Here is a 55,271-nt window from a genome sequence, read left to right on the forward strand (position 1 = left end):
GCCGATCTTCTCGGCGATGGCCGACCGCTGCCCGGACGTGTTCCTGCACAGCGGCGACACGGTGTACTCCGACGGCCCGCTGACGGAGACGGTCACCCTCCCGGGCGGCCGGACGTGGCGCAACGTCGTCACGCCGGAGAAGTCGAAGGTCGCCGAGACACTGGATGAGTTCCGCGGCCAGCACGCGTACAACGGGCTCGACGAGAACTTCCGCCGGTTCGCCGCGCAGGTGCCGTCGTACGTCCAGTGGGACGACTACCAGGCGCGTCAACTAACAACAGTCTAGCAAGCTCTACCAGCTAGAACGGACTGCCGTCGTCCTGCACGGCTCGCCAGACGCCCTACCTGGCATCGTGACCAGGTTGCTCCTCAATCTCTGACCAAGGCCTGCGATCGAGATCCCTGTACATCAGTGCCTGCGCTCGCGTGCCAACCTGAAGCTCCGCGTCGAGGTGAGTCCACCCGAGACGCCGAGCAGACTCGACACGGTGATGACCATTAACCAGGATGCGCTCTCCGTCGCTTGGATTCTCATAGACCAGCACGCCCTTAACCTCTCCGGCGTGGCTCAGGTAGTACTGAATCCGTGATTCGTCCCAGTGACCGCGTTGTGCGTTGAGTGCGGGCTGGTACAGCGACTCAATCGAAATCTCCGCCATCGCTGGACCCCTTGATCCATCTCGACCTCGATCCTAACTGCGCTAGCAGGACAGGAGGATACTGACACCCGTGTCATCAACGTCACCCAGAACTGTCGAAGCCCTGCGCAGCCTCCTCACCGAAGTGATAGCCGACATCGCACGACGCAGTGTTGGCGTCTGGCGACCTGCATTCGGCTCGTCACCAGCGCTCCGCGAAGCCGTAGCTACCGCCGCTCTCGCGAGGGGTGACGGTGTGACGCGTTGGGGTCAAGCCCCGACCGAGACAGTCTGGAAGGCTTGTGAGCTGCTGTATGTCGCAGTACTCGAACATGCTCGCGCAGCTGCTCACTTGTTGGTTCCTCCGTTCCATGTCTGGGCGCCGAGTGCGGAAGTGCGTGCCGCCGTGGAAGCTGCTGCCCAGGTGGTATGGCTTTTCGACCCGGGAATGCCGGACGGGCGGACGCGTGTCGGGCGCTATTACACTCTGCGCCTGCAGCACGCTCGTCAACTAGAAAAGACCTACAACAACGTTCGACCAGCCGGACCGATGTCCGATTATGGAATGCCGCCTGCCAACATTGAGACTGAAGCAGCCCTCCTGGGCCTGACGCCAGTTACGAGCAGGATCAACGACGCAATCGGCTATGAGGGCCACAAGATGGAGCACATCTCGAAACTTGTACCGCTGATCGTTGGCAACAACGGCGCGTATAGCGTGCTATCAGGTTCCGCGCACTCTGAGTTCTGGGCTCTGCTTGGCGGCTACCGACACAAATCGGTGTCGCCCGAAGGCCTTTCACCTATGGAGCACGAGGCCGAGTGTGAGAGCTTTCTTCCTCTGGTGCGCGCGTGCGTCCAAGCGCTACTAAAGCCGATCGACTTCGCCGCTTACATGTTCGACCGAAGTGTCGTGGCCAACGACCTTAGTAGAATCCACAAGAAGGTGATTGCGGTGCTGGGAAATTAGTCGGACCACGAGGTCCTGAACAACTGGTACCCGGGCAAGATCCTCGACAACCCGGCCTGCACCGAGAAGCGCGTCGACGTGCTCGCGCCGCGGGCGTACCAGGCGTTCCACGAGTGGCGCCCGATCGACTCGCGCGCCGCGGTCGACAGGCGCGTCTACCGCAGCTTCGAGTACGGCTCGCGCGCCGAGATCTTCGTGCTGGACATGCGGACCTACCGCAACGCCAACACCGCGGACCACACCAAGCCGGGCTACATCTTCGGCGACGCGCAGGCCCGCTGGCTGGCCGACGCGCTCGGCCGCAGCACGGCGACGTGGAAGATCGTCCAGGCGGACATGCCGCTGGGCCTGGTCGTGCCGGACGGCACGGCGATCGAAGCGGCGGCGAACAACCTCCCGGGCGGCCGCGAGACGGAGCTGGCGTGGGTGCTGCGGGAGATCCAGCGCCGCCGCGTCCGCAACGTGGTCTGGCTGACGGCGGACGTCCACTACACGGCGGCGCACCACTATTCCCCCGACCGGGCGGCCTTCCAGGACTTCGACCCGTTCTGGGAGTTCGTGTCGGGCCCGCTGAACGCGGGCGCGTTCGGGCCGAACGCGGCCCCGATCGACGGCTTCCAGCACTTCGGCGAGCTGAACATCGACGGCGGCAGCGGTGACCTGACGGTCGACCTCCGAGACGCCACCGGGGTGTCGCTGTGGTCGAAGAAGCTGCACCCGCAGGGCCGCTGACCGAGGTCGGCTACGCTCACGCGCACCGATGACATCCCGTACCAAGGAGAAACACCGTCGTGACTGAACGCACGCTGGTCCTCGTCAAGCCCGATGGCGTCGCGCGCGGCCTCGTCGGCGAGGTCGTCTCGCGGATCGAGCGCAAGGGCCTGAAGCTCGCCGCCCTCGAGCTGCGGACCGTTCCGCAGGCACTGGCCGAGGAGCACTACGCCGAGCACAAGGAGCGTGCGTTCTTCGGCGACCTGCTGGAGTTCATCACCTCGGGCCCGCTGGTCGCGCTCGCCGTCGAAGGCCCGCGCGCCATCGCCGCGTTCCGCCAGCTGGCCGGCGGCACCGACCCGGTCGAGAAGGCCACCCCGGGCACCATCCGCGGCGACTTCGCGCTGGAGACCCAGTACAACCTGGTCCACGGCTCGGACTCCCCGGAGTCGGCCGAGCGCGAGCTGAAGCTCTGGTTCCCCGACCTGTGACCGGCCCCGGGGCCGCGCCCGCCGCGCGGCCCCGGTTTCCGCAGGAGACCCCATGACGACGATGCCGTTCCCCGCCCGCGAGTACCTGCCGGTGCTGCGCGAGCTGACCGGTGCGTTCACCGAGCGGCTGCGCACCGCCGACCCGGCCGCCGACGTGCCCGACTGCGCCGGGTGGACGCTGACCGACCTCGGCACGCACCTCGGGAACGTGCACCGCTGGGCCGCCACGGTCGTCACCATCGGGGAAGTGCAGCCGCAGGATTTCGAAGCCGGCGCGGACACCGATCTCGCGTCCTGGTACGCCGAAAGCGCTCAGCTGCTCCTCGACGCCCTCGAGAAGGCGGTCCCCGAAGACCGGTGCTGGCACTTCGGCGGCACCGAGAAGACCAAGGCGTTCTGGTTCCGCCGCCAAGTGCACGAAACCGCCGTCCACCTCGCCGACTCCGGCAGCGACCACGTGCTCGACCCGGCGGTCGCCGCGGACGGCGTCGACGAGGTCCTGACCGCCTGGCTCCCGCGCGTCACGCGCTGGCACGCCGCGCCGTCGCTGACCGCGCCCCTCGTATTGCGAGCCACCGACACCGGTGACGTCTGGACGCTGCACCCCGGTGAGCCGCCCGCGCTCGGCCCGGCGGCCGAACCCGCCGCGACCGCCGAGGCGACGGCCCGGGACCTCCTGCTGCACCTGTGGAAGCGCACGGCCACCCCGCCGAGCGTCAGCGGGGACACCGCGATCGCCGACCAGCTCCTCAAGGCTCCTTTCACCGCGTGACGCGGTAGCTGTTCTAGACCATTCAGGCGGCGTTCACCGGGAAGCCTTCCCCCGGCCGTGCCGCTGCGCTGTGCTGGTGCGGCTCGCTCTCACTCGATACTGGGGTACTCGGTGAAAAAGTCACGCATAGCGCTGCCGCTCGCTGCCCTGTTCGCTACGGCGTTCGTCGTCCCGGCCCACGCCGACCCGCTGAAAGCGCCGCTCGGCACGCCACCGGTCGAGGCCGCGCCCGCCGCGTCGTCGGCCCACGAGGGCCCGAGCGCCTTCGCCGCCGCGGACCCCGACGACGGGCTCGTCACCGGCAGCGCGAGCACCGAGGTCGCGCCCGGGCTGAGCCTCACCCAGTTCGACCGGTTCGACCCGGCGGGCTGGATCCGCGGCGACACCCTCGCCGTCGACCTGGGCAGCAAGGTCCTGAAGCCGACGTACCTGAGCCCCGGCACGGTCTCCGCGCGCACGCCGCTTTCGCAGCAGGTCGCGCGCACCGGCGCGGTCGCCGGCGTGAACGGCGACTACTTCGACATCAACGCCACCGGCGCGCCGATCGGCGTGGGCATCGACCGCGGCGAGCTGCAGACCGCGCCCGCCGCCGGGCACAACCTCACCGCGTCGATCACCGACGAAGGCAAGGCCCAGCTGGCTTCGGTGTTCCTCGAAGCCACCGTGACGCTGCCCGGCGGCACGGTGAAGGCCACGAACTTCAACAGCCCGGTCCTCGGTGCGGACGCGATCGGCGTCTACACGCCGTTGTGGGGCGCCTCCGGCCGCGCGACCTCGGTGGCCGGAGCCTCCCGGGTGCGCGAGGTCGAACTGCGCGACGGCGTCGTCACACAGGTCCGCAACGCTCCGGCCGACGGCCCCATCGCGGCGGGAACGACCCTGCTCCTGGCCCGCGAAGCCGGAGCGGACGCCCTCGCGGACCTCAAGCCGGGTGACCCGGTGGGCGTCACGTACGCGCCGCGCTCGGACGCCGGGAAGATCGCGGTTGCCGTGGGCGGCAACGAAGTCCTGCTCCGCGACGGCGTCGTGCAGCCGGTCGACAACGTGGCCATGCACCCGCGGACCGCGGTCGGCTTCTCCGCCGACGGCAAGCGGCTGTGGCTGGCCACTGTGGACGGCCGGCAGGCCGACAGCCGTGGGATGACCGAGCTGGAGCTGGCCCGGCACATGAAGAGCCTCGGCGCCGACGACGCGATCAACCTCGACGGCGGCGGCTCGTCGACGCTCTTGGCGCGCAACGAGGGCGAAGCCGCGCCGAGCGTCCGCAACGCGCCGTCCGACGGCGGGGAACGCCTGGTGCCCAACGGGATCGGCTTCGCGACCGTGCCGGGCAGCGGCAAGCTCACGGCGTTCTCCCCGGCGCCGGCCGTGGCGACCGGGGACGCGAACCGCGTGCTGACCGGCCTGACCCGGCACCTGGTCGCCGACGGCCACGACGAAACCGGCGCCGCCGTCGCGGCCGACCCGCGCTGGAGCACGTCCGACCCCCGGCGGGCCGCCGTCACCCACGGAGTCGTCACAGGACACGGCCCGGGCGCTGTCGACGTCGTCGCGAGGTCCGGCCGTGCGTCCGGCAAGACGGCGCTTTCCGTGCTGGGCAAGGCGGTCCGGCTCGGCACGAGCACCGAGCAGGTCGCGCTGTCGGCCGCGGGCGCGAAGAGCACGTTCAAGGTCTACGGCTACGACGCGGACGGCTACGGCACCTGGCTGGAACCCGACGACGTCAAGCTCGACTACGACCACTCGGTCGTGAAAGTCGAACCGTCGGGCGACGGCTACGAGGTGACCGCGCTGACCGCGTCCGGCGCGTCGGCGATCACCGCTTCGGCCGCGGGCCTGACCACGCACCTGGCCGCTTCGGTCGGCACCGTGCCGCAGGTCGCGGCCCCGCTGGACGGCCCGGCCGGCTGGACGGCGACGGTGTACCCGGCGGTCGTCGGCGCGGCGCTGTCCGCGGCACCCGGGCACGACGGCGGCGCCGGTCTCGCGCTGGACTACCGGCTCACCGGCACGACCGCGACGCGCGCCGCGTACGTGACGCCGTCGTCGCCGCTTCCGGTTCCGCCGGGAACGCAGAAGATCGGGCTGTGGGTGAACGGCGACGGCAAGGGTGCCTGGCTGCGCGCCGAACTGCGGGACGCCGCCAACGTGGCGTCCATTGTGGACCTTTCGCTGAGCGTCGACTGGACGGGCTGGCGGTACGTCACCGCCGCGGTCCCGGCCGGGCTGCCCGACGGCCAGCGCCTCGCGCGGTTCTACGCCGTCGAAAACGTGCCGGACCAGCAGTACGAGGGTCACCTGGTGTTCGACGACCTGACCTTCGAGGTGGCGCCGACGACGGCCGTGCCCGCCGACCCGGCCCCGCACGACCCGGCGCTGGTCACCGACGGGACGCTGACCGGCGGCCTGCGCGTCGCGGTCGTCAGCGACGCGCAGTTCACCGCGGACGACCCGGCGGGCCCGCTGGTCGCCCAGGCGCGGCGGGCGCTGCGGGAGGCCGTCGCGGCCAAGCCGGACCTCGTGCTGATCAACGGCGACTTCGTCGACCGCGGCACAGCGCCCGACTTCGCGCTGGCCCGGCAGGTCATCACCGAGGAGCTCGACGGCAAGGCGCCCTGGTACTACGTGCCGGGCAACCACGAGGCCGAAGGCGGCAACGGCCTGGCGAACTTCCAGGCCGCGTTCGGCGTCACGCACCAGGTCGTCGACGTGCACGGCATCCGGCTGGTGCTGATGGACTCCTCGCGCGGCTCGCTGCGGGCAGGCGGGTTCGACCAGGTCCGGATGCTGCGTTCGGCGCTGGACTCCGCGGCCGCCGACCGGTCGATCCGCGGGGTCGTCGTCGCGATGCACCACCCGGTGAAGGACCCGAGCCCGACCGGCAACTCCCAGCTCGGCGACCGGAAGGAAGCCACCCTGCTGACCCAGTGGCTGACCGGGTTCGAGCAGGCGTCGGGCAAACCGGCCGCTTCGGTGGCTTCGCACGCCGGCGTGTTCTCGCTGTCGCGCGTGGACGGCGTGCCGTACCTGGTCAACGGCAACTCCGGCAAGACACCCGCGGCCGCGCCCGGCGACGGCGGGTTCGTCGGCTGGACGCTGCTGCGCGTCGACCCGGCCGACCGCGCCCAGCCGGTGCGGTTCGAGACGCGGCCGAACGTCGACTCGCTGACCGTCTCCGGGCCGTCCTCGCTGGCCCGCGGCGAACGCGCGGTCGTGCGCGCCTCCCTGCGGCAGGGCACCCGGGACGTGCCGGTGGCGTACCCGGTGAGCGCGGACTGGTCGGTCGGCTGGGGCGTCGTTTCGTTCGACCCGGCTTCGGGCGTGCTGACGGCGTTGCGGCCGGGGGTCGCGCGGCTTTCGGTGACGGTCAACGGGGTGACGCGGACGCTGGTCGTGACCGTGCGCGGCTAATCCGTTCGGTTTTTGTCGGTGCCCGCTCGTATGGTCGGGGGGTGGACGAATCGGAGGACCGGGAACCGGCGCTGGTGCAGGCCAAGGCGCTGGTGAAGCGCTTCGGCGAGTTCGAGGCCGTGCGCGGGATCGACGTCGAGGTGCGGCGCGGCGAGTCGTTCGGCTTCCTCGGCCCGAACGGCGCCGGCAAGTCGTCGACGATGCGGATGATCGCGTGCGTGTCACCCCGCACCGACGGCGACCTCCGCGTGCTGGGGCTGGACCCGGAGGTGGCCGGGCCGCGGATCCGCGCGCGCCTGGGGGTCGTGCCGCAGCAGGACAACCTGGACGTCGAGCTGACGGTCCGGGAGAACCTGCTGATCTACGGCCGCTACTTCGGCCTGCCCCGGGCGGCGGCCCGGAGCAAGGCGGACGAGCTGCTGGAGTTCGCGCAGCTGGGCGACCGGGCGGCCGACAAGGTCGACCCGCTGTCGGGCGGCATGAAACGCCGGCTGACGATCGCCCGCTCGCTGGTCAACGACCCGGAGCTGCTGCTGCTCGACGAGCCCACGACCGGGCTCGACCCGCAAGCCAGGCACCTGCTGTGGGACCGCCTGTTCCGGCTGAAGGCCCAGGGCACGACGCTGATCGTGACGACGCACTACATGGACGAAGCGGAGCAGCTGTGCGACCGGCTGGTGGTGATGGACCACGGGCGCATCGCGGCGGAGGGCTCACCGGCGGAGCTGATCGCCCGGTACTCGACGCGCGAGGTCGTCGAGCTGCGGTTCGCACCGGGGGAGCAGGTGTCCGCGGCCGAGCAGGTCGAGGGGCTGGCGGAGCGGGTGGAGGTGCTGCCGGACCGGGTGCTGCTGTACAGCGACAACGGCGAGGACACCTTGGAGCACGCACATTCCCGCGGCCTGCGGCCGCTGTCGAGCCTGGTGCGCCGCAGTTCGCTGGAGGACGTGTTCCTGCGCTTGACCGGCCGGACGCTGGTGGACTGATGACCACCGTCGAACCCACCGGCCGCGTCGTCGGCCTCTGGCAGGGCGCCTGGCTGCGCGTCGAGGGGTACTGGACCTGGTACCGCCGCCACTGGCTGTCCACTTTGTACTCCACCGGCCTCCAGCCGGTCCTCTTCCTCGCCGCGATGGGCCTCGGCTTCGGCTCGCAGGTCCGGCCCGGCGCGGTCACCGGCGGCCTGTCCTACCTCCAGTACATCGCGCCGGCCCTGCTCGCCGCCGGTGCCGCGCAGCAGGCCGTCGGCGATTCGAGCTACCCCGTGCTGTCCGGGTTCAAGTGGCAGAAGGACTACCTCGCCGTCACGGCCACCCCCGTGTCGCCGGGCCAGGTCCTCGGCGGCCACCTGATCTGGACGGCCCTGCGCCTGACCCTCGCCGGCGCGATCTACGCGTTCGTCGCGCTGTTCTTCGGCGCCTGGACCGGGCCGGGCGTGCTGCTGGTGATCCTCGTCGGCACGGTCACCGGGCTCGCCTGCGCCACGCCGATCACCGCGCTGGCGGCGCGGACGTACGACGAGGGCCAGCGGTTCGGGATCATCTTCCGGTTCGTCGTGATGCCGATGACGTTGTTCTCCGGCACGTTCTTCCCGATCGCCCAGCTGCCGGCCGCGATCCGCTGGCTCGCCTGGCTCTCCCCGCTCTGGCACGGGACGCAGCTGGCGCGCGGCGCGAGCCTCGGCGGGGTCGGCGGCTGGGCGATGCTCGGCCACTTCGCGGTGCTCGCGGCGTTGTTCGCGGCCGGGTGGGCGGTCGCGCACCGGGCCTTCTACCGGAGGCTGGTGGTCTGATGGTGAGCGTCCAAGCCCCGCCGGCGCGGGCCGGGCTGCTGCTGCGGATCCTGCCGCCCGGGCTGTACGCGGGCCGGGCCCGCATGCTCGTCGAGCGGTCGGTGCGGGTGAGCTGGAACAGCTGGCTGATGTTCCTCTCCGGCGCGGCCGAGCCGTTCCTCTACCTGCTGGCGTTCCAGCTCGGGTTCGGCAAGCTCGTCACCGAGGTGGCGGGCCCGGACGGCCGCCCGATGGGCTACGTCGCGTTCGTCGCGCCGGCGCTGCTGGCGACGTCGGCGATGAACGGCGCGGTCTTCGAGTCGACGTACAACCTGTTCTTCAAGCTGCGGTACGCGAAGCTGTACGACGCGATGCTGGCGACCCCGATCGGCCCGCTGGACATCGCGCTGGGCGAGATCGGCTGGGCGATGACCCGCGGCGGCCTCTACGCGGTGGCGTTCCTCGCGATCGCGGCGGGGATGGGGCTGCTGGCGTCGTGGTGGGCGCTGCTGATGGTTCCGGCGGCGCTGCTGGTCGGCCTGGCCTTTTCGGCGATCGGCATGGCGCTGGTGACGTTCCTCAAGTCGACGGCCCAGTTCGACTACATCGCGCTGGGCCTGATGCCGATGTTCCTCTTCGCGACGACGTTCTTCCCGCTGTCGGTGTACCCGCAGCCGCTGCAGTGGCTGGTCCGCTGCCTCCCGCTCTACCACGCGATCGAGCTGATGCGCGGCCTGGCGACGGGCCTGCTGTCCGGCAGCATGCTCGTCAACCTGGCCTACCTGCTGGTCCTGGGCGCGGTGGGCTTGTGGGCGTCGACGAGGAGGATCGCCAAGCTCCTGCTGACGTGAGCGTCAGCGGGCCGGGTCGGGCGTGCCGCGCGGCACGGAGGCCGCCAGCGCGTCGACCATCCCGTGGCCGTAGAAGCCGTTGAACCCCTCGTACCCCGCGCAGTAGGCGTCCTGGGTCCCGTCGCCGGTGAGGTCGTAGTCGGCCGGGCACGGCATCGGCATCGCCTGGGCGTCCAGCGTCCGCCGCAGCTGCCGCGGCCCGGCGGTGGGCAACGCCGACGCGAGCAGCGCCAGCACCCCGGTGACGTGCGGCGCGGCCATCGACGTCCCGCACAGCGGCGCGTAACCGCCGGGCACCGTCGAAAGGACGCACTGGCCGGTCTCCCCGCCGGGAGCCGTGACGTCGATCACGCCCAGCCCGTACGAGCTGTAGCCCGCCTTCACCCGGTCCGAGCCGACGGCGGACACCGCGACGACGTCCCGCAGCGCGGCCGGGAGCGCTTCGCACCCGGACCCGGCCCCGGGGGTGCCGGAGCGCGCCGACGGCGTCAGGTCGACGGCCTCGTTCGTCGCCGCCGCGACGTTCAGCGTCCCGGCCGACGTGCTGTACTCCACCGCCCGCGCCAGGACCTCGTGCACCACCCCGCGGTCGTCGCCGCGGATGCACGACAGCGTCCACGGGTTCACGAAGAAGCTGCTGTTCGTCAGCCGCAGGTGCCGCGCCGCCGCCCACATCAGGCCGCACACCGCGGCCTCGGGATCGGCGTAGCCGCGGTCGTCGATCACCTTCACCGACGCCACGCGGACGCCGGGCGCGACGCCCGTCACCCCGTGCCCGTCGTCGGCCGCCGCGATGATCCCCGCCACGTGCGTGCCGTGCACCGACGTCGTCGGCGACCAGGCTGCCGGCGCGCGGTCGGGCGCGCCGGTCAGGCAGCCCGCGGAGTCGTCGCGGTCGAGGGCGCCGGTCAGGTCCGGGTGGTCCGGGTCGATGCCCGAGTCGAGGACGCCGACGACGACGTCGCGGCGGCCGGCCGACGCGCCCGGCGCGCGGCCCGCGTTGATCATCCGCATGTCCCACTGCTGCCCGCTCAGGTCCGCGGTGGGCACGCGAGCCGGGTCGGTGACGGGCAGCGCAGCCCGCGCGGGCTGCGGCCGGACCTCGGTGGCGCGCTGCGCGGCCAGCCGCTCGGCCTGGGCGCTGAACGCCCGGTCGAGCCCGATCCGCGCGCCGAACGCCGGGTCGCCCGACGTGGCGACCGCCACGGCGATCTGCGGGTAGTAGACGGTGGTGGTGCCGCAGGCGGCGGTGACCTGCTCGCGGGCGGCGGGCTCGGCGGTGCCGCGGTCGAAGGCGACGACGTAGCGCAGGGCCCGGCCGTGGCCGCATTCGGGCGCGTCGGCCGCCGCCGGACCGGCGGTGACGCATCCCGAAAGCACCAGTACGGTGCACACGGCCGCTCGCAGTGGCCGCGCCAGCAGGGACACCGGACCTCCCACCGGATGCAGGAACCGTGGGTGCCGGCGCGCGAGATCCCGGTCACCCCGAGCCGCACGGTAGCCACCCCGTGCCCGGCGGACAAGCGATCCGGCCAAGTTCCCCCGGCCGGTGGGCCCGCGGCGCACCCGGCGGCGTGGGCGGAGGTACCGAGTACACCGGAGCAGTCACCCGGTGTGGGATACTCGGGGTGGCCGCTGGGCCGCGGGGCGCACGTGAGAGGTGCTGCCTGCGGTGTTGTGGCCCGGTGATGTGCGCGATCTCCCGCGACTCGTCGCCGCCCGCGGACCGGGCGGCTGGACGACGTGGCGGGCGGCCCGGGGGCCGCGAGTGCCGCGCACAGCGCCGAGCAGACCTTTGACCGGGTTGCGCGCCGCCGGCTGCGGTGGTGCGGCGCCCGGTCGTCGGGCAAGGATTCCCGTCGCTGGTGACCACCACGGCGGAACGAACAGAAAGGGGCCCCTGCGCGGCCGCGTCCCTGCCGGTGTGAACCGGCAGACGCGCCCGGGGGCGGAGGAGACACATGTCGAACGCGGAAACACCCGCCGAGCACACCGGCGGGAATCCCGCCACACCCACGGGCGGCCCGCTGGCCGACCTGCCGCCCCGGATCCGGGTGCACGCGCTGGCGAAGCTGCTGGAAAAGCACAGCCGGGACGTCCTCGCCCAGCTCGCCGAGCTGGGGGAAAGCGTGCGCAGCGCGCAGTCGAGCGTGACCCGGGACGTGGCGCTCAAGGTGGCTGAGGCCTTCGCACCCGCCGAGGGTGAGCAGCCGGCCGGGACGGCCACGACCGGCCAGGACCAGGCGGCCGGTCAGGACAGCGCCCGCCAGGGCAGTGCTGGCCAGGACACCGGCGGCCAGGGCCGTGCCGGTCATGACAGCGCAGGCCATGGCACTGCCGGTCAGAGCACCGCCCGTCAGGGCAATGCCGGTGAAGACACCGCCCGCCAGGGCAGTGCCGGTCAGAGCACCGTCGGCCGGGACACCGCTGGTCAGGGCACCGCCAGCCGGGGCACCGTCGGTCGGGACACCGCCAACCAGGGCAGCGCCGACCAGGCATCCGCCCGGCAGAGCGCCGACCAGGGCAGCGCCGACCAGGCACCCGCCCGGCAGGCCGCCGGCCGGGGCGCCAATCAGCCCTTCTCCCAGCCGGCCGCCGCCGGCCACACCGCCGAGCAGGGCCAGGCCCCCGCGGCCCGGCCCGCCGAGGCCGAGAAGCCGCGCCCGCGACAGAAGACCCGCGCGCACCTGCCGGTCTTCGCCGCGCCGTCGCCGGTCTTCCTGCCGCCGGAGCCCGCCGAGCCCGCGGCCAAGCCGGCCCGCAAGCCCGCCGACCCGTTCGCGGAGCCGGAGCCCCGGCCGGAGGCGCGCACCCGTCCCGAGCCCGAGCCGGCCGAGGACGACACCGAGGACACCTCGCCCGCCGCCGACACCGGCGTCGACGACGACGATGACGCCGGCAGCCGCCGTCGCCGCCGCCGGGGCCGTCGCGGCCGTGGCCGCGGCAAGGGCGCCGAAGGCGGCGACGAGACCGCCGAGAACGAGGACCAGGCCGAAGAGCAGCCGCGCCGGAGGTCCCGCAACGGGGACGAAAAGCCCGAAGCGGACGCCGAAGAGGCCGAGGAAGCCGCCGAGTCGGACTCCGACGGCGACGAGGGCGAGGGTGGCAGCAAGCGCCGTCGCCGCCGCCGTCGCCGCAAGGGCTCGGACGGCGACGAGGCCGAGACCACCGACGACCCGCCCAACACCGTCACGCACGTCCGCCAGGCCAAGGCCGAGCAGGCCGAGCGCGAGCGCCCGGCGCGCGACGAGGTGCGCAGCGTCCGCGGGTCGACCCGCCTGGAGGCCAAGCGCCAGCGCCGCCGCGACGGCCGCGAGGCGGGCCGCCGCCGCGCCCCGATCCTGTCCGAGGCCGAGTTCCTCGCCCGCCGCGAGTCGGTCGAGCGCACGATGGTCGTCCTCGAGAAGGGCGACGCGACGCAGATCGCCGTCCTCGAGGACGGCGTGCTGGTCGAGCACTTCGTGACGCAGTCGGGCTCCGGCTCGATCGTCGGCAACGTCTACCTCGGCCGCGTCCAGAACGTGCTGCCGAGCATGGAGGCGGCGTTCATCGACATCGGCCGCGGCCGCAACGCCGTGCTCTACGCCGGCGAGGTCGACTGGGACGCCGCCGGGCTGGAGGGCAAGGCCCGCAAGATCGAGCAGGCGCTGTCCACCGGCGACTCCGTGCTGGTCCAGGTCACCAAGGACCCGGTCGGGCACAAGGGCGCCCGGCTGACCACGCAGATCTCGCTGCCCGGCCGCTTCCTGGTGTACGTCCCCGCGGGCGGCGCCACCGGCATCTCCCGCAAGCTGCCGGAGAACGAGCGCCGCCGGCTCAAGGACATCCTCAAGCGGATCGTCCCGGAGGACGCGGGCGTCATCATCCGCACCGCCTCCGAGGGAATCGGCGAGGAGGAGCTGGGCCGCGACGTCGACCGCCTGAAGGCGCAGTGGGACGTCATCAAGGAGAAGGCCGCCGCCGGTTCCGGTAAAAAGGGCGGCGCGCCGACCATGCTCTACGAAGAGCCGGACCTGCTGGTCAAGGTCGTGCGCGACCTCTTCACCGAGGACTTCGCCAAGCTGGAGATCCAGGGCAACCGCTCCTGGGAGACCATCAACGACTACGTCCGGCACGTCGCGCCGGAGCTCACCGAGCGCCTCAAGCGCTACACCGGCACCGGCGACGCGTTCGCCGACCACCGGATCGACGAGCAGATCACCAAGGCGCTCGACCGCAAGGTCTGGCTGCCCTCGGGTGGTTACCTGGTCATCGACCGCACCGAGGCGATGACGGTCATCGACGTCAACACGGGCAAGTTCACCGGATCGGGTGGCAACCTCGAGGAGACGGTGACCCGCAACAACCTGGAGTCGGCGGAGGAGATCGTCCGCCAGCTCCGGCTGCGGGACATCGGCGGCATCATCGTGATCGACTTCATCGACATGGTGCTCGAGTCCAACCGCGAGCTGGTGCTGCGCCGCCTCACCGAGTGCCTCGGCCGCGACCGCACGCGCCACCAGGTCGCCGAGGTCACCTCGCTCGGCCTGGTGCAGATGACCCGCAAGAAGATCGGCACGGGCCTGCTGGAGGCGTTCTCGACGCCGTGCGAGCACTGCAAGGGCCGGGGCGTGCTCGTCTCGACCGAGGTGCAGCGCACGGGCGGCGGCGGTGGCGGCCACAACCACGGCGGGAACGGCAACGGCGGCGGTGGCAACACCGGCGGCGGCGGTGGCGGCGGGGAGAAGAGCTCCCGCCGGTCGCGGGGCCGCGGCAAGGCCGAGGAGGCCCCCAAGGAGCCGGCCGAGGCCGCGAAGGCCGAGGTCCACGCCGTCCCGACCCCGGAGCAGCGCGAGTCGATCGCGTCGGCCGTGGCGGCGATGGCCAACGCCTCGAAGGCGGCCAAGGAGCACGACCACGGCGCGCTGAACGGCGACGGGCCCGCCCCGGAGCCGGCCAGGGAGATCGCCGGGACCCCGGCGACCACGGAGGCCGACGAGACGCCGGTGGCGGCCGAGTCGCCCGCCGAGCCCGCCCAGGAGGTCGCCGGCACCCCGGTGACCACCGAGGCGGACGAGGCCCCGGTGCCGCAGGACGAGGAGCCCGAGGTCGAGCGGACCCCGGCGCCGGAACCGGCGGAAGAGCCGGTCACGGCGGCGGAGCCCGAGGTCAGCGTGCCCGAACCGGCCGCGCGCTCCACCCGGCGCCGTCCGCGCCGGGCCGCGTCGCGCCCGGCGGGACCGCCGGTGCACGCCTCCGACCAGAGCAAGTGAACGACTAGGGGACCCCGGTGGTAACGCACCGGGGCACCCCACGTAACCTGTAGTACGGCCTGCCACCAGAGCAGGTCGCTGCGCGAGTCCAGGACCGCCGTCTCCACCAGGTGGGCCGGTCGCGCGGGCCCCCACCCATTGTCGAGTAATGCAGGAGACTTCCGTGTCGGCGTACGCGATCGTCAAGACCGGCGGCAAGCAGTACAAGGTGGCCGTCGGCGACGTCGTCGAGGTCGAGAAGCTCGAGGGCGAGCCGGGCACCGAGCACATCCTCCCCGCCGTTTTGTACGTCGACGGTGGCGAGGTCACCACGGACGCGGACGCGCTGGCGAAGGTCTCGGTCACCGGCAAGGTCGTCGAGCAGACCAAGGGTCCGAAGATCCGGATCCACAAGTTCAAGAACAAGACGGGCTACCACAAGCGCCAGGGTCACCGGCAGAAGCTGACCCGCGTCGAGGTCACCGCCATCTCCCTGTAAGGGCTTCTCCGGATCTTCGTTCGTTCAGAAAGAGGACTGAGCTATGGCTCACAAGAAGGGTGCGTCCAGCTCCCGCAACGGTCGTGACTCGAACGCGCAGCGCCTCGGCGTCAAGCGCTTCGGCGGCCAGCAGGTCAACGCCGGCGAGATCCTGATCCGCCAGCGCGGCACCAAGTTCCACCCCGGCGTCAACGTCGGCCGTGGCGGCGACGACACGCTGTTCGCGCTGGCCACCGGTGCGGTCCAGTTCGGCGAGAAGCGTGGCCGCAAGACGGTCAACATCGTGCCGTCGGAAGCCTGATTCGGCTTCTTTCTAGACCTCTGACGAGGGGTGGGGCCGGAATATCCGGTGCCACCCCTCGTTTGTTTTGTTCGTAGCTTATTCAGAAGACACTGTCGTTGAGTGAAGTGAGGCGAAGTCATGGCGTCCCGGTTCGTGGACCGCGCGGTCATCCACCTGACCGCCGGTGACGGGGGCAACGGCTGCGCCTCGGTGCACCGCGAGAAGTTCAAGCCGCTCGGCGGCCCGGACGGCGGCAACGGCGGCAACGGCGGCGACGTCCTGCTGGTCGTCGACCCGAACGTGCACACCCTGCTCGACTTCCACTTCCGTCCGCACGCCAAGGCGGGCAGCGGCAAGATGGGCCAGGGCGGCAACCGCGCCGGCGCGGCGGGGGAGACCCTGGTGATGAAGGTGCCGTCCGGCACCGTCGTGTTCACCGAAGACGGCGAGATGGTCGCCGACCTCATCGGCCCGGGCACCACGTTCGTCGCGGCGCAGGGCGGCCGCGGGGGCCTCGGCAACGCGGCGCTGTCGTCGAAGGCCCGCAAGGCCCCCGGCTTCGCGCTGCTGGGCGAGCCCGGCGAGGCTCGCAACCTGGTGCTGGAGCTGCGCTCGGTCGCCGACGTCGGTCTGCTCGGCTTCCCGTCCGCGGGCAAGTCGTCGCTGATTTCGGTGCTGTCCGCGGCCAAGCCGAAGATCGCCGACTACCCGTTCACCACGCTGGTGCCGAACCTCGGCGTCATCACCGGCGGCGAGACGGTGTTCACGATGGCCGACGTGCCCGGCCTGATCCCCGGCGCGTCCGAGGGCAAGGGCCTGGGCCTCGACTTCCTCCGCCACATCGAGCGCTGCGCCGTGCTGGTGCACGTGGTCGACTGCGCCACGCTGGAGCCGGGCCGCGACCCGCTGTCCGATGTGGACGCTCTGGAAGCGGAGCTGGCCAAGTACACCCCGGGTCTCGGCGGCAAGCTCGAAGAGCGTCCGCGCGTGGTCGTGCTCAACAAGATCGACGTCCCGGAGGCGGCCGAGCTCGCCGAGTTCGTCCGGCCGGAGTTCGAGGCCCGCGGCCTGCAGGTCTTCGAGGTCTCGACCGCTTCCCGCAAGGGCCTGCGCGAGCTGACGTTCGCGCTCGCGGCGGTCGTCGAGAAGTACCGCGAGGCGCAGCCGGTGCTGGAGCCGGAGAAGATCGTCCTGCGGCCGCTCGCCGTCGACGACTCCGGGTTCACCGTCGAGGTCGACCCCGAGGAAGAGGGCGCGTTCATCGTGCGCGGCAGCCGCCCGGAGCGGTGGATCCGCCAGACCGACTTCGGCAACGACGAGGCCGTCGGCTACCTGGCCGACCGGCTCGAGCGGCTCGGCGTCGAGGAGAAGCTGGCCAAGCTCGGCGCGGTGCCGGGCAGCCCGGTGACGGTCGGCGACGTCCAGTTCGAGTGGGAGCCGTCGACGCCCGCGGTGGCGATGCACCTGTCCGGGCGCGGCACCGACGTCCGGCTGGAGCGCAACGACCGCGTCGGCGCGGCCGAGCGCAAGGAGGCCCGCCGGATCCGCCGCGACGGCACCGGCGAGGACGACGACCTGGACTTCGACGCGTGAGCGGGACGCGCGAAGCGATCGCCGCGGCCCGACGTCTGGTCGTCAAGGTCGGCTCGTCGGCCCTGACCACGGCGGGCAGCGGCCTCGACGTGGCGAGGCTGGACGCGCTGGTCGACGCGATCGCCGAGCGCGTGTCCCGCGACGCGCAGATCGTGCTGGTGTCCTCGGGCGCGATCGGCGCCGGCCTCGCCCCGCTTTCCCTGGGCAAGCGTCCCCGCGACCTGGCGACTCAGCAGGCGGCGGCGAGCGTGGGGCAGCTGGCGCTGGCGCACGCGTACGCGGAGTCGTTCGGCCGGTATTCGCTGACGGTCGGCCAGGTGCTGCTCACTTCGGACGACGTCGTCCGCCGGTCCCACTACCGCAACGCGCAGCGCACGTTCTCGCGGCTGCTGGCGCTGGGCGCGGTCCCGGTGGTCAACGAGAACGACACCGTGGCTACGGAAGAGATCCGTTTCGGCGACAACGACCGCTTGGCGGCGCTGGTCGCGCACCTGATCGGCGCGGACGCGCTGGTCCTGTTGTCCGATGTGGACGGTCTGTACGACGGCGACCCCCGCGACGGCGCGACCCGCAAGCTGACGGAAGTCCTGTCGGAGTCCGATGTGGACGGAATCTCGGTCGGCATGTCCAGCTCCGGCCTGGGAACGGGTGGCATGGTCTCGAAGCTGGCCGCCGCCCGCACGGCGGCGGGAGCGGGCATCCCGGTCCTCCTGGCGGCGGCTTCGGAAGCTTCGGCGGCGTTGACGTCGGCGTCCCCGGGAACGGCGTTCGCCCCGGCGGACACGCGCTTGTCGGCCCGCAGGTTCTGGCTGGGCTACGCGGCGGACACGACGGGAACGCTCCGCTTGGACGACGGCGCGGTGACGGCGGTGGTCCGCCGCCGCAGGTCGTTGCTGGCGGCGGGGATAACGGGCGTGGAGGGCGAGTTCCAGGCGGGCGACGTGGTCGACCTGGTCGACGCGAAGGACCGCCCGGTGGCCCGCGGAGTGGTGGCGTTCGACGCGACGGAGCTCCCGGACTTGATCGGCCGGTCATCGCCAGAGCTCCCGGAGGAGCAGCGGAGAGAGGTCGTCCACGCCGACGACCTGGTCCCCCTGCGCCGCTGACCCGGGCCCCGGCTCGCCACCGCCCAACGCTCGCCTGATGCCGCGCCGCCGCGGTCCCCGACTCTGCACCGCCGGCTGGACCGCCGCCCATGGCTCGGCTGATGTCGCGCTGCCGCGGTCTCGCCGCACGTCGCATGGCCGACTGCGCACTCGCCGGCGGCCCCCGCGCGGCTGACCCCGCCGCCCCTACTGGCCCCGCCCTGACCGGCACTCTCCCGTGGAAGTGCCCGCCGTCATCAGCCCAGCGAGACCAGCCGGGCACCGCCGTCGGCTTCCAACACCGTTCCCGTCAGGTTCCGGTTCGTCGCCGCCAGCGCCACCACCTCTGCCACTTCCTCAGCCGTCGCCACGCGCCGCGCCGGGATCGAAGCCGCCGTCTGCGCGAAGAAGCCCTCCCGCACCTCCGCCGGGAACCCGCTCCACCACGCCGTGTCCACCACCCCCGGCGAAACCGCGTTGACCCGCCGCGGCGCCAGCTCCACCGCCAGCGGCTTGACCAGCCCCTCGATCGCCGCGTTCAGCGCGCCGATCCCGGCCGTGCCCGCCATCGCCGCCCGGGCCGTGATCGCGCTGAGCAGCGTGATCGACCCGTCCGCGGCCAGGTGCGGCAACACCGCCTGGACCGTCGTCAGGTGCGCCCAGAACTTCGCGTCGAAGGCCCGCCGCAGCATCGCCAGGTCCAGCGAACCGATCGGCCCCATGCCTTCCACGCCGGACAGACTCACCACCAGCACGTCGACCGCCCCCAGCGACGACGCCAGCGCGTCCATCGCCGTGGCGTCGCCGCCGTCGGCCTGGTGCCCGGTCAGCTCCGGGTCGCTCGCGGCGACGTCGTCCAGCCGCTCCTTGCCCCGTCCGGTGACGTGGACGGTGTACCCCTGCTCGTGCAGCCGCCGCGCGGTCGCCAGGCCGATGCCCGAGGTGCCGCCGGCGACGAGTGCGATGCTCATGCTCTGTTCCCCATTTCGAACCGGTACGTCTCGTTTCGAAATCGACGCTACCATCGGATCTCATGACCGACCAGTCCCGCCCCGGCCGCAAGCGCAGCGAGCAGAGCCGGCTGGCGATCCTCGCCGCCACGCTCGACCTGGTCGCGGAGGCGGGTTACGGCACGTTGACCGTCGAAGGCATCGCCGCGCGCTCCGGCGTCGGCAAGCAGACGATCTACCGCTGGTGGCCGTCGAAGGCCGACGTCCTCCTCGACGCGCTAGCGACGAAAGCCGACCTGCAGATCCCGATCCCCGACGAGGGGTCGTTCCGCGCCGACCTCGAGCACTTCCTCGGCAGCACGTTCGAACTGGGGGAGAAGAACCAGGTCGCGGACACGCTCCGGGCGCTGATGGCGCAGGCGCAGATCGACCCGGAGTTCGGCAAGCGGTTCCGCGAAGACTTCCTGTACCGCCGCCGCGAAGCGCTGGGCACGATCGTCGACCGCGCTCGCGAGCGCGGCGAACTGCCCGCGGGCGTCGCGCCCGGCACGGTCATCGACGTCGTGTTCGGCACGCTCTGGTACCGGCTCCTCGCGACGCGGGAGCCGATCGGCCGCGGCGTGGCCGGTGAGCTGGTGACGCTGCTAGCGGGTCACGGCGCCTCGACCGCGGAAATCCGGTAGCGGGCCACCGACGCGTCGAGGATCTGTGCCGCCTGGTCGTCCGACGGCCCGGAGCCCCGGAAGCGCTCGAGGTCCGCATCGGACTCCCAGCGCTCGTACACGGTGATGCGGCCGGGGTCGAGCAGGTCGGCGCCCAGCGCGTACTCCAGGCAGCCGGGTGCCTCCCGCGCGAGGCGGACGGCCTCGCCGCAGCTCTCGAGGTAGGCGTCCCGGCGGTCGGGGACGACCCGCAACCAGCCCGCGATGATGATCACGACGCGATCCGATCGGCTTTGATGGTGAGCAGCAGCCGCGTCTGGTCCCGGCCGCCCCACCACGGGTACGGGCCGCCGAGGTAGCGCTGCGACAGCTTCTCGATGTGCTCGACGGCGCCTTCCTCGGTCATCTCGAGGACCCGCCCGCGGATGGCGTAGTAGCGCGACGGCCGCTCGCGGTCGGCGACGTTGAGCGCCACCCGCGGGTCGCGCGCGATGTTGCGCTGCTTCTGGTGGCCCAGCACGGTGTTGACGAGGATGTGCGTGCCGTCGGTGTCCACCCAGGTCTGGGTGAGCTGCGGCGAGCCGTCGGGCATCAGCGTCGACAGGAAGCAGAGGCTGGGCTCGCGCAGCAGGGCGAGCAGATCGCCGGGCAGTTCCACAGTGGTCTCCCGCTAGAGCTGGTCGGGCGCTTCGATGCCGAGCAGGGAAAGCCCGAGCGCGAGCGTGTGCGACGTCAGCGTAGTCAACCTCAGCCGTGACGCGCGCAGTGAAGGCGTGGGCGCTTTCAGGACGTGACATTCCTCGAAGAACCGGGAGAACGTGACCGCCGTCTCGTACAGGTACGTGCAGAGCTTGTGCGGCGCGTAGCCGTCCGTCGCGGCTTTCAGCGCTTCGCCGAACCTGAGCAGCTTCAACGCCAACGCCCGTTCCGCCGGCGCTTCCAGCAGGATTTCCGTGCCGTCGGGCACACCGCCCGCCTTGCGGAGGATCGACTGCGTCCGCGCGTGCGCGTATTGCAGGTAGACCGAGGTGTTGCCCTCCTTGGCGAGCATCCGGTCCCAGGCGAAGACGTAGTCGCGCTCGCGGTCGCCGGACAGGTCGGCGTACTTGACCGCGCCGGTGCCCACCGCGCGGGCGACCTCGGCCTGCCCGGCCGCGTCCAGCTCACTGCGTTCGGCGACGACCGCGGCCGCCTGCGTCACGGCTTCGGTGAGCAGGTCGGCGAGCTTGACCGTGTCGCCGGCCCGGGTCCGCATGGTCTTGCCGTCGGCGCCCAGCACCGTGCCGAAGCCGATGTGCTCGGCGTGCCCGGTCAGCCAGCCGGCCGCGCGGCAGACGGCGAACACCATCGCGAAGTGCTGCGCCTGCGGGGCCCCGACGACGTAGAGCAGGTCGGTCGCGCCGCGTTCGGCCGTCCAGTACCGGGCGGTGGCCAGGTCGGTCGCCGCGTACCCGTAGCCGCCGTCGCGCTTGCGGACGATCAGCGGCAGCCGGTCACCCTCGCGGTTGCGGAACCCTTCGGGGAACACGCAGATCGCGCTGTCGCTGACCTCGGTCAGCCCGGCTTTCTCGAGGTCGTCGACCACTGCGGCGAGGTACGGGTTGTAGAAGCTCTCGCCGTAGATGTCCTCGTCCGTCAGCGAGATCCCGAGCAGCGCGTAGACCTCGTTGAAGTGCCGCGTCGACTCGGCGATCAGCTCCCGCCAGACGCCGAGCGTCTCTTCGTCGCCGCTTTGCAGCAGCACGACACGCTCGCGCGCGCGAGTCGCGAACGCGTCGTCGGTGTCGAACTTCCGGCGTGCCTCGCGGTAGAAGGCGTCGAGGTCGGCGATGGCGCTCCGGCCGGCCGAGACGTCGAGCAGGTGCTCGATGAGCATGCCGAACGGCGTGCCCCAGTCGCCGAGGTGGTTGTGCGGCAGCACTTCGTGCCCGGCGAACCGCAGCAGCGGCGCGAGCGCGTCGCCGATCACCGTCGTGCGCACGTGCCCGACGTGCATCTCCTTGGCGACGTTCGGGCTGCTGTAGTCCAGCGCGATCCGCCGTGGCGCCGGGGTTTCCGGCACCCCGAGACGCGGGTCGCCGAGCAGCGCGGCGGTCCGGTTTTCGAGCCATTCCTTGCGCAGCAAGAAGTTGAGGAACCCGGGCCCGGCGATCTCGGGCGGCTCGGCGATGCCGTCGAGCTGCAGCGCCCCGGCGATCAGCCCGGCGACCTCGCGCGGCGGCAGGCCGAGCCGTTTGCCCAGGCTCATCGCGAGGTTGGCCTGGTAGTCGACGCCCGCGCGCGGCGACGCCTGGACCAGCGCCTGCTCCGGCGTGAGTTCGACGTCGAATGCCCGGCCAGCGGCGGCCACCACGCGGCGGGCCAGCTCCTCGGTAACGTCGGCGGTCTGCTGCACGGTGTCCCTCCTTCGGCTCGGTCTCGGGAAACGCAGCGTAGCGAGCGTGACCGGCCGGTGACGAAGGGTTTACCGCAGCTCGCTGCCCTTCGTTTCGGGCAGCGTGAGGATGACGGCGAACGCGATCGCCGCGCCCACGGCGACGTACCAGAAGTAGAGCGTCTGCGAGACCGTGCCGAAGAGCGTGATGAGCAGCGGCGCGGTGCCACCGAAGATCGCGACGGTCAGGTTGTACCAGGCGCCGATCCCCAGCCCGCGCAGTTCGGTGGGGAACAGCTCGCTCATGATGGCCGGCGCGATCGACGTCATCGCCGTGTACAGCCCGAGCCCGACGCAGAACACCACGAGCAGGCCGCCGACGTTCGGGCCGATCAAAGTGGACAGCGGCACGACGACCACCGCGGTCACCCCGGACCAGACCAGCAGCTGCGGCTTCCGCCCGACCCGGTCGGCGAGGGCACCCATCGGGTACTGCAGCGCGATGAACAACGCCGTGCCGACCGACAGCGCGAGGAAGACCGCGTCGGCGTCCGCGTGCCGGTTCTTCACCGCGAACGACGTCAGCGCGCTGAAGAACGTGTAGTAGCAAAGCGTCGAGAGCATCGTGAAGCCGACGAGCCTGCCGACGGCCTTGGGGTGGTGCGTCAGCGTGGTCAGCAGCGGCCGTTCGAGCTTGCGCGCCTTGGTCTTCGTTTGTTCGAACAGCTCGGTCTCGGAGAGGCTCCGGCGCAGCCACAGCCCGACCAGGCCGAAGACGCCGCCCAGCAGGAACGGCAGCCGCCAGCCCCAGGACGCGAGCTGCGCCTTGTCGAGCGTCCGGGCCAGGACGAACCCGAGCACGGTCGCGATCAGCACGGCCGTTCCGGTCGAGATGTAGAAGAACGCCGAGTACCGGCCGCGACGCTCCGGCGGCGCGATCTCGCCCAGGTAGGCCGACGCGTTGGACACCTCCCCGCCGAGCGACAGCCCCTGCGCGACGCGGGCGAGCAGCAGCAGGATCGGCGCGAGCCAGCCCACTTGCGAGAACGTCGGCAGCAGCCCGATCGCCACCGACCCGCCCGCCATGAGCAGGATGGTGAGGATCATGGCCGGCTTCCGGCCGCGCGTGTCCGCGAAGCGCCCGAGCAGGACCCCGCCAGCGGGCGGAAGAAGAACGCGAGCGCGTAGGTGGCGAACGTGTTGATCAGGGCCAGGGTGTCGTTCCCGGAGGGGAAGAACGCGCCGGCGAAGTAGATGCTGAACGTCGCGTAGATCGTCCAGTCGAACCACTCCAGCGCGTTGCCCGCGCTCGCCGCTAACAGCTTGCGCACCGGCAGCCGGTGCCGCTGGGATGCCTGCACGGTGGACTCGGTCATGGCGGCCTCCACGTCACCCGAAGGTGGACGGGACTTTGCCACATCCGTTCGCAGTCCGAAAGGTTCCGACTGTCCTCCCTTCCCCTACGCCGTGCTCGCCAGCGCGAACGGCAGGACCGCGGGCGCCCCGGCCCGCCGCAGCAGGCGCGCGGCCAGCGTCATCGTCCAGCCCGTGTCGATGACGTCGTCGACGAGCAGCACCGGCCCGGCCGGCAGGATCCCCGCGAGGTCGGCCGGCATGCTCAGCCGCCGCCACAGGTCCGCCAGCCGTTGCGCACTGTTCGCTTGACGCGGCGGCGGGCCTTCCGCGTCGAGCGCGCCGAGGAAGTCCAGCTTGCCGATCTCGGCCAGCCGCGTCGCGAGGCTGTACACGAGCTGCGGCCGCGTCTCCGACGGGACGGCGACCACCGCCACCGGCCGGTCCGTCCACTGCCACCCGGCGAGCACCTGCACGCACGCCTTGAACACCGAGTCCGGCACCTCGCCGTCCTTCGCCTGGGGACCGACCAGCTCGCGCAGCCGGTTGCCCCAGCCGACGTCGGTGAGCCGCCCGAGCACCTGGCCCGGCTCGGCCTGGTCGTCGGCGCCGATCCGGCCGGAGACCGGAACGTCCAAAGAGGACATCCCGGTGGGCCACTGCTTCCGGGGCGCGACCTCGACACCCGGCCGCTGCAGCCGTTCGCGGGTCGCCTCGGCGACCTCGTCGGACACCGTCGTGTCCCAGTGCTGCCCGGTGCAGTTGTCGCACCGCCCGCACGGCGCCGCCTCGGGGTCGTCGAGCTGGCGCCGCAGGTACTCCATCCGGCAGCCGTCGGTCGCCAGGTAGCCGAGCATCGCCGTCTGCTCGCGGTCGCGGGCCTCCGCGACCCGCCGGTACCGCCCGCGGTCGTACTCCCAGTCCTCGCCCGTGCTCGTCCAGCCGCCCTTGACGCGCCGCACCGCGCCGTCGACGTCCAGCACCTTGAGCACCATTTCCAGCCGGGACCGCGAAAGCTCGACCGACGGCTCGAGCGCGGCCGTCGACAGTGGACGGTCGGCGTAGGCGAGCGTGTTCAGCACCTGCGTCACCCGCAGCTCGTCCGGGAAGGCGAGCGAGCCGAAGTACGCCCAGATCGCCCGGTCCTCCTCGCCGGGCAGCAGCACGACCTCGGCGCGCTCCACCCCGCGCCCGGCGCGGCCGACCTGCTGGTAGTAGGCGATCGGCGACGACGGGGCCCCGAGGTGCACGACGAACCCGAGGTCGGGCTTGTCGAACCCCATGCCCAGCGCCGACGTCGCGACCAATGCCTTGACGCGGTTGCCGAGCAGGTCGTCCTCGGCCGCCTGCCGGTCGGCCGGGTCGGTCTTGCCGGTGTAGGCCGCGACCGGGTAGCCGCGGTCCTTCAGCAGCGACGCGACGTCGTGCGCCGCCGCCACGGTCAGGCAGTAGATGATCCCGGAGCCCGGGAGCTCGGCCAGGTGGTCGGCGAGCCACGCCAGCCGCGCCTGCGACGTCGGCAGCCGGCACACCGACAACCGCAGGCTCTCCCGGTCGAGGGTGCCGCGCAGCACGAGCGTGTCGGTGCCGGTGCCGAGGCCCAGCTGCTCGGCGACGTCGGTGACGACGCGGTCGTTCGCCGTCGCCGTGGTCGCCAGCACCGGCACACCGTCGGGCAGGTCGCCCAGCAGCGTGCGCAGCCGCCGGTAGTCCGGCCGGAAGTCGTGCCCCCAGTCGGAGATGCAGTGCGCTTCGTCGACCACCAGCAGCCCGGTGCTCGCGGTCAGCTTCGGCAGCACGTTGTCGCGGAAGTCCGGGTTGTTCAGCCGTTCGGGGCTGACCAGCAGGACGTCCACCTCGCCGGCCGCGACCGCCGCCTGCACCTGGTCCCACTCCTGCGGGTTCGCGGAGTTCATCGTCGCCGCGTGGATCCCGGCCCGCGCCGCCGCCGAGATCTGGTTGCGCATCAGGGCGAGCAGGGGCGAGACGATGACCGTCGGCCCGCTGCCCTGTTCGCGCAGCAGCGCCGTGGCCAGGAAGTACACCGCGGACTTGCCCCAGCCGGTGCGTTGCACGACCAGCGCGCGACGCCGCTGGGCGACCAGGGCCTCGATGGCCGTCCACTGGTCTTCGCGCAGCTTCGCCGAGTCGCCGGCCAGTGCCCGGAGGAGGGTCTCGGCGCGGTCGCGGAGGGCTGGGGTGGTGCTGGTCGTGTCCACGTCCCCACGTCTACCCCATGGCACCGACGAACCGGGAATCGGCGGCGTCGCGAACGGACCGTTCGCGACGAATACGGGCCGTTATGTGACCTGAATCACATCTGTTGCCCGGTCGGGCGAGGTGTCCCACTGGACCCGGCTGCGCCGCCCGCGGCTGTATAGGCTCTCCGGTCATGTCACCACGGCGGATCGGGGTCATGGGCGGCACGTTCGACCCCGTGCACCACGGTCACCTCGTCGCGGCCAGCGAGGTCCAGTCCCGGTTCGGGCTCGACGAAGTGATCTTCGTCCCCACCGGCCAGCCCTGGCAGAAGACGAGCCGCCAGGTGACCAGGGCCGAGGACCGCTACCTGATGACGGTCATCGCGACCGCGTCCAACCCGGTCTTCTCGGTCAGCCGCGTGGACATCGACCGCGGGGGCCAGACCTACACCGTCGACACCCTGCGCGACCTCCACGCCGAGTACCCCGAGGACCAGCTCTTCTTCATCACCGGCGCCGACGCCCTCGAGCAGATCCTGACCTGGCACAAGGCCGACGAGCTGTTCGACTTCGCCCACTTCATCGGCGTCACGCGGCCCGGCTACCGGCTCAACTCGCACCACCTGCCCAGCGGCAAGGTCAGCCTCGTCGAGGTCACCGCGATGGCGATCTCCTCGACCGGCTGCCGCGATCGCGTCGAACGCGGGGAGCCGGTCTGGTACCTCGTACCCGACGGCGTCGTCCGTTACATCGCGAAGAAGGATCTCTACCGGAAGAGCGACTGAAGGGTCCCTGGTCGCGGCGGGTACTCTTCTCGGGCGAACCCGATCTGAGAAGGAGCACTGTGGCAGCCACGTCCGAGGCACGAGAGCTGGCCGTAGCGGCCGCACACGCGGCGGCGGACAAGAAGGCCAGCGACGTCGTCGTGCTGGACGTGTCCGAGCAGCTCGTCATCACCGACGCCTTCGTCATCGCCTCCGCGTCCAACGAGCGCCTGGTCGGCGCGATCGTCGACAACGTCGAGGAGAAGCTGCGGGAGAGCGGCCACAAGCCGGTCCGCCGCGAAGGCGCCCGCGAGGGCCGCTGGGTCCTGCTGGACTACGTCGACGTCGTGGTGCACGTGCAGCACGTCGAAGAGCGCACGTTCTACGGCCTCGAACGGCTGTGGAAGGACTGCCCGCGCATCGAGGTGGCCGGACTCGAGGAGCCACCCGCCGACGAGGACCCGGACGTCCCGTGAGCCCGCGGCGGCTTGTGCTCTGGCGCCACGGCGAGACGGACTACAACGCCGCCGGGCGGATGCAGGGTCACCTGGACTCGGCGCTGACCCCGCGCGGGTGGAACCAGGCCCGGTTCGCGGTTCCCGCGCTGGCCCGGTTCTCCCCGGACCTCGTCATCGCGTCCGACCTGCGCCGCGCCACCGACACGGCCACCGTGCTCACCGACGCGATCGGCGTCCCGCTGCGGATCGACAAGCGGCTGCGCGAGACGCACCTCGGCGAGTGGCAGGGCATGACCGGCGCCGAGGTCGACGAGGCCTACCCCGGTGAACGCGCCCGCTGGCGCCGGGACGCGACCTGGGCACCGCCGGGCGGGGAGAACCGCCTCGACGTCGCCGACCGCGCCGGCGAAGTCGTCACCGACCTGCAGCAGGCCAACTCCGGCGCGGGCGAGACCGTGCTGCTGGCCGCGCACGGCGGGCTGATCACGGCGCTCACCGCGCACCTGCTGAACCTGCCGGTGGAGACCTGGCCGTCGCTGGGCGGGATCTCGAACTGCCACTGGGTCGAGCTGGGAGCACGCGACGGGAAGTGGCGCCTGCAGGCCTACAACGCGGGGATGCACGGCTAGCCGATGGGGCCGCGCCTGCTCGTGTTCGGCGATTCGCTGAGCTTTCACGGTCCCGAAGGACCCTGTGCCGCCGACGAACCGCGGCTGTGGCCGAACATCGCGGCCGCCGCGCTCGGCGGCACCGCCGACCTGGTCGCCGGGATCGGCTGGACCGCCCGCGACGCCTGGTGGTCGCTGACCGGCGACCCGCGCGTGTGGGCCGACCTGCACCACGTCGACGCGGTCGTCCTGGCGGTCGGCAGCATGGACACGCTGCCCTCGCCGTTGCCGACCTACCTGCGCACCGGGCTGAAGTACCTGCGACCCGACCCCGTGCGACGCGTGGTGCGCAAGGCTTACCTGTCCGCGCAGCCCCGGCTGTCGGTCGCGTTCCGCGGCCGTCCGGTGGTGCTGCCGGCCAAGCTCACCGTGCAGTACCTCGACACCGCCGTCGGCGCGCTGCGCGTCCTGCGGCCCGAGCTGCCGATCTACGGGTGGCTGCCGTCGGTGCACCGAGCCGCGGCCTACGGGGGCGTGCACACCGCGCGTCCGGCCGCGGAGGCCGCGATGAAGGCGTGGGGCGCGCGGGCCGGGATTCCGTTGCTGGACTTGGAAGCCGTGGTCGGCGAGCACGTCCTGAGCGGCGAGGGCAACCCGGACGGCATGCACTGGGGCTGGAAAGGGCACGCCGCGGTGGGCGAGGCGATGTCCGTGTTGCTGGCGCCGGTGGCGGCCCCCGGCCACGTAGGCTGACGGCGTGTCGGTCGCCGTAGTCACGGATTCCACCGCCCACCTGCCGGAGGGCTTCGCCGAACGGCACGCGGTCCGGGTGGTGCCGCTGCACGTCCTGGTCGACGGCGTGGTTTCCCTCGACGGCGTCGAGACCGGCCCGGCCGCCGTCGCCGAGGCGATGAGCCAGCGCAAGATCGTCACGACCTCGCGCCCGACCCCCACCGAGTTCGTGAAGGAGTTCCGCGCGGCGCTGGCCGACGGTGCCGACGCGATCGTTTCCGTGCACCTGTCGCGCGAGCTGTCGGGCACCTGGGAAGCCGCCGTGCTGGCGGCGCAGGAGGTCGGGCCGGACCGGGTCCGCGTGGTCGACTCGCGCACCACCGCGATGGGCCTGGGCTTCGCCGCGCTGCACGCCGCTTCGGCCGCCTCCGCCGGGGCCGACGCGGCCGAGGTCGAGGCCGCGGCGGTGACCGCCGCCGGGTGCTCGTCGACGCTCTTCGTCGTGGAGACGCTGGACCACCTGCGCCGCGGCGGCCGGATCGGCCCGGCCGCGGCGCTGCTCGGCACGGCGCTGGCGGTGAAGCCGGTGCTGCACATGTCGGACGGCCGGATCCTGCCGCTCGAGAAGGTCCGCACCATGAACCGGGCGCTCGCGCGGCTGGTCGAGTTGGCCGCCAAGGCCGCCGAGGACGACGACGTCGAGCTCGCCGTCCACCACCTCGCGTCGCCGGAGCGCGCGGTCGAGCTGGCGAACCGGCTGGAGGAGGCGGTGCCGCGCTCGGCGGGGTGCGTGGTCTCCGAGCTGGGCGCGGTGATCGGAGCGCACACCGGGCCCGGCGTGCTCGGGGTGGTCGTCCAGCGGACGGTGCCGTCCCGGCGCTAGCCGCCGAACCCGCCAGCATGCCACCCGGGTACGACGGAAACGGCCGTTCCCGGGCCGGGCCGGGTGGATCCATCCACATCACCCCGGTTGTCCACAGGACGCGGCGGCACCCCTGTCGGACGGCTCCCCGCGGGCCCTAACGTCGATCGTGTGTTCGAGCAGCCCGCCCGGGATCCGGGCCCTCCCGTCAACGACCGGCTCGCCTGGCTGGCCGACCAGCTCTCGCCCGACGCGAGCACGGTCGGGCCCGGCGGCCGGCTGGTCCGGCGCTGGCTACCGGGCGGATCGGCCGGTCCCGGCCGCCGCCGGTGGGCGCTCGCCGGTGTCCTCGCGGCGGTCGTGGTGATCGGCCTCGGCTCGGTCGCGCTCCTCGGCGGCCGTCCGGTGCCCGAGTCACCACCCGCGCTGCCGAGCGCGAAACCGGCGAGCGAGGTATCGGCCCGGGCCGCACCCCAGGCCGGTCTCGTCGTCAGCGTCATCGGCCGCGTCCGGTCGCCCGGCCTGGTCACCGTGGTCCAGGGCGCCCGGGTCGCGGACGTGCTCAGGGCCGCGGGCGGCGCCGAGCCCGGCGCGGACCTGAGCTCGCTGAACCTCGCCCGCCGCGTGACCGACGGGGAGCAGCTCGCGGTCGGGATCCCGGCACCCGCCGCCGCGGCGCCGGCCGGTACCCCGGCGGGCGGCAAGGTCGACCTCAACGCGGCGAGCGCGGACCAGCTGGACACGTTGCCCGGCGTCGGCGCGGTGACGGCCCAGCGGATCGTCCAGTGGCGCACCGAGCACGGCGGTTTCACGAAGGTCGAGCAACTGCGCGATGTGTCCGGCATCGGGGAAAGCAAATTCCAGAAGCTGCGCGAGCAGGTGACGGTCGGATGAGCACGCTTCCCGCGACCGACACCCGGCAGGACATGCGGCTCGTCCCGGCAGCGTTGGCGTGCTGGCTCGCCGCCCTCGGCGGCCTGCTGCTGGGCTGGTGGACGGCGGTCGCCGTCGGCCTCGCTTCGGCGGTCCTCGCCGGGCTGGTGTGCTGGCGGGCCCGTGACCGTTCCCGGGTGCTCGGCGCGGCCGCGGCCCTGCTGGTCCTGGGACTCGTCGCCGCGGGACCGGTCGCCTGGCGGATCCGGAACGCGCAGCAGGACGACCTCCGGGTCGCCGCGGCCGACGGGCTGCCCGCGGCGTTGCGGGTCGTCGTCACCGAACGCCCGAAGCCCGTGCGCAGCGCGGGGTACGCCGACCAGCAGGCCGGTGCCCGGTCGGTGGTGCTGACGGCCGACGTCCGCACGGCGTCGGTCGACGGCCGGCCGGTGTCGTCGTCCGGGCGCGTCCTGTTGCTCGCGCCCGTCGCTCAGTGGGCGGCGCTGCTGCCGGGCCAAGACGTCACGGCGACGGGCCTGCTGATGCCGCCGCGCGGCTCGGACCTGACCGCCGCGGTGCTGTCCGTGCGCGGGCCGCCGGGCGACCCCGGCCCGGCGCCGTGGTGGCAGCGGACCGCGGCGGGGCTGCGCGCCGTGCTCCACGACCTGTGCCAGGTCCTGCCGGACGAACCCGCCGGCCTGCTGCCGGGCCTGGTCCTGGGCGACACGAGCGGGTTGTCGCCGCGGGTCGAGCAGGAGTTCGTCACCGCCGGGCTCGCTCACCTGACTGCCGTCAGTGGGGGAAATCTCGCCGTTGCGTGCGGCGCGGTCCTGCTCCTGCTCCGCCTGCTTCGGATCGGGCCGCGGACGTCGGCGGTCGCGGCCGGTGCGTGCCTGGTCGGGTTCCTCGTCCTGGTCGGCCCGGAGCCGAGCGTGCTGCGGGCGGGCGTGATGGCGGCGGTCGCGTTGCTGGCGTTGGCGCTGGGCCGGCGTGGCTCGGCACTGCCGGCGCTGGCGTTCGCGGTGTGCGTGCTGGTGGTGACGGATCCGGCGATGGCCACGGACTTCGGGTTCGCGCTGTCGGTGTTCGCCACCGCCGGGCTGGTCCTGATCGCGCCCCGCTGGGCCGCCGTGCTGGTGCGCCGCGGCGTCCCGCCGGGGTTCGCCGAAGGACTGGCGATCCCGTTGGCGGCGTTCCTGGTGACGGCGCCGGTCCTCGCCGGCATGGCGGGCACGGTGAGCCTGGTTTCGGTGCTCACCAACGTTCTCGCCGCGCCCGTGGTGGCCCCGGCGACGGTGCTCGGCGTCCTGGCGACGGTGGTCGGCCCGTGGTGGCCGGGTGCCGGGACGGTCCTGGTGCACCTGGCCGACCCGGAAGCGCGGTGGCTGATCACGGTGGCGCGGCACGGCGCCCGGGCACCCGGCGCGGTCGTCGCCTGGCCCGGCGGCTGGACGGGCGGGCTGCTGGCCGCCGCGGTGCTCGTAGTACTGGTGCTGGCCGCCCGGTACCGGCGGCTGCGGTTGGTCATGGCGGTGCTGGTCGTCGGGGCGTTGCTGGTGTTCGTGCCGGTCCGGGTGCTCGCACCGGCGTGGCCACCGCGCGACTGGGCGATGGTCGAGTGCGACGTCGGCCAGGGCGACGCGGTCGTGCTGGCGACAGCGGAGCCGGGGCGGGCCGTCGTCGTGGACACCGGGCCCGAGCCGGGGCCGGTGGACGAATGCCTGCACCGGCTGGCCGTCGAGCGGATCCCGTTGCTGGTGCTGAGCCACCTGCACGCGGACCACATCGGCGGGCTCTCGTCGGTCTTCGAGGGCCGGTCGGTCGGCGCCATCGCCGTCGGCCCGGGGCGGGCGCCGGACTGGGCGTGGCGCCAAGTCGCGGCCGAGGCCGCGAAACAGGACGTGCCGTTGGTGGAGCTGAACCCGGGGGAGCGGATGAACTGGCCCGGCCTGACGCTCGACGTACTGGGCCCGCGTTACGTACCGGCCCGCGTGGCGGGCCCGCAGGACGGCACGACGATCAACAACAGTTCGGTGGTCCTGCGAGCGCAAACCCCGGTAGGCCGGGTGCTCCTGACCGGCGACGTCGAACTGGCGGCCCAATCGGACTTGCTGGCCGACGTCGGTGATCTGAAAGCGGAGGTGTTGAAGGTGCCACACCACGGTTCGCGCTACTCGTTGCCGGCGTTCCTCGCGGCGGTGGCGCCGAGGGTGGCGTTGGTCAGCGTGGGTGCCGGCAACACATATGGCCACCCCAGCAAGACCACAATGGACAGTCTGACGGCGTTGGGAGCCCTGGTGACCCGAACCGATGTGGACGGCGATACCGCGGTGGTCGCCGGAACGGCGATAGTCCGCCGAGGCGAGCCCCGAGCCCCGCCCCGCCGGTGAGCCGGTCACTTCACAGCGGCGTTCCGGGCGGCTTCGCCGGCCTGGCGGTCGCGTTCGAACGTGATCCGGCGGCGAGCCCACTGCTGTCCGCCCTCGTCGGCCAGGGTTTCCACCCGTGCGACCAGCACCCGGACCGCGTCCTTGCCTTCGTACGGCGGTGCGGAATGGAGGAACAACGCGGCTTCACGTTCGATCGCGTAACCGATCTGGCTGTGCTCCACCCAGTTCTGGTGCATGCCGAAGGTGGTCCGGATCCCGGTCGCGACCAGGACGACGGCGCCGAGGGCGGCGATGACGACCGAGTCGAGGTGGGCGGCGGCGGCCACCGGGATCGCGGCGGAACCGGTGAGGGCGACGACCTCCACCACGCCGTACCTCAGCCGGTCTCGCCGGGCGCCCTTCTTGTACCACCGCCACTTCGCGACGACGGTCGTCGGCAAGGCCTGGCCGTCGCGTTCGGCGGTGACCATCCAGTGCTTGCCGAGATTCCGCATTTCCGAACCTCCTGAACCGAGCCGGCACGTGGGGTGTCGACCCTATCGGCCCGGGGAAACGCGAAAGGAGGTACTCGCCGGGGGAAGCCGCTCGGCTGCCCCCGGCGTGGACGTCAGTAGCCGAGCGCCTCGTTCACGGCCTTGGCGGACGCCGGCACGGTCGCCTTCGGGCCGATGTGGTTCTCGACCGCGTCGAGGGTCTTGAGGCCGTCGCCGGTGATCAGGAGGACCGTCTCGGCGTCCGGGTCGAGCTTGCCCGTCTCGACCAGCTTCTTCGCCGTCGCCACGGTGACCCCGCCGGCGGTCTCGGTGAAGATGCCCTCGGTGCGGGCCAGCAGCCGGATGCCCTCGACGACCTCTTCGTCGGTGACGTCCTCGATCGCGCCGCCGGTGCGGTTGACGATGTCGAGGACGTACGGGCCGTCGGCCGGGTTGCCGATCGCCAGCGAGCGGGCGATCGTGTCCGGCTTCACCGGCTGGACCACGTCCTGGCCGGCGCGGAAGGCGGCCGACACCGGCGAGCAGCCGGTCGCCTGCGCGCCGAACACCTTGTACGGGCTGGCGTCCACGAGACCGAGCTGACCCAGCTCGCGGAAACCCTTGTCCACCTTCGTCAGCTGCGAACCGGAGGCGATCGGCACGACGATCTGCGGCGGGATGCGCCAGCCGAGCTGCTCGGCGACCTCGTAGGCCAGCGTCTTCGAGCCCTCGGAGTAGTACGGCCGGACGTTCACGTTCACGAACGCCCACTTCGGGTGCTCACCGGCCAGCTCGGTGGCGAGGCGGTTGACGTCGTCGTAGTTGCCGTCGACGGCGATCAGGTCGCCGTCGTACACCGCGGTGGTGAGGATCTTGGCGCGCTCGAGGGTCTTGGGGATCAGCACGACCGACCGCCAGCCGGCGCGGGCCGCGGCGGCGGCCGTCGCGTTGGCCAGGTTGCCGGTCGACGGACACGCGAGCACCTCGAACCCGAACTCGCGGGCCGCGGCCAGCGCGACGGCGACGACGCGGTCCTTGAACGAGTGCGTCGGGTTGCCGGTGTCGTCCTTGACCCACACGCGCTTGAGGCCGAGTTCCTTGGCCAGGCGGTCGGCGCGGATCAGCCGGGTCGCGCCGGGCTCGGTGTTCGGGATCTCTTCGACGTTGGACGGAACCGGGAGGAGCTTCTTGTAGCGCCAGATGTTCTTGGGGCCGGCCTCGATGTCTTCGCGGCGGACGCGGCCGAAGTCGTAGGCGACCTCGAGCGGCGAGAAGTCCTCGGCGGAGACGAACTCCGGGGCGAGCGGCTGCCGGTGACCCTCTTCCTTCGACACCAGTTCGACGGCGGGACCGAGATCCGGGGTCTTCGTGGTGGAGGTCGTGCCGAGGGTTGCGGTCATCGCGAGGTTCCTTTCCTCATCTGCCCCGCCGAAGCGGGCCGGAATTGGCACCGTGGTCGTCAGCTACCCCGCGATCGCGGGATGACAGGCTGTACGCCGGTTGCCGGGGCTTCGTCGGGCCGTTCCCTCTGCCCCTCTGGATGAGCGGTATTCGGTTGTCGGTGCGCGCGAACGAGCGCGCCGCCTCGAGGACACCGTACGACATGGCGCTCACGCTGTGCCATGCCGGCCGCCCGACATCACCGGAGAGGGCGCACGACACCGCAAGTGAGAGGATCCTCGGGTGACCGCGCAAGCCACCGCCCCCGCCCCGCTGCACCTGGTGCTGGGCGAGGAAGAACTGCTGATCGAGCGGGCCGTCCGCGAGACGCTCGCCGCCGCCCGCGCTATCGACGCGACGGCCGAGCTGACCCGCGTCCGGGTGTCCGAACTCACAGCCCCCGAGCTGGCCGAACTTGTCAGCCCGTCGCTGTTCAGCGAGGGCCGCGTGATCGTCCTGGAGTCGGCGCAGGACATCTCGCAGGAGCTGGCCGACGCCGTGGCGTCGTACCTGAAGGACCCCGCGGACGGCATCGTGCTGGTCGTCGTCCACACCGGCGGCGGCCGCAGCAAGGCGGGCAAGACGCTCCCCGCGTCGCTGAAGAAGGCCGGTGCCGAGGTCACGGAGTGCCCGAAGCTGACCAAGCCGGCGGAACGCGAGCAGTTCGTGCGGCACGAGATCCGCCGCGCGGGCGGCAAGATCGACCCGGCGGGGGTCGCCGCGTTGATCGACGCGGTGGGCTCCGACCTGCGAGAACTCTCGTCGGCGGCGAGCCAGCTGGTGGCCGACACGGGCGGGACGGTCGACGCCGACGCGGTCCGCCGCTACCACCGCGGCCGCGCCGACGTGACGGGCTTCGCGGTCGCGGAGAAGGCGGTGAGCGGCGACCGCTCGGCGGCGCTGGAGTCCCTGCGCTGGGCGATGCAGCTGGGCGTCCCGCACGTCCTGGTGGCGGACGCCCTGGCCGACGCGGTCCGCACGATCGCCCGGGTCTCGGGCGCGGGCCGCGGCAACCCGAACCAGATGGCCGGCGAGCTGGGCATGCCGCCGTGGAAGATCCGCAAGGCCCAGGGCCAGTCGCGGGGCTGGAACCAGGACGGCCTGGCCACGGCGATGCGCGTGGTGGCGAGGCTGAACGCCGAGGTCAAGGGCGTGGCGGCGGACCCGGGTTACGCACTGGAGCGAGCGGTCCTGGAGGTGGCGGCCGCCAAGGGCGACCGCTGACCCCGGACACGAAGAAGGCCCCGGCCGAAGCCGGGGCCTTCCCAGAAATCAACCAGCTCAGAGCGCGTTGACGCGCTTGGCCAGCGCCGACTTCTTGTTGGCGGCCTGGTTGGCGTGGATGACGCCCTTCGAGACGGCCTTGTCCAGCTTCTGGGCGGCGTCGCGCTGCAGCTCGACGGCCTTGGCCTTGTCGCCGGCCTCGGCGGCATCGCGGACCTTGCGGATCGCGGTCTTCACCGAGGACCGGATCGCCTGGTTGCGCTGACGCGCCTTCTCGTTCGTCGTGATGCGCTTGATCTGCGACTTGATGTTGGCCATAGGGCAACTCCTGTTTCACTCGGTGAGATCGCCGCCGCGCTGAAGTGGCCCCACTCGAAGAGCGGGTTTCCTCCATGACGGAATGCCGCACGGGCAGCGAGCGACCACTCTAACAGCCGGGCCGCGGGCGTCCGGAGCCGGGAGTACGGTGGGTGACGGCAGTGCCTAGGGTTCCGTCGCCGGTCCGCGCACCCCGCTCCACACAACCAGGACCGGTGGGCCTGGTCCGAGCGGCACCATCGGCGGGCCCGGACGGCCGGTCGTTCATCTGACGGGGCAAAAGCCTGGAGGACCCGGTTTTCGCGCGCGCGAAAACCCGTAAGGGGTCCCGTGAACACCACCGCTTTGTCCCTCGTCCTCGTCGCCGCCGTCGTGCACGCGGCCTGGAACCTCGCCGCCAAGCGGATCTCCTCCGGCGGCACCCAGTTCGTCTGGCTCTACTACACCGTCGGCGCCGTCGTGCTGCTGCCGATCACCATCGTGCAACTCGTCGTCGAGGCCGACCGTCCACAGTGGAGCTGGCTGCTCGCCGCGGTCGTCACGTCCGTGCTGCACATCGCCTACGGCATCGTCCTGCAACGCGGGTACCGCGTCGGCGACCTGTCCGTCGTCTACCCGGTCGCGCGGGGTACGGGCCCGCTGCTGTCGGTGCTGGCCGCCGTCCTGGTGCTCGGCGAACGGCCCGGCTGGCTCGGCCTGCTCGGCGCGTTCCTGGTCGTGGCCGGCGTGCTGGTGATCAGCGCCGGCCGCAAGGCGGAAGACCCCCAGGCGGTCAAGGCCGGGATCTTCTACGGCCTGCTCACCGGCGCCGTCATCGCCGGCTACACCCTCTGGGACGCGCACTCGGTGACCGGCCTCCGCGTGCCGCCGGTCGTCTACTTCGGCCTCGGCTCGATCCTGCAGAGCCTGATGCTCGTGCCCGGCGCCCTGGCCGGGCGCGCCGAGGTCGGCCGCGTCTGGCGCGTGCACCGCCGGGAGGTGCTGCTCGTCGGGCTGCTGTCGCCGGTCGCCTACATCCTCGTGCTGTTCGCCCTCACGATGGCGCCGGTCAGCCTGGTCGCGCCGGCGCGGGAGCTGAGCATCGTGCTCGGCGGCGTCGCCGCGTGGCTGGTGCTGGGCGAGCGCGACGCCGTCCGGCGGCTCGCCGGGTCGGTGATCGTGCTCTCCGGCATCGCCGCGATTGCGGCCGCCTGAGCGCGTCCGGTAGGGATGGTCGGATGGAAGTCCTGAAGAGCAGGCTGATCGTCCGCCCTCGTGACGTCGACGCGACGACGGCGTTCTACCGCGACACCCTCGGCCTGGCCGTGGAGCGTGAGTTCCCCGGCGGCACCGTGTTCTTCCTCGGCCACGGCTCCCTGGAGGTCTCCGGCCGGGGCGAGACGGGGTCGTCGCCCGACCTGGCGCTCTGGCTGCAGGTCCGGGACCTCGCCGGCACGCTGGCCGGCCTGAAGGCGAGGGGCCTGGAGCCGGTGCGGGACGCCCAGCGCGAGCCCTGGGGCCTCGACGAGGCCTGGATCGCCGACCCGGACGGCACGCGCATCGTGCTGGTCGAGGTGCCCGAGGGCCACCCGATCCGCACGGACACCCGCTAGGCGGGTTTGACGGCCCGCAGCTGCGCGGCGAGCGCGGCGAAGCCGGGCGGGTCCCACGTCCAGGTCTGCAGGTCGGCGAAGCCCGCTTCGGCGGCTTCGTCGGCCAGCACGTGCCTGCTCACGGGCAGCCACTTCTCGTGCGCGGACAGCAGCAGCCGCCCGCCGGGGCGCAGCACCCGCAGCAGCTCGGCGAACCCGGCCGCGCGGTCGTCCCACAGCATGACGTTGTTCACGCTCAGCACGACGTCGACGGACGCGTCGGGCTCGCCGGTGTGCGCCGCCGACCCTTCGCGCAGCTCCACGCGGTCGCCGCAGCGCTCCTGGCAGAGCCCGAGCATCTCGGGGGAGGGGTCGACGCCGATGGCGCGTCCGGCCAGCCGCGCGGCGGCGTCCAGGCCGACGCCGGGCCCGGGCCCGACGACCAGGACGGTCTCGTCGGGCTCGATCCGGGCCAGGTCGACGACGCGCTGTTCGGTGGCGGCGTTGCCGCGGGCCATCACCCAGCCGCCGAGGCGGCCGAGCGCGCCGGAGGGGTGACCGAACGTCCGGTCGAGGACGCGGGCGAAGCCGCTGGTCTCCGGCTGGGGAGGGGGTGCCGGTTGGTGCGAAGTGCTCATACTTCGAGGGCACCACGGATCGAAAGAGCCCGCATCGGGGATGACCCCCACTGACACCCGGAGGGGCATGGGAGCATAGAGGTGGCCATCCCCGACTTTCCGAGGACTCATTCGAGTGACAGCGCTCAACAAGTTCGCCGACACCACCTTCACGCCTCCGGAGCTCATCCGGAACTTCTGCATCATCGCGCACATCGACCACGGCAAGTCCACCCTGGCCGACCGCATGCTGCAGCTCACCGGCGTCGTGGAAGAGCGGGCCATGCGCGCTCAGTACCTCGACCGGATGGACATCGAACGCGAGCGCGGAATCACGATCAAGGCGCAGAACGTCCGGCTGCCCTGGAAGGTCGACGGCCAGGACCACGTCCTGCACATGATCGACACGCCCGGCCACGTCGACTTCACCTACGAGGTGTCCCGGGCGCTGGAGGCGTGCGAAGGCGCGGTCCTGCTGGTCGACGCCGCGCAGGGGATCGAGGCCCAGACGCTGGCCAACCTCTACCTCGCGCTGGAGAACAACCTCCAGATCATCCCGGTGCTCAACAAGATCGACCTGCCGTCGGCCGACCCCGACAAGTACGCGGGTGAGCTCGCCCACATCATCGGCTGCGAGCCCGAAGACGTCCTGCGGGTCTCGGCCAAGACCGGCATGGGCGTCGGCGAGCTGCTCGACGAGGTCGTGAAGACGGTCCCGGCGCCGCAGGGCGACGCCGACGCGCCGGCGCGGGCGATGATCTTCGACTCGGTCTACGACACCTACCGCGGCGTCGTCACCTACATCCGGGTCGTCGACGGCAAGATCACGCCGCGCGAGAAGATCAAGATGATGTCGACCGGCGCCACGCACGAGCTGCTCGAGGTCGGCATCATCTCGCCGGAGCCCAAGCCCAGCAAGGGGCTCGGCGTCGGCGAGGTCGGCTACCTGATCACCGGCGTGAAGGACGTCCGCCAGTCGAAGGTCGGCGACACCGTGACGTCCGAGCGCCACGGCGCGAAGGAAGCGCTGGCGGGCTACCGCGAGCCGAAGCCGATGGTCTACTCCGGGCTGTACCCGGTGGACGGCTCCGACTACCCCGAGCTGCGCGAGGCGCTGGACAAGCTCCAGCTCAACGACGCCGCGCTCGACTACGAGCCGGAGACGTCGGTGGCGCTGGGCTTCGGCTTCCGCTGCGGCTTCCTCGGCCTGCTGCACCTGGAGATCACGCGCGACCGGCTCGAGCGCGAGTTCGGCCTCGACCTGATCTCGACGGCGCCGAACGTCATCTACCGCGTGGTGCTCGAAGACCGGAGCGAGGTGGTGGTGACGAACCCGTCGGACTGGCCGACCGGGCTGAAGATCGCCGAGGTGCACGAGCCGGTGTCGAAGGTCAGCATCCTCGCGCCGTCGGAGTTCGTCGGCACGATCATGGAGCTGTGCCAGACGAAGCGCGGCACGCTGCTGGGCATGGACTACCTGTCCGAGGACCGCGTCGAACTGCGCTACAACATCCCGCTGGCGGAAATCATCTTCGATTTCTTCGACACGCTGAAGTCGCGTACGCGCGGCTACGCGTCTCTCGATTACGAAGAGGCGGGCGACCAGATCGCGGATCTGGTCAAGGTGGACATCCTGCTGCAGGGCGAAACCGTGGACGCGTTTTCCGCGATCGTCCACAAGGACGCGGCGTACGGCTACGGCAACCGGATGGCGACCCGGCTGCGCGAGCTGATCCCGCGCCAGCAGTTCGAGGTCCCGATCCAGGCGGCGGTCGGCTCGCGGATCATCGCCCGCGAAACGATTCGCGCGATCCGCAAGGACGTGCTGGCGAAGTGCTACGGCGGTGACATCTCGCGGAAGCGCAAGCTGCTGGAGAAGCAGAAGGAAGGCAAGAAGCGGATGAAGACCGTCGGCCGGGTCGAGGTTCCGCAAGAGGCCTTCGTCGCCGCTCTGTCCACTGAGGACTCGGGTAAGAACAAGAAGTAACTGTTCCACTGATGTGACACCGGCGCCCATATTCACGCCACCGCGTGAATATGGGCGCCGAACTCGTGTTCGACGTGGTTTCTGTCGGTGGTCTCTGGTTTCCTCTGGTGCGAAGAGCGAAAGGAGAGCACCATGACGGTCATGGCAGACATCGAGCATCCCGCCGATTCGGGCCCCCTGACGGTGCACGACCTCGAGGGGATGCCGGACGATGGCCGACGCCGTGAACTCATCGACGGGGTGCTCATCGTGAGCCCCGCGCCCGGTAGAAGACACCAGAAGATCGCTTACCGGCTCTACGGCGTATTGGAAGCCGCCTGCCCGCCCGATTTCGAGGTGATCGGCGCGCCGTTCGCGGTGCACTCGGGCGACGACACGGAGCTGCAGCCCGACGTCCTCGTCGGCCGGGACGAGGACTTCACCGAGAAGGACCTCCCGGCGCCGCCGGTGCTGGCCGTCGAAGTCCTGTCGCCCAGCACGGCGATCTACGACTTGAACCTCAAGAAAGCGGTCTACGAACGGTTCGGCACGGGCAGCTACTGGGTGATCGACCCGGCGGAGCCGGCGCTGACGGTGTTCGAGCTGGACGAAGACGGGCACTACCAGCAGGTGGCCAAGGCGGCCGGCGACGAAGCGGCCGAACTGGAGCGGCCGTTCCCGGTGCGGATCGTGCCCGGGGAGCTGCTGGGCCGGCTCGGCTGACCGGCGTCAGTACTCCCGGAGGCGGGGGGCGCGGAGCTGGGCGTGCAACTGACGGTGGCGCAGCTCCTTGCGCAGCCGCTCGACCACCGCGTCGAACAGGGCCGGGTCGAGGATCGCCGTCTGCTCGAACTGGCGTCGCTGCGGCGGTGCGGGGGTGAGCCGGCCGCGGGGCGCGTAGCGCTGCACCGAACTTTCGATGCCCCCGCCCGTGACCAGGTCGAGCCAGAGCGCGTCGCGCAGGTGACCGTCGCCGAAACGGGCGGAGCGGCGGACTGTCACGTCGGCTATCTGGGACCACGGCACCACCCGCGTGCTCTGCGTGCCCGCCGGCAGGCGGAGGCCCTCGTCGCCGACGGTGAGGTCGCGGAGGCTCGCGAAGACGCGCTTCAGCTCGCGGGCCCGGGACACCCGGAACGCCGCGAGCGCGACGAGCACGGACGCCGCGTACGCGCCGCCGATCAGCCACGGCGACAGCCCGCGCAGCAGGCCGAGGGCGAGCGCCGCCCCGAAGCCGGCGTCGGCGACGACGAGGAGGCCGATCAGGATCTTGACCGGCGTCGTCACGCGGGGTGGGAACTCGGGCAACGGGTCGACTCCTCGGGCCGGGCTGGTCAGGGGTTGCCGATTATCCGGTCCGCCGTCACGAAGACCGCGACCCGCCGCTCTTCGGCCATCACGCGGTCGTACTCGTCCCAGTCGTCGTGCGTTCCGGTCGCGGCGATGAAGACGTCGCGCAGGAGCTTCGGCAGGCCTGCGGGGTCGAAGGCGGGGTCGGGATCGTCCGGCCCGATGAGGTGGGTGGCGCCGGTGACGGAAACCCAGTTCCACCCGCGCCGGAAGGTGACGGTGGCGTGCCCGGCCCGCCGCAGCAGCAAGAGCTTGTGCGCCCGCCCGACGGCGACGTACGCGACGCCGGGAACGCCGGTCACCGGGTCGTCGAACACACCGGCGTTGACGACGGAGGAGTGGACGGTGCCATCACCCCGCGTAGTGGCAACGGTGGCCAGGCCGTTCTCCCGCAGCGACAGCGCGCGCACCTGCTCCAGATCAACGCTCATGCCGCAATCTAACCCGCCGGACGAACCGGGTGTTCCGATTCGACGGGGAAAATCGCTGTCCGGCCGCCGGGACGTGGTGGTAGACAGCCCGCGTGCCCGACACCCTGGACTTCCCCGCCGTGCTAAGCCTGATCGACGAACGGTCGGCCGCCTTCCGCGCCGCGGTCGCCGCCGCTCCCGGCCTCGATGTGCGGGTGCCGACCTGCCCCGAGTGGACGCTGGCCGACCTGGTGCGGCACCTGGGCGATGGGCGTCGCGCCTGGGCAGCCACCATCGCCGCCGGACCCGATGCCACGGCGAAGTCCGCACCGCAGGGCGCTCCCGCCCCTGAAGAGCGCGACGCCCTGCTGGCGTGGTCTGCCGCGGCCACGGGGGAGCTGCTGGACGCGTTGCGGGCGGCCGGTCCCGAGCGCCGGTGACGGTCGCGTGGCCGCACGAGCCCGCGGCCGCCGACTACCACGCGACCGAGGGCCGCTCCTGGCGCAACCGGCTCTCCACCGACGGCTCCCGCGCCGACCGGATCACCGCCCCCATGGCCGACGAGGACCAGGACGTCGTCCGCGCCTCCGCCCGCGGCACGGCCGGCGACCTGGTTCTCGCCCTGTACGGCCGCATCCCGTTGGACTCCCTCGAGCTCGGCGGCACCCGGCAGCAGTTCGACCAGCTCGTGGAGTGGGATCCGGAACGGTAGGTCAGCAGGCGCCGTTGTCGGTCCACACTCCCCACTGGCCCGTTGTTCCCGGCTCCTCGCCCTGCGTCCACCACTTCGCCGTCCACTTGTGGCCGTTGTGGGACACCACGTTCCCGCCCGTGTACACCTGCGAAGCGCTCCACTCCGGGTCCGCGCACGTCCCCGGCTGCGTCGTCCCGCCCGTGTCCCACGAAACCTGCGACGACCGGTAGAAGTTGATCCCCTGGGCCACCCACCGCGGGGCCTGCGCGCCCAAGCGGGTGCGGAACGCCGTCCAGTCGTGGGTCGACCACGGGGACCAGCCCAGCTCCGCGTGCGCGGCCAAGCGCGGGAACGCCAAGTACTCGATGTCCGACGGTGTGGCCACCGTTTCGGTCCACAGCGGCGATTCCACTCCGCGGACCGCCGACTCGCCGACGCCCGACAAGTACGCTCCCGGGTTCCAGCCGTACGCGTCCTGGACCTCGATGTAGCCCGCCCACGACAGGCCGATCGGCGTCGAGCTGTTGTACTTCATGTCCAGGTACGCCTTGTTCGCCGGCGACAGGATCACCGTGCTGCCGCGGGAAACCGCCGTCGACACGCCCGCGTCCGAGGTGGAAGTCCCCCAGAACTGCGGGGTTGCCGAAGCCGGCAGCGTGGCCTTCGCGATGTCGTGCCAGCCCACCACCGACTTGCCCGTCGCCGCCACCAGGGGGAGCACCTTGTTCACGAACGTCAGGTAGTCGGTTGCCGAAGTGGACGATGCTTCGTCGCCGCCGATGTGGATGTACGGGCCCGGGGTCAGGGCCGCCAGCTCGCGCAGCACGTCCGCGATGAACGTGTACGTGATGTCCTTCGAGATGCACAGCGAGCTGTAGCCGACCGCCGTGTCCGTGCGCAGAGCCGGGGCGACCCCGTTGCAGTTCAGCTCCGCGTACGACGCCAGCGCCGCGTTGACGTGCCCCGGCATGTCGATCTCCGGGATCACCGTGATGTGCCGCGAAGCCGCGTAGTTCACGATGTCCGTGTACTGCGCTTTCGTGTAGTAGCCGCCCGCGCCGCCGCCGACCTGGGTGCTGCCGCCGTACGTCGTCAGGCGGGGCCAGCTGTCGATCTGGATGCGCCAGCCCTGGTCGTCGGCCAGGTGCAGGTGCAGGTTGTTGATCTTGTACTGGGCGAGCTCGTCGATGTACCGCTTCACCGTCGACACCGGGTGGAAGTGCCGGGCGACGTCGAGCATCGCGCCGCGGTAGCCGAACCGGGGGTAGTCCACGATCGTCGCGCCCGGGATGCTCCACGGGCCGGCTTGGGCCGTGGGGCTTTCCACCCGGCCGGGCAGCATCTGCCGCAGCGTCTGGACACCGGCGAAGAGCCCGTCGGCCGTCTGCGCCCGCACGGTCACCGAAGACGCCGTCGACACGAGCTGGTAGCCCTGCGTACCGACGGACGCGGGCGCGCCGCTGAGCAGCAGCGCGATGCTGTCGGCGGGCACGGACGCCGGAGCGTCGGACACCGGCAGCGCGAAGCCGGTCGACGGCCGCAGCACCCCCGCCAGGTAGGTGCCGACGTTCTTGGCCGGCGCCGACCCCGCTTCGGTGACGATCTTCGTCGTCGACACCAGCGGGAAGGTGACTCCGGCGGCGGGGGTCACCGACGCCGGCACGGGCACGATCGACTGCAGCGCCGGGGTCGCCGCCGCGGCCGGGGTGACCTGGGCGGCGGCGGTACTGGCCCCGACCAGGGCCAGCACGGCGAGGGCGCGACCGGCGCGTCGCGCGAAGGGTGTCTTCACCGGGGACCTCCTGGCGGGAAGGGCACGACATCGCCGTCGCACCTGCCCGGATCGTCGCACCTCTGCCGACGATGGTCTAGACCAAACTGGGTGGTTAAGCTCGCGCGGTGACGCAGGAGTCCGTGCCGGGGTCGCCGTTCGCGCTGCTTTCGGGCGCCGAGACGGCCGCCTGGTCCGCCTACATGAAGGTGCACCTCCGCCTGGAGTACGAGCTGAACCGGCAGCTGCGCGCCGACAGCGGGATCTCGCTCGCCGACTACCACGTGCTGGTCGCGCTGACGAGCGCGTCGGCCGGCCGGATGCGGGTCACCGACCTGGCGGTCCGCATCGGCTGGGAGCGCAGCCGGCTGTCCCACCACCTGAAGCGGATGCGCGAACGCGGCCTGGTCACGACCGGCGTCAGTCCCGAAGATCGGCGCGCCACCGCCGTGACGCTGTCCGGCGACGGCTGGGAGGCGTTGCGCCAGGCTGCGCCGGACCACGTCGGCTTCGTGCGCAAAGCGTTCCTGGACGCGCTCGAACCCGGCGAAAAAGCCCAGCTGGCGGCCTTGCTGGAGCGTGTCTACGACGCGCTCGTCGAGCACGGCACGCTGCCGCGGCCGGAGGACCACCCCTGACACTTACGTGACATGTCACGTAAGATGGCGTCGGACCTCAGGAGGGTGCGACATGGCGACGGTGGCCGAACTGATGCGGGCGAACCTGCTCGACGTCTTCAACGAGCGCGACGACGAGCGACGGGCGAAGGCGATCGAGGCGACCTACGCGGCCGACGTCGTCTTCGCCGATCCCGAAGGGACCGTGACCGGCCGCGACGCCCTGAACGCCAAGGCGAAGGGCCTGCTGGAGCAGTCCCCGGGCTTCGTGTTCGCCCCCGCGGGCCCGGTGCTCGTCAACCACGACCTGGGCCACCTCGCCTGGGAGCTCGGCCCGGAAGGCGCGCCGCCGGTCGTGCGGGGGATCGACGTCGCCCTCGTCGAGGACGGCCGCATCACGAAGCTCTACACGATGTTGCTGCCCGCCTGAGTACTACGCTCGGTGGCATGTTCGACGAGCTGACGTTCCCGGTCATCGCCGCGCCGATGGCGGGCGGCCCGACCACGCCTGAGCTGGTCGCCGCGGTCACCGAGGCCGGCGGCTTCGGCTTCCTGAGCGCCGGCATGCTCACGCCCTCGGCGCTCGCCTCGCAGATCGACCGCGTCCGGGAGGTGACCGGCCACCCCTTCGGCGTCAACCTCTTCGTCCCGCAGCCGGACACCGGCGCGGACGTCTCCGCCTACCGCGAACGACTCGAAGCCTTCGCCCGCGATTACGACGTCGAGCTGGGCGAACCGAAGTGGGACGACGACGCCTACCCCGCCAAGCTGGACGTCGTCCTCGAGCAGCGCGTTCCCGTGGTGTCGTTCACCTTCGGGCCACCGACGCCGTCGGACGTGGTGCGCCTCAAGGAGGTCGGCAGCAAGGTCGTCGTCACCGTGACCACGCCGGAGGCCGCGCAGCGGGCCGCCGACCTCGGCGCCGACGCCCTCGTCGTCCAGGGCTTCGAAGCCGGCGGGCACCGGAGCCTGTTCACCGACGACGCCCACCTGCCCGGCGGCGGTGCCGAATACGGCGTCCTCGCGCTGCTGCGCCTGGTCGCCGCCCGCGTCGACCTGCCGCTGATCGCCGCCGGTGGCCTGGTCCACGGCGCGGACGTCGCCGCGGTGCTCGCCGCCGGGGCGGCCGCCGCCCAGCTGGGCACGATCTTCCTGCGTGCGGACGAGGCCGGGACGTCCGAGGCCCACCGCAAGGCGCTCGCGGTCGCCGAGCGCGAGACGGCGTTCACCCGCGCCTTCAGCGGACGCCCGGCGCGCGGGCTGGTCAACAAGTTCATGGACGCGCTGTCCGACGGCGCGCCGGCGGCGTACCCGCAGCTCAACAACCTCGCGGGCCCGGTGCGCAAGGCGTCGGCGAAGGCCGGTGACCCGGAAGCGATCTCGCTGTGGGCGGGCCAGACGTACCCGCTCGCCTACGACGCGTCGGCCGCCGTCATCCTCGAGCGGCTGAAGGTCGAGGCGCGCGACGCCGCCGCCCGCCTCGACCGGATCCGCTAGCGCTCGCGGTTCAGGAGCGAGTGCCGCCGGCTGTAGAGGAAGTAGATCACCATGCCGATGGCGAACCAGACCGCGAACCGGATCCAGGTCGCCGGCTGCAGGAACGTGATCAGCCAGATCGAGAACACGACGCCGATCGCCGGGACCACCGGCATGCCCGGCGTCTTGAACGTCCGCGGCAGGTCCGGCTGCTTGTAGCGCAGCACGATCACCGCGACGCAGACCACGACGAACGCCAGCAGGATGCCGATGTTCGTCAGCTCCGCGGCCTCGCCGATCGGGAGCACGCCGGCGATGATCGCCGACGCGCCGCCGAGGATCCACGTCATCCGGCTGGGCACCTGGCGCTTCGGGTTCGTCTTGCCGAACCACGGCGGGAGCAGGCCGTCGCGGCTCATCGAGTAGCCGACGCGGGTGGCGCCCATCAGGAACGTGAACAGGACGGTGAGGATGCCGATGATGGCGCCGATCGCGATCACCGTGGCCAGCCCGGACAGGCCGACCGACTTGAACGCCGTCGAGAAGCCGCTCTTCGGGTCGATCTCGGTGTACTTCTGCATGCCCGTCAGCACCAGGCACGCCAGCACGTACAGCACCATCGAGATGGCCAGCGAGTAGAGGATCGCCTTCGGCATGTGCCGTTGCGCGTCCTTGGACTCCTCGGCCGCGGTGCTCATGGCGTCATAACCGAAGACCGCGAAGAACACCGTGGCCGCGCCGGTCACCGCGCCGCCGAAGCCGGCCGGGGCGAACGGCGTGTAGTTGCCGGTCTTGACGTAGAAGAAGCCGACCAGGATGACCACCAGCACGATCAGGACCTTGATCCCGACCATCGCCGTCTCGAACCGGGCGGCGCTGCGGATGCCGCGGTTGAGCAGGTACGCGATCAGCAGGCACAGCAGCGCGGCGAAGAGGTCGACCTTGTGGCCCGGCCCGGTGCCGGGTGCTCCCAGCATCCACGCGGGCAGGTCGAGGCCGAGCTGGCCGAGCAGGAAGCTGAAGTAGCCGGAGATGCCGATCGCCACCACCGACACGATCGCGGTGTACTCGAGCAGCAGGTCCCAGCCGATGAACCAGCCGACGACCTCGCCGAGCACCGCGTAGCCGTAGGTGTAGGCCGAGCCGGCCTTCGGGATCAAGCCCGCGAACTCGGCGTAGGAGAACGCGGCCGCGGCGCTCGCGACGCCGGCGATGAGGAACGAGATCAGCACGGCCGGGCCGACGCCGGGGATACCCGCCGAGTCGTCGCCGTGGGCGACGCTGCCGGCGAGAGCGAAGATCCCGGCGCCGATGATGCCGCCGATGCCGATGGCGGTCAGCTGCCACAAGCCCAGGGTGCGGTTCAGGCCACCACTTTCCGAGGTGTCCTGGATCTGGTCGATCGGCTTGCGCCGGAAGATGCCGGAGCTGGAGCCCAGGCCTGGAGCGGACATCATCGTCTCCCGAACATCGCGGTGGACGGGCCCGGATCACGGGCCCAACGCCGGAACCTACCGCCAACTCCGCGTGAAGACAGTGTGAGCCGCTCAGCCCGCCGCGGTGTCCTCGCTCACGGCCGCCGTCGCCGTCGCCGCGGCGCGCTTGGCCTGGGTGGTCCGGACCGCGCCCGCCGCGAAGTAGGTGAGCAGCTCGGCGATCTCCACCGGGTCGTCCAGCTGCGGGCAGTGCCCCCAGTCCTCGCGGACGAGCAGCCTGCTGTGCGGCACCAGCGTGTGCAGCTGCCGCCCGGACGCCGCGGTGACGAGCTTGTCCTTGCCGCACGCGACGACCAGCAGCGGCACCTTCACCGACTCGAGCCGGTAGGCGTCGGCGAGCTCCGCGACCAGCTGCCGGGCCTGCTCGAGGCGGCTCTTGGTCGAGCGGTAGTCGGGGAACAGCGCGGTGAAGCGCTGCACCTGCACGGCGTCGGCGACGCTCGAGTCGGCGTACAGCAGCCGCGGGACGACCTGCTCGGCGACCTTGCGCACCAGGAACCCCGGGACCGGGACCGGCAGCGCCGAATACAGCCGCAGCGGCAGCGGGTAGCGCGCGACCGCGCGGATCAGCCACGAGTCGACGAACCCGGGCGCGGCGATCGACACGACGCCGGAGATCGGCAGCCGGCTGTTCTGGGCCGCGCGCAGGCTCATCGTGCCGCCTAGGGAGTTCCCGGCCAGCACGACCGAGCCGAGCACGGCCTGCTCGCGGACGACGGCGGTGGTGAACGCGTCGAGCTGGGGCAGCATCGGGCCGGGCCGCAGCGGCTGCGCGTCGCCGAACCCGGGCAGATCGACCGCGACCGCCGGGATCCCGGCGGCCGCGAGCTGCTCCAGGGCGGGGCGCCAGGTGTCGGCGCTGTCGCAGTAGCCGTGCAGCAGCACCAGCCGCGGCGCGGCGGGCTTGACGTGCGGCGTCGCCGCCCGGCGACGCAGGGAACGACGGGGGAGCTCCGGGTCCGGAGCGGCTTCGCCGACCTCCAGGACGCGGGTGCGGACACCGGCGTAGCGCCGGAAGGAGACCCGGATCGGGTCCGGGTCGCTGCTGGACCGGCCGCCCGGTCCAGCCGAGGCGGGCCGCTTCGTTGCGGTCATACCTCAAGATTACCTTGCGACCATTGGGTTTTGGTCGAATTGAGGTGCTAACGACCAGGTCTCGAACTGAGTACGTTAGAGATTCACCGGATGCCGAGCCGGGCGGAACAAGTCGATCCGCCCAGCTCAGCGGTGGTCTAGCGGGTGAAGACGATCTTGCCGGCGGTGTCGCCGTCGAGCATCGCCTGGAACCCCTTAGGGGCCTCGGTGAACGGCAGTTCGGCGCCGATCTGCGGCCGCACCCCGGTCAGGTCGAGGTAGGCGAGCAGGTCCGCGAGCTCGTCGCGGGTGCCCATGGTCGAGCCGGCGACGCGCAGCTGGAGGAAGAAGACGCGCTGCAGCTCCGCGTTCGCGTCCGGGCCGCTGGTCGAGCCGGAGACGACGATGATCCCGCCCGGCTTGAGCGATTTCACCGAGTGTGACCAGGTCGCCTTGCCGACGGTCTCGAAGACGGCGTCGACGCGCTCGGGCAGCCGCGCGCCCGACTCGAACGTCTGGTGCGCGCCGAGGCTCGACGCGAGCGCGCGCTTCTCCTCGGAGCGGCCGGTCACCCAGACCCGGAACCCGGCCGCGCGGCCGAGCTGGACCAGCGCCGTCGAGACGCCGCCGGAGGCGCCCTGCACGAGCATCGTCTGGCCCGGCCGCAGCCCGGACTTCACGAAGAGCATCCGGTAGGCGGTCAGCCAGGCCGTGCCCATGGTCGCGGCCTCGGCGAAGCTGAGCGTCTCGGGCTTCGGGACGACGTTGCGGGCCGGGACGACCACCTGGTCGGCGAAGGTGCCCTGGTGCTTCTCGGTGAGCAGCGTCCGCTTCGGGTCGAGGGTGTCGTCACCCTGCCAGCCCGGCGCGTTGATCACGGAGTGGACGACGACCTCGGAGCCGTCGTCGAGGGTCCCCGCGCCGTCGCAGCCGAGGATCATCGGGAACTGCTCGGGCTTGATGCCGACCCCGCGCAGGGTCCAGAGGTCGTGCATGTTGAGGCTGGCCGCCTTGACGTGCACGCGGACCCAGCCGTCCGGCACTTCGGGTTCGGGTCGCTCGCCCACGACGAGCGAGTCCAGTGGGCTTTCGGCGTTGGGTTCCTGCGCGTACACGGCGAACATGCCTCGCAACGTACCTCCCCGGAAGCGCGGGGGCAGCAGGGCGCGCGTAGGCTCACACCGTGTTCAACGGGCTTGCCGACTGGTGGGACGGGGTCGAGCTGTGGCTCGCCCAAGCGTGGTTCCCGGTCCAGTTCGTGCTGGTCATGGTGGTCGTCGTACCGCTGTGCCTGGCCGCCGCGTGGGTGCTCGACAAGCTCGTCGGGCTCTTCGCCCGCAGGCTCGCTCCGGGGCGTGACGACGACCGCTCCGACACCCCGTCCTAGGCTGGCGCACCATGTTCAACCGAAGGCGGATCACCGCCGCGCTGATCGGGCTCCTCGTGCTGGTGCTGGGGGGCTGGCTGGTCAAGGACGTCGTCAGCAACGGCTCCCCGGCGTCCCCGGGCACTTCGCCCAGCTCCTCGGCGAGCGCGCCGGCCAAGGGTGGCGCGGCCGTGCCGGGGGCCGACTCCGGGCTGCCGGTCAAGCCGCTCTCGACCCTTCCCCCGCAGGCTTCCGACACGTGGAAGCTGATCGAAAAGGGCGGACCGTACCCGTACCCGCGCAACGACGACGTCGTGTTCGACAACCGCGAGAAGCGGTTGCCCGGCAAGAAGTCCGGCTACTACCACGAGTACACCGTGAAGACGCCGGGCAGCGCCGACCGCGGCGCGCGGCGGCTGATCACGGGGCAGGCGCACGAGCTGTACTACACCGGCGACCACTACGCGTCGTTCGTCGTCGTGGACCCGGCCCGATGAGCGCCTCGGAGCAGGCGAAGGCCGCCGCTGAAGAGGCCTTCGCGAGGGGCGCGTACCCGCACCTGGTGAACTCGCAGCCGACCGTGGACAAGGCCAGCACGCTGAGCGCGTTCGCCGACGCACTGTCCTTTCCGGACTACTTCGGCCACAACCTCGACGCGCTGTACGACTGCCTGACCGACCTGTCCTGGCTGCCGCCGGGGGAGCACGTGCTGATCTGGCCGGGCTCGGAAGCGTTGCGCAAGACCGAACCCAAGACGTACCTGGCGATCCGCAGCGTGCTGTCGGACGCGCAGCGCGCGCTCGGGCCGAGCGGCCGCAGCGCCGGTTCGTGGCGGCTCACGGTCGTGCTGCCGGACGCCTGAGCGGCGTCCCCGCGCGTTTGACCGTGCGGATCACCGCTGCTCGGGAAGGTCCCGCACCGGTTCCCGCCGCGAGTCCTGTTGGGCGCCGGGGTCGTGCCGGGATCCCGATCGGTCTGGCCGTGACCGGGGTGGTCGCGGCGATCGCGGCCGCAGCGCCGCCGGGACGCGCCGGGATCCTCACGACGACCCGTCAGTTCGGGCAGACGCTGGGCGTCGCGGTGCTCGGGATCGCTTACCAGGCCGGGGGTTTGACACCGGTGTACGTGGTCGCCGCGGGGTGACGGGCCTGCTCGCGCTGGTTCCGCGCCAGCAGGCCGTCGCCACCGGTTAGTCCTGCGGGACCCAGTTCGGCTTGCGCTTCTGGGCGAAGGCCAGGATGCCTTCCTGGCCTTCCTCGCTGGCGAAGAACTTGGCCGACAGCCCCAGCATTTCGTCGAAACCGTCCGACGGCGTGGCCGGGCGGGGGCGGCTCAGCAGCGCCTTCGTCTCGGCCAGTGCCTTCGGGCCGCCCGCTGCCAGCGCCTTCACGAACCGCGCGACTTCGGCGTCCAAGTCGGACGTCGCCGAGTTCAGCAGGCCGATCTCCACCGCGCGGCGTGCGTCGAACGTGTCGCCCGTGAGGAACAGTTCGTGCGCCGCGCGCGGGTTCAGCCGCGGCAGGACCGTCAAGGAGATCACCGCCGGCACCACGCCGATGCGGACCTCCGAGAAGGCGAACGTCGCTTCCGGCACCGCCACGGCGATGTCGCACGCGGCGACCATGCCGATGCCGCCGGCGCGCGCGGGGCCGGCCAGCCGCGCGACGACCGGCTTCGGGCTCGTCCACAGCTGTTCGAGGATCTTCGGGAACTCGTTCACGCCCTGGTCGCCCGCGCCGGCGCCGCGGGCCTCCTTGAGGTCCATCCCGGCGCAGAACACCGGACCCGTGTGGGTGAGCACGATGACCCGCACGGCGTCGTCCGAAGCGGCCTTGGTGAGCGCTTCCGAGAGCTCCCGGCGCAGCTGGGCCGAGAGCGCGTTGCGGTTGTGCGGGGAGTCCAGGGTGATCGTGGCGGTGCCGCCCACCACGTCGTAGTGCACCAGTTCGTCAGCCATGCCGACACCCTTGCACATCCGTGGCGTGCGGCCGGTGTTACGCGGGCCACCCCGCGGGTTCGCACCCGCGGGGCGGCCCGGCCGGTCAGCCGATGGTCGTCGTGGTGAAGACCGGGCTGGGGTTGGGGAAGCAGGCCGTCGGCGCGGTGAGGTCGCCGATGATCGTGCTCGCCACCGCCTTGAACGTCAGGCCCGGGTCGCTGTAGCTGGTGCCGGACAGCTTCGTCTCGATCGTGCCCGACTGGCCCGCGGTGAGGTGTGCGGTGACGGTCGGCAGCTCGAAGGTGGCGCCGCCGGCGATCGGGCCCGGGAAGCTCAGTGTCGCGACGCCGTTCGCGACCGCGATGGTGGGCGCCGTCGAGCCGAGGCCGGAGCCGCCGGTCAGGTCCGCGCCGACGTAGGTGGAGTTGGCCGGGATCGGGAACTTGAGCGCGAAGGTGTTGATGTTCTTGACCTTGTTCCCGCTGACGTCGCTCGGCACGGTGTTCGGCGCGGGATCGATGACGACGTCGAACGCCCCACCGGGCGCGACCGTGGCGGGCGCGGTGACATCGGTGTCCTGGTTCAGCGACACGTGCTGCGGCCCGACGATCGGGGCGTCGGCCTGGCAGTCGAAGGTGACGGTGGTGGCCGCATGAGCCGGAGCGGCGAGCGCGACGGGAAGGGCGGCGGCCGCGACCAGAACACCCAGCTTGGAAAAGTGAAGAGCTTTCATCTGTATCCACCTACCTGCGGTTTCAAGAGGGGAGGGAGAAAGCTGCGCAGCGATTAGATAGTTACCGGCAAGTTAACTAGCGCGTCAAGGATTTACCGTTCCCATGCGCGCAGGGTGACGCAAAATGTGAATAAGTCTCGCCTTTTGGCGGTGGTGATCTCCGGTCGATCGCCTTGCGCTACCGACAGTGGGTCACTGGAGCGGGCCGAACGCCAGGACAAAACGGCGGGCGCGCAGCGGTTCGGGCGCCATCGTCGCGGCCGGGGCCGGAAGGTCCCTGTCCAACCCGGCTTGCGGACGGAGTCTGCGATTCTCTAGGTCGCAGGTTCGAGTTTCGACGGGCCGTATCCCGCGCCTGAGCAGGGCACATGTTGATCATCGCCGACCGGACCACGAGTGTGGCGATGGTCCACAAATGGACCGCAAACCTACCGGACGTGCCCGGCGTACTGGCGGAGCAGTCCGCTCACCGCGGTGGCGTACCGGCTGATGACGACGTCGGCGACGCGGGGATCGTCCGCCAGCGGGTCCGCGATGAACGCCCCCGGATCCGCCTCACGGGCCAGCCGGGCGATCCGGTCCGGCAGCAACCCCGGCGCCAGGAACCACGACGCCACGACGAGGTGCCGCACCCCGCGTGACCGCAACCGGTCGGCGGCCGCCGGGATGTCCGGCTGGGTGGCCGAAGCGAACGCCTCGCTCACCGGGACGCCCAGCCGCTCCTCCCAGCGCGCCGCCAGGGAGGCGACCACCGCGTTCGCCGAGGCGTTCGACGAGCCGACCGCGCTCAGCAGCACGCCCGTCCCGCGCCGGTGCGGTGCGGATGCCAGCCGGTCCAGGGCCACCGTTTCCAGTGCCGGGTCCGCGCCCAGCACGTCCGACACCTCGATGCGGAACCCCGGGCACTCGGAAACGATCTGGTCGACCAACGCCGGCAGGTCGACCCGGGCGTGGAACGCGCTGCCCAGCAGCAACGGCACCACGACCGCGGCCCGGTGGCCGGCGGCGTACAGCTCCCGCAGCACGTCCGTGACGAGCGGCGCCGAAAGGTCCAAAAAGGACTCGTGGACCGGCAGACCCGGTGCCTGCTCGCGCACGACGTCGACGAGGGCCCGCACGGTCGCCGCCGAGCGGGGGTCGCGACTGCCGTGCGCGACGGCGACCAGGGGCGGCGTCACGAGAAGCGCTCACCCACCAGGCCCGCGGCCAGCGTGTCGCCGTCCTTCGGGTCGATCACGAGGAACGCGCCCGTGCGCGGGCTGACGCCGTAGTCGTCGACGCCCAGTTCCTCGGCCAGCCGCAGCGTCACGCGGCCGATGTCGTTGAGCTCCAGCGACGCGGGTGAGTCCACGCTCGACAACGTCTGCTCGTCGAACCGCGCGTGCAACTCGCCGACCAGCGCCTGGACCGTGCGGGTGCCGTGCTTGACCAGCACGCGCGCGCCTTCCTTCAGCGGCTTCGAGGACAGCCAGCACAGCGTGCCGGTGATCTCGTCGGTGATCCGCGGCGGTGCCTCCGCGGCCGCGATCAGGTCGCCGCGGGAGATGTCGATGTCGTCGGCGAGCAGCAGCGTCACCGACGTCCCGGGGCCGGCCTCGTCCAACGGGCCGTCGGCGGTGTCGATGCGCTCGACGCGGCTGCGGATGCCTTGCGGCAGCACGACGATCTCGTCACCGGGACGCACCGTGCCCGCGGCGATCTGGCCCGCGTAGCCGCGGTAGTCCGGGTACTCGGGCGTGCGCGGGCGGATCACGTACTGCACCGGGAACCGCAGCGCCGAGTCGTGCGGGTCGGGCGCGACCGGCACGTCCTCCAGGTGCTCCAGCAGGCTCGGGCCGGAGTACCACGGCGTCCGCTCCGAGCGCGTCGCGACGTTGTCGCCTTCCAGCGCGGACACGGGGATCGCGAGCACCGAACCGCGCGCGTAGCCCAGCGAGAGCGCGTGCGCGGCGAACTCCTCGGCGATTACGGTGAACGTCGCTTCGTCGTAGTCGACCAGGTCGATCTTGTTCACCGCCAGCACGAGCTGCGGCACGCCCAGCAGGGCCAGCACGGCCGCGTGCCGCCGGGTCTGCTCGATCACGCCCTTGCGCGCGTCAACCAGCAGCACCGCCAGCTGCGCGGTGGACGCGCCGGTCACCGTGTTGCGCGTGTACTGCACGTGCCCCGGCGTGTCGGCCAGCACGAACGACCGCTTGGGCGT

The 55,271-nt window shown here is 71.8% G+C and carries 56 protein-coding genes, 2 pseudogenes and 1 riboswitch (2 of these 59 running past the window's edge); of the genes and pseudogenes, 36 read left to right on the forward strand and 22 right to left on the reverse strand.

What is annotated here, in order from left to right; all coding sequences use genetic code 11:
* Window positions 1–286: the end of an alkaline phosphatase D family protein gene (locus ACZ7OH_RS37200; RefSeq protein ID WP_470285150.1), read on the forward strand. The gene continues 452 nt to the left of window position 1, outside the view; 286 of the gene's 738 nt are visible here — the last part of the coding sequence; the start codon falls outside the window, past its left edge; it ends in the stop codon at window positions 284–286.
* Window positions 287–341: 55 nt separating this feature from the next.
* Here ACZ7OH_RS37200 and ACZ7OH_RS37205 read toward each other — a convergent pair whose 3' ends face one another.
* Entirely contained in the window at window positions 342–659 is a 318-nt protein-coding gene (locus ACZ7OH_RS37205) for a ParB N-terminal domain-containing protein (RefSeq protein ID WP_470285151.1), read from the reverse strand.
* Window positions 660–1,032: 373 nt separating this feature from the next.
* Between ACZ7OH_RS37205 and ACZ7OH_RS37210 the strand changes: the two genes are divergently transcribed.
* The 8 genes and pseudogenes from ACZ7OH_RS37210 (at window position 1,033) to ACZ7OH_RS37245 (ending at window position 9,615) form a co-directional block, all read left to right on the forward strand.
* Complete coding sequence (locus ACZ7OH_RS37210) at window positions 1,033–1,608, forward strand: hypothetical protein (RefSeq protein ID WP_470285152.1); 576 nt, start codon at window positions 1,033–1,035, stop codon at window positions 1,606–1,608.
* A 3-nt stretch (window positions 1,609–1,611) separates the two neighbouring features.
* Window positions 1,612–2,340, forward strand: a pseudogene (locus ACZ7OH_RS37215) (alkaline phosphatase D family protein); the annotation flags it as partial.
* 59 nt (window positions 2,341–2,399) lie between these two features.
* The gene (ndk, locus tag ACZ7OH_RS37220) at window positions 2,400–2,810 is read left to right on the forward strand and encodes a nucleoside-diphosphate kinase (protein WP_004561228.1); all 411 of its coding nucleotides are present in this window, start codon (window positions 2,400–2,402) and stop codon (window positions 2,808–2,810) included.
* Window positions 2,811–2,862: 52 nt separating this feature from the next.
* Window positions 2,863–3,582 (forward strand): maleylpyruvate isomerase family mycothiol-dependent enzyme, encoded by a 720-nt coding sequence (locus ACZ7OH_RS37225; RefSeq protein ID WP_470285153.1) that lies wholly within the window; start codon window positions 2,863–2,865, stop codon window positions 3,580–3,582.
* Window positions 3,583–3,714: 132 nt separating this feature from the next.
* Window positions 3,715–6,993: a phosphodiester glycosidase family protein gene (locus ACZ7OH_RS37230; protein ID WP_470285222.1), complete on the forward strand. Its 3,279-nt coding sequence runs from the start codon at window positions 3,715–3,717 to the stop codon at window positions 6,991–6,993.
* A 41-nt stretch (window positions 6,994–7,034) separates the two neighbouring features.
* Entirely contained in the window at window positions 7,035–7,979 is a 945-nt protein-coding gene (locus ACZ7OH_RS37235) for an ABC transporter ATP-binding protein (RefSeq protein WP_470285154.1), read from the forward strand.
* The gene (locus ACZ7OH_RS37240) at window positions 7,979–8,785 is read left to right on the forward strand and encodes an ABC transporter permease (protein WP_470285155.1); all 807 of its coding nucleotides are present in this window, start codon (window positions 7,979–7,981) and stop codon (window positions 8,783–8,785) included. The genes ACZ7OH_RS37235 and ACZ7OH_RS37240 overlap by 1 nt, the downstream gene beginning before the upstream one ends.
* Window positions 8,785–9,615, forward strand: a complete 831-nt coding sequence (locus tag ACZ7OH_RS37245; protein WP_470285156.1) for an ABC transporter permease — start codon at window positions 8,785–8,787, stop codon at window positions 9,613–9,615. Before ACZ7OH_RS37240 ends, ACZ7OH_RS37245 begins: the two co-directional genes overlap by 1 nt.
* A gap of 3 nt (window positions 9,616–9,618) precedes the next feature.
* Here ACZ7OH_RS37245 and ACZ7OH_RS37250 read toward each other — a convergent pair whose 3' ends face one another.
* Window positions 9,619–11,043 (reverse strand): S8 family peptidase, encoded by a 1,425-nt coding sequence (locus ACZ7OH_RS37250; protein ID WP_470285157.1) that lies wholly within the window; start codon window positions 11,041–11,043, stop codon window positions 9,619–9,621.
* A 533-nt stretch (window positions 11,044–11,576) separates the two neighbouring features.
* Between ACZ7OH_RS37250 and ACZ7OH_RS37255 the strand changes: the two genes are divergently transcribed.
* From ACZ7OH_RS37255 to proB, 5 genes are all read left to right on the forward strand, one after another.
* Window positions 11,577–14,867: a translation initiation factor IF-2 N-terminal domain-containing protein gene (locus ACZ7OH_RS37255; RefSeq protein ID WP_470285158.1), complete on the forward strand. Its 3,291-nt coding sequence runs from the start codon at window positions 11,577–11,579 to the stop codon at window positions 14,865–14,867.
* Between the two features lie 163 nt (window positions 14,868–15,030).
* Entirely contained in the window at window positions 15,031–15,345 is a 315-nt protein-coding gene (rplU, locus tag ACZ7OH_RS37260; protein WP_086678418.1) for a 50S ribosomal protein L21, read from the forward strand.
* Between the two features lie 43 nt (window positions 15,346–15,388).
* Window positions 15,389–15,646 carry a 50S ribosomal protein L27 gene (rpmA, locus tag ACZ7OH_RS37265; RefSeq protein ID WP_285480691.1) on the forward strand — a complete coding sequence of 86 codons (258 nt, stop codon included), beginning with the start codon at window positions 15,389–15,391 and terminating at the stop codon, window positions 15,644–15,646.
* A 120-nt stretch (window positions 15,647–15,766) separates the two neighbouring features.
* Window positions 15,767–17,221: a GTPase ObgE gene (obgE, locus tag ACZ7OH_RS37270; protein ID WP_470285159.1), complete on the forward strand. Its 1,455-nt coding sequence runs from the start codon at window positions 15,767–15,769 to the stop codon at window positions 17,219–17,221.
* Entirely contained in the window at window positions 17,218–18,327 is a 1,110-nt protein-coding gene (proB, locus tag ACZ7OH_RS37275; protein ID WP_400904466.1) for a glutamate 5-kinase, read from the forward strand. The genes obgE and proB overlap by 4 nt, the downstream gene beginning before the upstream one ends.
* A gap of 236 nt (window positions 18,328–18,563) precedes the next feature.
* Here proB and ACZ7OH_RS37280 read toward each other — a convergent pair whose 3' ends face one another.
* A complete protein-coding gene (locus ACZ7OH_RS37280) occupies window positions 18,564–19,277 on the reverse strand; it encodes an SDR family oxidoreductase (RefSeq protein ID WP_470285160.1) in 714 nt (237 codons plus the stop codon).
* A gap of 62 nt (window positions 19,278–19,339) precedes the next feature.
* On the opposite strand from ACZ7OH_RS37280, the gene ACZ7OH_RS37285 reads away from it, so the two are divergent.
* Entirely contained in the window at window positions 19,340–19,939 is a 600-nt protein-coding gene (locus tag ACZ7OH_RS37285; RefSeq protein ID WP_470285161.1) for a TetR/AcrR family transcriptional regulator, read from the forward strand.
* On the opposite strand, the gene ACZ7OH_RS37290 is transcribed toward ACZ7OH_RS37285, so the two are convergent.
* The 5 genes and pseudogenes from ACZ7OH_RS37290 to ACZ7OH_RS37310 all read right to left on the reverse strand — a co-directional run bounded on the left by ACZ7OH_RS37290 (window position 19,909) and on the right by ACZ7OH_RS37310 (window position 25,864).
* The gene (locus ACZ7OH_RS37290) at window positions 19,909–20,193 is read right to left on the reverse strand and encodes a putative quinol monooxygenase (RefSeq protein ID WP_470285162.1); all 285 of its coding nucleotides are present in this window, start codon (window positions 20,191–20,193) and stop codon (window positions 19,909–19,911) included. The two genes, ACZ7OH_RS37285 and ACZ7OH_RS37290, sit on opposite strands and share 31 nt — an antisense overlap.
* The gene (locus tag ACZ7OH_RS37295; RefSeq protein ID WP_470285163.1) at window positions 20,190–20,576 is read right to left on the reverse strand and encodes a PPOX class F420-dependent oxidoreductase; all 387 of its coding nucleotides are present in this window, start codon (window positions 20,574–20,576) and stop codon (window positions 20,190–20,192) included. Before ACZ7OH_RS37295 ends, ACZ7OH_RS37290 begins: the two co-directional genes overlap by 4 nt.
* Window positions 20,577–20,588: 12 nt before the next feature.
* Window positions 20,589–22,313, reverse strand: a complete 1,725-nt coding sequence (argS, locus tag ACZ7OH_RS37300; protein WP_470285164.1) for an arginine--tRNA ligase — start codon at window positions 22,311–22,313, stop codon at window positions 20,589–20,591.
* A 69-nt stretch (window positions 22,314–22,382) separates the two neighbouring features.
* Window positions 22,383–23,668: pseudogene (locus ACZ7OH_RS37305) on the reverse strand (MFS transporter).
* A gap of 84 nt (window positions 23,669–23,752) precedes the next feature.
* A complete protein-coding gene (locus ACZ7OH_RS37310; protein WP_470285165.1) occupies window positions 23,753–25,864 on the reverse strand; it encodes a RecQ family ATP-dependent DNA helicase in 2,112 nt (703 codons plus the stop codon).
* Between the two features lie 197 nt (window positions 25,865–26,061).
* Here ACZ7OH_RS37310 and nadD point away from each other — a divergent pair, with 197 nt between their 5' ends.
* The 7 genes from nadD to ACZ7OH_RS37345 all read left to right on the forward strand — a co-directional run bounded on the left by nadD (window position 26,062) and on the right by ACZ7OH_RS37345 (window position 32,533).
* A complete protein-coding gene (gene nadD, locus ACZ7OH_RS37315) occupies window positions 26,062–26,631 on the forward strand; it encodes a nicotinate-nucleotide adenylyltransferase (RefSeq protein WP_470285223.1) in 570 nt (189 codons plus the stop codon).
* A 59-nt stretch (window positions 26,632–26,690) separates the two neighbouring features.
* Entirely contained in the window at window positions 26,691–27,086 is a 396-nt protein-coding gene (gene rsfS, locus ACZ7OH_RS37320; RefSeq protein WP_003067112.1) for a ribosome silencing factor, read from the forward strand.
* Window positions 27,083–27,697 carry a histidine phosphatase family protein gene (locus tag ACZ7OH_RS37325; protein ID WP_400904482.1) on the forward strand — a complete coding sequence of 205 codons (615 nt, stop codon included), beginning with the start codon at window positions 27,083–27,085 and terminating at the stop codon, window positions 27,695–27,697. The genes rsfS and ACZ7OH_RS37325 overlap by 4 nt, the downstream gene beginning before the upstream one ends.
* Window positions 27,698–27,700: 3 nt before the next feature.
* The gene (octT, locus tag ACZ7OH_RS37330) at window positions 27,701–28,429 is read left to right on the forward strand and encodes a diglucosylglycerate octanoyltransferase (RefSeq protein ID WP_400904486.1); all 729 of its coding nucleotides are present in this window, start codon (window positions 27,701–27,703) and stop codon (window positions 28,427–28,429) included.
* A gap of 4 nt (window positions 28,430–28,433) precedes the next feature.
* Complete coding sequence (locus tag ACZ7OH_RS37335) at window positions 28,434–29,291, forward strand: DegV family protein (protein ID WP_470285166.1); 858 nt, start codon at window positions 28,434–28,436, stop codon at window positions 29,289–29,291.
* 150 nt (window positions 29,292–29,441) lie between these two features.
* Window positions 29,442–30,164: a ComEA family DNA-binding protein gene (locus tag ACZ7OH_RS37340; protein ID WP_470285167.1), complete on the forward strand. Its 723-nt coding sequence runs from the start codon at window positions 29,442–29,444 to the stop codon at window positions 30,162–30,164.
* On the forward strand, window positions 30,161–32,533 hold the full coding sequence (locus tag ACZ7OH_RS37345; RefSeq protein ID WP_470285168.1) for a ComEC/Rec2 family competence protein: 2,373 nt from the start codon (window positions 30,161–30,163) through the stop codon (window positions 32,531–32,533). Before ACZ7OH_RS37340 ends, ACZ7OH_RS37345 begins: the two co-directional genes overlap by 4 nt.
* A 5-nt stretch (window positions 32,534–32,538) precedes the next feature.
* On the opposite strand, the gene ACZ7OH_RS37350 is transcribed toward ACZ7OH_RS37345, so the two are convergent.
* Complete coding sequence (locus ACZ7OH_RS37350) at window positions 32,539–33,027, reverse strand: DUF4231 domain-containing protein (protein WP_470285169.1); 489 nt, start codon at window positions 33,025–33,027, stop codon at window positions 32,539–32,541.
* Window positions 33,028–33,140: 113 nt separating this feature from the next.
* Complete coding sequence (gene thrC, locus ACZ7OH_RS37355) at window positions 33,141–34,406, reverse strand: threonine synthase (protein WP_470285170.1); 1,266 nt, start codon at window positions 34,404–34,406, stop codon at window positions 33,141–33,143.
* A 13-nt stretch (window positions 34,407–34,419) separates the two neighbouring features.
* Window positions 34,420–34,553, reverse strand: a riboswitch (SAM riboswitch).
* A gap of 136 nt (window positions 34,554–34,689) precedes the next feature.
* Between thrC and holA the strand changes: the two genes are divergently transcribed.
* Window positions 34,690–35,670 carry a DNA polymerase III subunit delta gene (holA, locus tag ACZ7OH_RS37360; RefSeq protein ID WP_470285171.1) on the forward strand — a complete coding sequence of 327 codons (981 nt, stop codon included), beginning with the start codon at window positions 34,690–34,692 and terminating at the stop codon, window positions 35,668–35,670.
* 57 nt (window positions 35,671–35,727) lie between these two features.
* On the opposite strand, the gene rpsT is transcribed toward holA, so the two are convergent.
* The gene (gene rpsT / locus ACZ7OH_RS37365; protein ID WP_470285172.1) at window positions 35,728–35,988 is read right to left on the reverse strand and encodes a 30S ribosomal protein S20; all 261 of its coding nucleotides are present in this window, start codon (window positions 35,986–35,988) and stop codon (window positions 35,728–35,730) included.
* A 330-nt stretch (window positions 35,989–36,318) separates the two neighbouring features.
* Between rpsT and ACZ7OH_RS37370 the strand changes: the two genes are divergently transcribed.
* Window positions 36,319–37,182 carry a DMT family transporter gene (locus tag ACZ7OH_RS37370; RefSeq protein WP_470285173.1) on the forward strand — a complete coding sequence of 288 codons (864 nt, stop codon included), beginning with the start codon at window positions 36,319–36,321 and terminating at the stop codon, window positions 37,180–37,182.
* A 23-nt stretch (window positions 37,183–37,205) separates the two neighbouring features.
* Window positions 37,206–37,580 (forward strand): VOC family protein, encoded by a 375-nt coding sequence (locus tag ACZ7OH_RS37375; RefSeq protein ID WP_470285174.1) that lies wholly within the window; start codon window positions 37,206–37,208, stop codon window positions 37,578–37,580.
* Here ACZ7OH_RS37375 and ACZ7OH_RS37380 read toward each other — a convergent pair.
* The gene (locus ACZ7OH_RS37380; protein WP_470285175.1) at window positions 37,577–38,197 is read right to left on the reverse strand and encodes a class I SAM-dependent methyltransferase; all 621 of its coding nucleotides are present in this window, start codon (window positions 38,195–38,197) and stop codon (window positions 37,577–37,579) included. The two genes, ACZ7OH_RS37375 and ACZ7OH_RS37380, sit on opposite strands and share 4 nt — an antisense overlap.
* 115 nt (window positions 38,198–38,312) lie before the next feature.
* Here ACZ7OH_RS37380 and lepA point away from each other — a divergent pair, with 115 nt between their 5' ends.
* Entirely contained in the window at window positions 38,313–40,163 is a 1,851-nt protein-coding gene (gene lepA, locus ACZ7OH_RS37385) for a translation elongation factor 4 (RefSeq protein ID WP_470285176.1), read from the forward strand.
* A 132-nt stretch (window positions 40,164–40,295) separates the two neighbouring features.
* Window positions 40,296–40,865 carry a Uma2 family endonuclease gene (locus ACZ7OH_RS37390; protein ID WP_470285177.1) on the forward strand — a complete coding sequence of 190 codons (570 nt, stop codon included), beginning with the start codon at window positions 40,296–40,298 and terminating at the stop codon, window positions 40,863–40,865.
* Between the two features lie 6 nt (window positions 40,866–40,871).
* On the opposite strand, the gene ACZ7OH_RS37395 is transcribed toward ACZ7OH_RS37390, so the two are convergent.
* On the reverse strand, window positions 40,872–41,450 hold the full coding sequence (locus ACZ7OH_RS37395) for a PH domain-containing protein (protein WP_470285178.1): 579 nt from the start codon (window positions 41,448–41,450) through the stop codon (window positions 40,872–40,874).
* 26 nt (window positions 41,451–41,476) lie between these two features.
* On the reverse strand, window positions 41,477–41,923 hold the full coding sequence (locus ACZ7OH_RS37400) for a pyridoxamine 5'-phosphate oxidase family protein (RefSeq protein WP_470285179.1): 447 nt from the start codon (window positions 41,921–41,923) through the stop codon (window positions 41,477–41,479).
* Between the two features lie 92 nt (window positions 41,924–42,015).
* Between ACZ7OH_RS37400 and ACZ7OH_RS37405 the strand changes: the two genes are divergently transcribed.
* Together ACZ7OH_RS37405 and ACZ7OH_RS37410 are read left to right on the forward strand one after the other, a co-directional pair.
* Window positions 42,016–42,342, forward strand: coding sequence for a maleylpyruvate isomerase N-terminal domain-containing protein (locus ACZ7OH_RS37405; protein ID WP_470285180.1), 327 nt, complete (start codon window positions 42,016–42,018; stop codon window positions 42,340–42,342).
* Window positions 42,339–42,614, forward strand: a complete 276-nt coding sequence (locus ACZ7OH_RS37410; RefSeq protein ID WP_470285181.1) for a hypothetical protein — start codon at window positions 42,339–42,341, stop codon at window positions 42,612–42,614. The genes ACZ7OH_RS37405 and ACZ7OH_RS37410 overlap by 4 nt, the downstream gene beginning before the upstream one ends.
* Window position 42,615: 1 nt before the next feature.
* Here the strand turns inward: ACZ7OH_RS37410 and ACZ7OH_RS37415 are convergent, their stop codons facing one another.
* On the reverse strand, window positions 42,616–44,388 hold the full coding sequence (locus ACZ7OH_RS37415; protein ID WP_470285182.1) for a family 20 glycosylhydrolase: 1,773 nt from the start codon (window positions 44,386–44,388) through the stop codon (window positions 42,616–42,618).
* 107 nt (window positions 44,389–44,495) lie between these two features.
* Here ACZ7OH_RS37415 and ACZ7OH_RS37420 point away from each other — a divergent pair, with 107 nt between their 5' ends.
* From ACZ7OH_RS37420 to ACZ7OH_RS37430, 3 genes are read left to right on the forward strand one after another with little or no spacing between them, the layout of a single operon-like run.
* Window positions 44,496–45,005, forward strand: a complete 510-nt coding sequence (locus ACZ7OH_RS37420; protein WP_470285183.1) for a MarR family winged helix-turn-helix transcriptional regulator — start codon at window positions 44,496–44,498, stop codon at window positions 45,003–45,005.
* Window positions 45,006–45,057: 52 nt separating this feature from the next.
* Entirely contained in the window at window positions 45,058–45,414 is a 357-nt protein-coding gene (locus ACZ7OH_RS37425) for a nuclear transport factor 2 family protein (protein WP_400904520.1), read from the forward strand.
* Between the two features lie 17 nt (window positions 45,415–45,431).
* Window positions 45,432–46,481: an NAD(P)H-dependent flavin oxidoreductase gene (locus ACZ7OH_RS37430; protein ID WP_470285184.1), complete on the forward strand. Its 1,050-nt coding sequence runs from the start codon at window positions 45,432–45,434 to the stop codon at window positions 46,479–46,481.
* On the opposite strand, the gene ACZ7OH_RS37435 is transcribed toward ACZ7OH_RS37430, so the two are convergent.
* The 3 genes from ACZ7OH_RS37435 to ACZ7OH_RS37445 form a co-directional block, all read right to left on the reverse strand.
* A complete protein-coding gene (locus ACZ7OH_RS37435; RefSeq protein ID WP_470285185.1) occupies window positions 46,478–47,914 on the reverse strand; it encodes an amino acid permease in 1,437 nt (478 codons plus the stop codon). The genes ACZ7OH_RS37430 and ACZ7OH_RS37435 overlap by 4 nt on opposite strands.
* Before the next feature lie 93 nt (window positions 47,915–48,007).
* A complete protein-coding gene (locus tag ACZ7OH_RS37440) occupies window positions 48,008–49,051 on the reverse strand; it encodes an alpha/beta fold hydrolase (RefSeq protein WP_470285186.1) in 1,044 nt (347 codons plus the stop codon).
* A gap of 137 nt (window positions 49,052–49,188) precedes the next feature.
* A complete protein-coding gene (locus tag ACZ7OH_RS37445) occupies window positions 49,189–50,154 on the reverse strand; it encodes a quinone oxidoreductase family protein (RefSeq protein WP_470285187.1) in 966 nt (321 codons plus the stop codon).
* 59 nt (window positions 50,155–50,213) lie between these two features.
* Between ACZ7OH_RS37445 and ACZ7OH_RS37450 the strand changes: the two genes are divergently transcribed.
* The 4 genes from ACZ7OH_RS37450 (at window position 50,214) to ACZ7OH_RS37465 (ending at window position 51,539) form a co-directional block, all read left to right on the forward strand.
* On the forward strand, window positions 50,214–50,417 hold the full coding sequence (locus ACZ7OH_RS37450) for a hypothetical protein (RefSeq protein ID WP_086676857.1): 204 nt from the start codon (window positions 50,214–50,216) through the stop codon (window positions 50,415–50,417).
* An 11-nt stretch (window positions 50,418–50,428) separates the two neighbouring features.
* A complete protein-coding gene (locus ACZ7OH_RS37455) occupies window positions 50,429–50,893 on the forward strand; it encodes a guanyl-specific ribonuclease (RefSeq protein WP_470285188.1) in 465 nt (154 codons plus the stop codon).
* Complete coding sequence (locus tag ACZ7OH_RS37460) at window positions 50,890–51,258, forward strand: barstar family protein (protein ID WP_470285189.1); 369 nt, start codon at window positions 50,890–50,892, stop codon at window positions 51,256–51,258. Before ACZ7OH_RS37455 ends, ACZ7OH_RS37460 begins: the two co-directional genes overlap by 4 nt.
* 119 nt (window positions 51,259–51,377) lie before the next feature.
* Window positions 51,378–51,539 carry a hypothetical protein gene (locus ACZ7OH_RS37465; RefSeq protein ID WP_470285190.1) on the forward strand — a complete coding sequence of 54 codons (162 nt, stop codon included), beginning with the start codon at window positions 51,378–51,380 and terminating at the stop codon, window positions 51,537–51,539.
* A 46-nt stretch (window positions 51,540–51,585) separates the two neighbouring features.
* Here ACZ7OH_RS37465 and ACZ7OH_RS37470 read toward each other — a convergent pair whose 3' ends face one another.
* From ACZ7OH_RS37470 to ACZ7OH_RS37485, 4 genes are all read right to left on the reverse strand, one after another.
* On the reverse strand, window positions 51,586–52,353 hold the full coding sequence (locus ACZ7OH_RS37470; protein WP_470285191.1) for an enoyl-CoA hydratase family protein: 768 nt from the start codon (window positions 52,351–52,353) through the stop codon (window positions 51,586–51,588).
* Window positions 52,354–52,438: 85 nt separating this feature from the next.
* Complete coding sequence (locus ACZ7OH_RS37475) at window positions 52,439–53,068, reverse strand: cyclase (protein ID WP_470285192.1); 630 nt, start codon at window positions 53,066–53,068, stop codon at window positions 52,439–52,441.
* Between the two features lie 428 nt (window positions 53,069–53,496).
* Window positions 53,497–54,246 (reverse strand): sirohydrochlorin chelatase, encoded by a 750-nt coding sequence (locus ACZ7OH_RS37480; protein ID WP_470285193.1) that lies wholly within the window; start codon window positions 54,244–54,246, stop codon window positions 53,497–53,499.
* Window positions 54,243–55,271, reverse strand: partial view of a sulfate adenylyltransferase subunit 1 gene (locus ACZ7OH_RS37485; protein WP_470285194.1) — the 3' portion only. The gene runs 234 nt beyond the window's last position; the window shows 1,029 of its 1,263 coding nt (coding positions 235–1,263); its start codon lies off the right edge, out of view; the stop codon is at window positions 54,243–54,245. Before ACZ7OH_RS37485 ends, ACZ7OH_RS37480 begins: the two co-directional genes overlap by 4 nt.

The sequence above is a fragment of the Amycolatopsis sp. NPDC114478 genome, from assembly GCF_055633805.1.

Excerpts from the sequence above, each read along its gene's own strand:
- ACZ7OH_RS37280 (WP_470285160.1), bottom strand. The coding sequence starts at position 19,277 with ATGAGCATCGCACTCGTCGCCGGCGGCACCTCGGGCATCGGCCTGGCG.
- ACZ7OH_RS37205 (WP_470285151.1), bottom strand. The coding sequence starts at position 659 with ATGGCGGAGATTTCGATTGAGTCGCTGTACCAGCCCGCACTCAACGCA.
- ACZ7OH_RS37400 (WP_470285179.1), bottom strand. The coding sequence starts at position 41,923 with ATGAGCGTTGATCTGGAGCAGGTGCGCGCGCTGTCGCTGCGGGAGAAC.
- octT (WP_400904486.1), top strand. The coding sequence starts at position 27,701 with ATGGGGCCGCGCCTGCTCGTGTTCGGCGATTCGCTGAGCTTTCACGGT.
- thrC (WP_470285170.1), bottom strand. The coding sequence starts at position 34,406 with ATGACCGCAACCCTCGGCACGACCTCCACCACGAAGACCCCGGATCTC.
- ACZ7OH_RS37440 (WP_470285186.1), bottom strand. The coding sequence starts at position 49,051 with ATGACCGCAACGAAGCGGCCCGCCTCGGCTGGACCGGGCGGCCGGTCC.
- ACZ7OH_RS37225 (WP_470285153.1), top strand. The coding sequence starts at position 2,863 with ATGACGACGATGCCGTTCCCCGCCCGCGAGTACCTGCCGGTGCTGCGC.
- ACZ7OH_RS37425 (WP_400904520.1), top strand. The coding sequence starts at position 45,058 with ATGGCGACGGTGGCCGAACTGATGCGGGCGAACCTGCTCGACGTCTTC.
- ACZ7OH_RS37390 (WP_470285177.1), top strand. The coding sequence starts at position 40,296 with ATGACGGTCATGGCAGACATCGAGCATCCCGCCGATTCGGGCCCCCTG.
- ACZ7OH_RS37345 (WP_470285168.1), top strand. The coding sequence starts at position 30,161 with ATGAGCACGCTTCCCGCGACCGACACCCGGCAGGACATGCGGCTCGTC.
- ACZ7OH_RS37470 (WP_470285191.1), bottom strand. The coding sequence starts at position 52,353 with ATGGCTGACGAACTGGTGCACTACGACGTGGTGGGCGGCACCGCCACG.
- ACZ7OH_RS37255 (WP_470285158.1), top strand. The coding sequence starts at position 11,577 with ATGTCGAACGCGGAAACACCCGCCGAGCACACCGGCGGGAATCCCGCC.
- ACZ7OH_RS37285 (WP_470285161.1), top strand. The coding sequence starts at position 19,340 with ATGACCGACCAGTCCCGCCCCGGCCGCAAGCGCAGCGAGCAGAGCCGG.
- ACZ7OH_RS37460 (WP_470285189.1), top strand. The coding sequence starts at position 50,890 with ATGAGCGCCTCGGAGCAGGCGAAGGCCGCCGCTGAAGAGGCCTTCGCG.
- ACZ7OH_RS37435 (WP_470285185.1), bottom strand. The coding sequence starts at position 47,914 with ATGTCCGCTCCAGGCCTGGGCTCCAGCTCCGGCATCTTCCGGCGCAAG.
- nadD (WP_470285223.1), top strand. The coding sequence starts at position 26,062 with ATGGGCGGCACGTTCGACCCCGTGCACCACGGTCACCTCGTCGCGGCC.
- ACZ7OH_RS37455 (WP_470285188.1), top strand. The coding sequence starts at position 50,429 with ATGTTCAACCGAAGGCGGATCACCGCCGCGCTGATCGGGCTCCTCGTG.
- ACZ7OH_RS37245 (WP_470285156.1), top strand. The coding sequence starts at position 8,785 with ATGGTGAGCGTCCAAGCCCCGCCGGCGCGGGCCGGGCTGCTGCTGCGG.
- ACZ7OH_RS37430 (WP_470285184.1), top strand. The coding sequence starts at position 45,432 with ATGTTCGACGAGCTGACGTTCCCGGTCATCGCCGCGCCGATGGCGGGC.
- ACZ7OH_RS37475 (WP_470285192.1), bottom strand. The coding sequence starts at position 53,068 with ATGAAAGCTCTTCACTTTTCCAAGCTGGGTGTTCTGGTCGCGGCCGCC.
- ACZ7OH_RS37380 (WP_470285175.1), bottom strand. The coding sequence starts at position 38,197 with ATGAGCACTTCGCACCAACCGGCACCCCCTCCCCAGCCGGAGACCAGC.
- rpsT (WP_470285172.1), bottom strand. The coding sequence starts at position 35,988 with ATGGCCAACATCAAGTCGCAGATCAAGCGCATCACGACGAACGAGAAG.
- ACZ7OH_RS37445 (WP_470285187.1), bottom strand. The coding sequence starts at position 50,154 with ATGTTCGCCGTGTACGCGCAGGAACCCAACGCCGAAAGCCCACTGGAC.
- rpmA (WP_285480691.1), top strand. The coding sequence starts at position 15,389 with ATGGCTCACAAGAAGGGTGCGTCCAGCTCCCGCAACGGTCGTGACTCG.
- ACZ7OH_RS37240 (WP_470285155.1), top strand. The coding sequence starts at position 7,979 with ATGACCACCGTCGAACCCACCGGCCGCGTCGTCGGCCTCTGGCAGGGC.
- obgE (WP_470285159.1), top strand. The coding sequence starts at position 15,767 with ATGGCGTCCCGGTTCGTGGACCGCGCGGTCATCCACCTGACCGCCGGT.
- ACZ7OH_RS37375 (WP_470285174.1), top strand. The coding sequence starts at position 37,206 with ATGGAAGTCCTGAAGAGCAGGCTGATCGTCCGCCCTCGTGACGTCGAC.
- ACZ7OH_RS37350 (WP_470285169.1), bottom strand. The coding sequence starts at position 33,027 with ATGCGGAATCTCGGCAAGCACTGGATGGTCACCGCCGAACGCGACGGC.